The organism is Streptomyces sp. DI166 (assembly GCF_900091315.1).
Lineage (GTDB): Bacteria > Actinomycetota > Actinomycetes > Streptomycetales > Streptomycetaceae > Streptomyces > Streptomyces fuscus.
Genome location: NZ_FLSP01000064.1, coordinates 1 through 51,568 on the forward strand (window position 1 = coordinate 1; position 51,568 = coordinate 51,568).

A 51,568-nucleotide genomic window follows, 5' to 3' on the forward strand; every position below is an offset into this window, starting at 1 on the left:
TGAATCCGGCGGGCTGTGTGAGTACGTCGGCCTCGGGCACTCGAAGTCCGCGGCGGCCCGGCCGGGCCGCCGTCCGAGCCTGCTGGAGGTGAAGGACATGGGTCACGGTGGAAACGTGATCGACGAGCTGATGGTCGATCACCGCGAGGTCGAGGAACTGTTCGGGAAGATCGAGGCGCTGCCGCCCGGGGACAAGAACCGCAAGACGTACGCGGATCAGGCCACGATGGAGCTGGTCCGGCACTCGGTCGCCGAGGAGGCGTACCTGTACCCGGCCGTGCGCGAGCACCTCCCGGACGGGGACGCGCTGGCCGACGAGGAGCTTCAGGACCATGCCAAGGCCGAGCGGCTCATGAAGGATCTGGAGGGCTGCGACGCCGGGGACCCGGAGTTCGACCGGCTGATCGGCATGCTGATGTCGGAGATCCGGTCGCACATCGCGGACGAGGAGGGGCGGCTGTTCGTCAAGCTCCGCGGGACGTGTCCGCCCGAGGCGCTCGACGAGCTGGGGGACAAGGTGCGCCGCGCGAAGAAGACGGCCCCGACGCGGCCGCACCCGTCGGCTCCGGACACTCCGCCCGCCAACAAGCTGCTGGCACCGGGCGTCGGCATGATCGACCGGATGCGGGACGCCCTCACCGGGCGCGGCAAGGAGGGCTGACCCGGCCCTGCGGGGGCGGGGGACTCGTGCGGCCGGAGGCCGGCTCTCATGGCCGTACGACCGGCCGTGCGAAGAACGGCCCGAACCCCCGTTCTCATGACCGTACGACGCACGGCCCGAACCCCGGTTCTCATGACCGTACGACGCACGGCCCGAGCCCCGGTTCTCATGAACGTACGAGCCCCGCCGCCCCCGTGCTCGCGTCCCTGTCGCCCGTCCACCGCCACAGCACCACCGAGCACGCCGCCGCGACCGCGCACCACGTCGACACGAACTCCGTCCGCCACAGCACCGCGCAGACCGCCGCACCCACCGCCACGAGCGCACCGAGCCCGATCAGGGCCCGGTCGCGGGAGAGCAGCAGGGAGCCGACGGTGGCGAGCAGATAGGCGGCGATCAGCAGTTCGGCGTGGGGCAGGCCGACGACATAGCCGACCGTGTGGCCGCGGATGTCGGCGCGCACCTCGCGCGTGGCGAGGACGTAGGAGAGCACCGCCGCGGTGGCGACCCCGGTGATCAGGGGGACGAGGAGTCGTGGGCGGGCCCGGGGCGGTGCAGCCAGAGCCACTCCGACCGGGACCCACAGCGGCAGCAGCGGGAGCGCGATGACCGCCCAGGCGAGGGTGGCCGGGCCCGTGCCGCCGTCGCCCGCCCAGACCGCGGCCTCGATCAGCTGGTGTGCGCCCAGCAGCAGCGGCAGTGCGGCCAGGGGCAGATCACGGGTGCGGCCGGCGCGGCGGGCGCGCACGACGCAGGCCACGCCGACGGCGGTGATGCCGACTCCGGCCACCAGGTCGGCCTCCGCACTCCAGCACATCGCTCCCCCGGTGATCGCACGGCAGGAGTTCCATCTTCTCCTGTCCACGCCAAGTGCACTCAGTTCCCCGCAAACGCTGCACTGAGTGCCATCACGGGTGATCAGGTGCTACGTTCCCGACCATGAGCTCCAGCAGTGCGGCGCCCCGCCGCGGTGACAAGGCGGAGGCGGCGGCCACGCGACCGTCCATGCGGGAGGCGCTGATCGCGGCTGCCTTCGAGCTGTTCCTGGAGCGGGGGTACGAGCAGACGACGATCGACGACATCGTGTCGCTCGCGGGCGTCGGACGGCGGTCGTTCTTCCGGTACTTCCCGTCCAAGGAGGACGTCGTCTTCCCCGACCACGAGCGCTGTCTGGCGGACATGACGGCGTTCCTGGCCTCCGGCACCGGGGACGAGGAGCCGGTTCGGCGGGTGTGCGACGCGGCCCGCATGGTGCTGCGGATGTACGCGGAGAACCCGACGTTCTCCGTGCAGCGCTACCGCCTGACCAAGCAGGTGCCGAACCTGCGGGCCTACGAGCTGTCCGTCGTCTGGCGCTACGAGCGGGGCCTCGCCGAGTACCTGCGGGCGCGCTTCAGGGGCCGGCGCGACGGGACGCTGCAGGCCGATGTGATCGCCGCCGCCGTGGTCGCCGCGCACAACAACGCGCTGCGCTCCTGGCTGCGTTCGGACGGCCGCCTGGACGCCGAGGTCACCGTGGACCACGCGCTGCGCTCTGTGCAGTCGGCGTTCGGCACCCCGCCCCCGGCGCTGGTCGGGACGCGCGCCGACGACGTGCTGGTCGTGGTGGCGCGCCGGGACGCGCCGCTGTGGCGGGTGGTGCGGGAGATCGAGGCCGTTCGGGAGTCCTCCACAGATTGAGGGTACGGAGTGCCTTTACGGCTGACACTCAGTGCCATACTCTGCGGGTGTGCACGGTGGCACGGCGACCGGGCACATCTGCGCGCGGCCGTCCCGCGCGCGTGGGTTTCCGGCCGAGCGCAGGGAGTTGAACAGCGTGTACCACCCCTCAGGAAGCGTTGCTCGTCAGACCGCCGGCTCCGCGGTCGGCGTACTCGAATCGACCGGCACGGTGGCCGAGAGCTCGGACGCCATGCTCTTCCAGCGCTGCACGTGGTGCGGTACGGCGATGTACCACCGGTTGCTCTGCCCGGTGTGCCAGGGCAGTGACCTGCGTACGGAGCGCAGCGAGGGCGTGGGCACGGTCCGGCACTCCACGGTGGTGCACCGCAACACCCCGGCCGCGCGCAATGTGTCGCTGGTCGAGATGGCCGAGGGGTTCGTGGTGCGCGGCCGGGTGATGGGCCCGCCGATCGGCATCCACAGCGGGGACCGCGTCCGTCTGTCGCAGGCCAAGGACCCGGTGCGGGGCGAGCCGGTGTTCCAGCTGGTCGACGAGCCCTACCGCGCCTGGACCTGATGCCCGCTCACGGCGGCCCTACGGCGTGAGCCTGATCCGCAGGCCGACCGTGCCGTCCGTACCTCTGCGGATACGGCTGCCGAGGAGCGTCAGACGGCCCATGACGCCGTACTTGCGGGCGATGAGCCTGCGGTAGCGGGCCGTGGTCTCCCGGTCGGCGATCTCGGCGGTGGCCGGGATCTGCTCCCCGGTCGGCCGTCCGCGCACGTCGCAGGGTCCGACGAGGACATCGGCACGGGCCCGGACGCGCTTGACCTTCCAGGAGTCCGCGACCGTCCACACCCCGAGGCCGTCGCCGTCGCGCACCACCCACACCGGGGTGGGGACGGGCGTGCCGTTCTTGCGGTAGCTGGTGATCAGCAGGTACTGGCCGGTACCGAGCCGCTCCAGCGGCGTGTCGTCCATGGGCCGCAGTCTAAGCAGGAGCCACGGGCCGCGGTTTGCGCAGGAGCCATCGACCGCCGTTTAAGCAGGAGCGTCGCGGGCCCCTGGTGCGCGATGCTGGACCCTGAGCACACGACAGGGGGCAGCGTGGTGACGGGTGACGACGAGGACGCGACACCAGCGGCGGCACGCCGGCTGATCGAGGTGGGCTGCGACGAGTCGGGCTCGGACGGCGAGAACCTCACCGGCGGCAACACCGATGTCTTCGCGCACGCCGGTGTGCGGCTGCCGGTGCCGGACGCCGCCGAGTACGTGCAGCAGATCCGGGACTGGATCCGCTCCCCCGCCTCCGAGTACAAGGCCAACCATCTGCTGCGCGAGAAGCACCGGGCGGTCCTGGAGTGGCTGCTCGCCCCCGGCGGGCCCATCCACGGCACCGCGACGGTCCATCTGACGGAGAAGGCGTACTTCGTGGTGGACCGCGCGCTCGACCTGCTGCTCGACGACCCCGGCGCAGCCCTCCCGCTGTACCGGCGCGGCCCGGGGCTGTTCGGGCGGGAGCGCTGGCGGGAGTTCCTCCTGGCCGCGAACCGGCTGCTGCGGGTCCGTGACGAGGGCGCGCCCGAGGCCCCGGTCGACGCCTTCTTCCGTACCGTCTCCCACCTGCTGCCCCTGTCGGGCGACGACGAGGTGGCCGACACCCTGCACCGGCTCGCCGCCGCCCGCCCCCGCGCGGACGCCTACCGGGCCGAGCTGCTGACGGGCCCGCCACTGATCCCCGTGCTCAATCCCCTGCTGCCCGCGATCGTGGCCACGGCCGCGCACTGGAGCCGGGGCGGGGCCGCGGTTCGGCTGGTGCACGACCGGCAGAACATGCTGACGCCGGACCGGATCGAGTGGATCGAGCACCGGGCGCGGCGGGCCGGGGTCCGGCTCACCGGGGTCGAGCTGGTGGTGTCGCTGGACGATCCGCGGGTGCAGCTCGCCGACTTCCTCGCCGGAATCGCCCGCAGGATCGCCGACGACGAGCTGGGCGGCCGGGGCGACCCGGTGCTGGCCGCGCTGCTGCGCCCGTACGTGGATCCGGCGTCGGTGTGGGGCGACGCGGCGGCGGGGGCGCTGCTCGGGGTGCCCGACGGCATTCGCGCGGCACCCTCGGCGACCGTCAACTCGCCCGCCTAGCAGAGCAGTTGACCCAACCGGCAGAGCCGGTGAACACCCGGGCCCCGGGCCACGTATGGAGTGGGGGCACTCAACTACGGGAGTGCCTCGCGGTGTTCGTACCGCGCTGTTCGGGTTCGGGAGCCATGGATGAGGCACGCACGACGACGGATCGTCCGGCGAGTGACACGGCTGGCGGCCGTCGGAGGACTGCTGCTGGGCTCGGCGATGGTGACCCGGGCGGTGGCGAGCGAGCCGCCCGGCACCGCGCCGGAGGCGACGGTGCGCTCGGCGGCCGACACGGGCGCCGGACTGGTCGAGCGGCTCGGCGCCTCCCGTACGGCGGGCACGTGGATCGGCGCCGACGGGCGGCCGGTCGTCGCGGTGACCGACGAGGAGGCCGCGGCCGAGGTGCGCCGGGCGGGCGGTGAGCCGAAGATGGTGTCGCACAGCATGAACGAGCTGAAGTCGGCCACCGCCACGCTGCGTTCCGCACCCCGGGTGACCGGGACGGCCTGGGCGATGGACTACCGCAACAACCAGGTGGTGGTCCGCGGCGACAGCACCGTCTCCTCCACCGACTGGTCGAAACTGACCGGCGTCGCGGGCGACATCGGCAGTTTCGTCCGCATGGAGCGCACCGAGGGCACCTTCACCACCCGGCTGAACGGCGCACTGCCGATCCTGTCGACCGCCGGGCGCTGCTCGGCCGGGTTCAACGTCACCGACGGGCAGCGTGACTTCATCCTCACCGCAGGGCACTGCGGGCCCAACGGCTCGCTCTGGTTCGCCGACAACCAGGGCCGCGAGCGGATCGGCAGCACGGTCAAGGGGAGCTTCCCGGGCGGTGACTTCTCGCTGGTGGCGTACGAGGACGGGGACGCCGGCGACGGCGCCGACGTGGTGGCCATCGGCGGGGACCGCGGGGTGCGGATCACCGGCGCGAGCGATCCGGCGGTCGGGCAGAAGGTGTTCCGCAGCGGCTCCACCAGCGGACTGCGCGACGGCACGGTGACCGCGCTCAACGCGACGGTCAACTACCCCGAGGGCACGGTGACCGGGCTGATCGAGACCGACGTGTGCGCGGAGCCCGGGGACAGCGGCGGGCCGCTGTTCTCGGAGGGCATCGCGCTGGGGGTGACCTCGGGCGGCAGCGGTGACTGCCGGTCGGGCGGAACGACCTTCTTCCAGCCGGTGACCAAGGCCATGGCCGAGGTGGGCGTGCAGCTCATCGGGGCGAAGGCGCAGGGCGGCGGGCAGCAGGGTGCTGCGCCGCAGCCGTCGGCGTCGGCCACGCAGAGCGCGATCGCCCCGGGTGCGGCCTCACCGGGCTCGTCGGCGCCGGTCGGCGGCGGCGCGGAGGGGGCTCAACTGCTGGCCCGGCTGGCCGATCCGCGCAATGTCGGGCCGGGGCTGCTGATCATCGCGGGGTCGCTGGTCGCGCTGGCGGCGACGCGCTTCATCCGGGCGGAGCAGGACCGCAAGGCGTACCAGCGGTACTACTCGGCGACCTGGGGATAGTGAGGGAATGGAAGGGGGCACCCGTCAAGTCAGGGTGCCCACTGCGGTCTTCGAGGGCTCGGCGGTCCTCGGGGAGCGTCAGGCCGCCTTGACCGGCTGAGGGGCCGCTGCGGCCCACTCCATGACGAGGCGCTGGTACTCCTCGCGCTCCTCGACGCTCAGTGTCCCGCCCGCCCGGCGCCACAAGGCCCGGATCTCCTCGTTGACCTCGTCAGCCGACCTCTCGGAAACGGGTTCAACACTCGTGGACATGCCGTGAAGCATACGGGCCCCGAGGTGAAGGCGCCGTGAGCAAGCACACACAATGCGGACATAACGGACCGTGTTGCTGATCACGTCCTGATCTTGGCCGATACGTCAGGTTCCGCACTCCTCGCACGCGTCCCCCGCCCCCGTTTTCAGGCCTCCGTCGCGCCCAGCACCAGCACTTGGATCGCGAGCACGGCGGCGCCGCGCGCCCAGTCGTGGAAGTCCGACTTCCGGGTCTCCAGGTCGAGCGGGGCGGCAAGCGGATGCCGGTGCTCCCGGACGGTGCGCATCACCTTCTCCTCCGCCACGTCCATCAGCCCGACCCCCTCTCCGGCCAGCAGGATCCGCTGCGGCATGACGAAGTTGGAGATCTGCGCGAGCAGGATCCCGAGGGCGCGGGCGGCCTCGTCGACGATGCGGCCGGGCAGCGGGTCCCCGGCGGCGGCGAGCCGCAGGATCTCCTCGTACGTCCAGTCCCGGCCGGTGCCCGCCCGCACCTGGTAGCGGATGTTGGGGATGGTGAGCATCGACACGGCGCTGCCGCGGGCGCCGTCCGGGGTGAGCGGGCCGTACGGGTCGATGATCCAGTGCCGTCCGAAGCCGCGGTCCTCCTCCTCGCAGGGCACCCGTCGGCCGCCGAGGACCAGGGAGTAGCCGAGTCCGGCGCCGATGGTGAGCACCACGAAGCGCTCCAGGCCGCGGCCCGAGCCGAACCAGTTCTCGGCCTCGGTGAGGGCGGCCACGTCGTTCTCGACGACGACGGGCAGTGCGGTGCGCTCCTGGACGAGCGCCGCCAGCGGGATGTCGCGCCAGCCGAGGAACGGCGACTCGGCGACGACCGCGCGCCGCTGGACGAGGCCGCCGACACCGATGCCGACGCCGGCGAGCCGGGGGAAGTCGCTCTTCAGCCGGTCGGTCATCTCCGCCAGCAGATCGGCGACCTCGGCGGGGTCATGGGTGGTGAGCGGCCGGTCGAGGCGGGCGACGATCTCGCTGCGCAGGGTGGTGACGACGCCGTAGACCATGTCCGCGGTGATCTTGTAGCCGATGAAGGCGCGGGAGTCGGCGACCACGTCGAGGGGCTGGGAGGGGCGGCCCTGGCGCACCTCGGCCGACGAGCCCGCCTCGGGCACCTCGACCAGCAGTCCCGACTCGATGAGGGGTTTGGTCAGCCGGGTGAGACTGCCCGCGGAGAGGTTCAGCCGGCGGGCGATCTCGGTGCGGGACAGCGGGCCGCCGAGGAGCACCTCGATCGCCACCGAGCGCTCCCCCGCGCTCAGCGGACGCCAGTCGGCGACGGCAGCGGTCATGTCGTTCAGCCCTCTCGTTCGGCCGGTGTTCGTCGGCTGGTGCGGGTCACCATTTTTTTCACCATGAAAACAACAAGGTCATCCTACGGTCGTCCGGGTGGCCGGGAAAAGATGCTCGCACACCCCTTGACGCGTCGATTCTTTCGCCTCAAAAGTAAATGCCCGAGGACGAGCCGCCGTGGACGAGGGAGTCTCCTGATGACCATCGCCTCCAGCAGCCCTCCGTCGCGACTGCCCCTGGGCAGCGCGCGGGAGGCACGGACCGGGCCGAGACCGAACCGGGCGCGGGCCCGGGAGTCGGGGGGCGACGGCCGGCTGGCCGCGCTCTTCCTGGCCCCGGCCCTGCTGGGCTTCGTGGTCTTCCTGCTCTGGCCCACGCTGCGGGGCGTGTATCTGAGCTTCACCCGCTTCAATCTGCTCACCCCGGCCGAGTGGGTGGGTCTGGACAACTACGTACGGATGGTCAACGACCCCATCTTCTGGGACTCGTTGACGGTGACCGTCGAGTACGTCGTCATCAACATCGGCGTCCAGACGGCCGCCGCGCTCGCCATCGCCGTGCTCCTGCAACGGCTCACGCAGTCCGCGATGCTGCGCGGGATCGTGCTGACGCCGTATCTGATGTCCAACGTCGTCGCCGGCATCGTCTGGCTGTGGCTGCTGGACACCCAGCTCGGCATCGGCAACGAGATCGTCGCCGCGCTCGGCGCCGACCGGATCCCCTTCCTCGCCGACGAGACCTGGGCGATCCCGACGATCGCGCTGATCAATGTGTGGCGCCATGTCGGCTATACCGCACTGCTGCTGTTCGCGGGGCTGCAGGCGATCCCCAACGACATGTACGAGGCGGCGCGGGTGGACGGCGCGAGCGAGTGGCGGATGTTCCGGCGGATCACCCTGCCGCTGCTGCGACCGGTCCTCGCGGTCGTCCTGATCATGACGGTGATCGGTTCCTTCCAGGTGTTCGACACGGTCACCGTGACGACCGCGGGCGGTCCCGCCAACGCCACCAACGTGCTCCAGTACTACATCTACGGCGCCGCGTTCGGCCGTTTCCAGTTCGGCTACGCCTCCGCGATGTCCGTGGCCCTGCTCGTCGTGCTGAGCGCCATCACTTTCCTCCAGTACCGGCTCACCCGGGCCGGCCGGAGCGACCTCGGCTGACGGAAGGGAGCGACCGACATGACCGCCGCGACGGCGACCACCACCAAGGCCCGGCCCGCCGGGCGCCGCGGGCTCTCCCCCGGCCGCGTCCTGGCCTGGTCGGCGATGGCCGCGATCGTACTGATCACGCTGCTGCCGTTCTACTGGATCCTGCGCACCGCGCTCTCCTCCAACTCGGCGCTCGCCGCCGACCCGGGCAACCCGCTCCCGGTCGATCCGACCACCGGCGGCTTCGAACGGGCCCTCGGTCTGCAGTCGACCGAGGAGGCCATCGCGCAGGGCGGTGCGGGCGGCGGGCTGAAGTTCTGGCGCTATCTGATCAATTCGGTCATCGTGTCCACCCTGATCACCGTCGGCCAGATCTTCTTCTCCGCGATGGCCGCGTACGCCTTCGCTCGGCTGCGCTGGCGGGGCCGGGACAAGGTGTTCGCGCTGTTCCTGGCCGGGCTGATGGTGCCGACCATCTTCACGCTGCTGCCGAACTTCGTGCTCGTCAAGGAACTCGGCCTGGTCGACAACCTGCTGGGCATCGCCTTGCCGACGATGCTCATGACCCCGTTCGCGGTGTTCTTCCTGCGCCAGTTCTTCATGAACGTGCCCCGCGAGGTGGAGGAGGCCGCCCTGCTCGACGGGGCCGGGAAGATCCGGATCTTCTTCCGGGTGATGCTGCCGATGGCGTCCACCCCGATCCTCACGCTGGGCGTGCTGACGTACATCACCGCCTGGAACGACTACTTCTGGCCGCTGATGGTGTCCTACAGCGACAGCTCACGGGTGCTGACCGTGGCGCTGGCGATCTTCCGGGCGCAGACCCCGCAGTCCGGCTACGACTGGTCCGGGCTGATGGCGGCCACCCTCATCGCCGCGCTGCCGATGCTGCTGCTCTTCGCCTGCTTCGCGCGCCGCATCGTCAGCACGATCAGCTTCACCGGCATCAAGTAAGGGGACCACCATGCGCATACGCACCCTCGCGGCCCTCACCGGAGCGCTGGCCCTGTCCCTGGTGACCGGCTGCGGACAGAGCGACAGCGTCGGATCGGGTTCCGGCACTGTGACGTACTGGCTCTGGGACGCCAACCAACTGCCCGCCTACCAGGCGTGCGCCAAGGACTTCGAGCGGCAGAACCCGGGCCTGAAGGTCAGGATCACGCAGATGGGCTGGGCCGACTACTGGACCAAGCTCACCGCGAGCTTCATCGCGGGCACCGAGCCGGACGTGTTCACCGACCACATCCAGAAGTTCGGCCAGTTCGCCGACCTCGACGTCCTGGAGCCCCTGGACGACCTGGGCATCGACGATTCCGCCTACCAGGAGGGCCTGGCCGCCAACTGGACCGGCCAGGACGGCCGTCGCTACGGCGCCCCGAAGGACTGGGACACCGTCGCCCTCTTCTACAACCGGAAGATGGTGGAGGAGGCCGGCCTCACCGCCGAGCAGCTCAACAGCCTCTCCTGGAACCCCGAGGACGGCGGCTCCTTCGAGAAGGCGATCGCGCACCTCACCGTCGACCAGAACGGCAGGCGCGGCGACGAGCCCGGCTTCGACAAGGACAACGTCAAGGTGTACGGCCTGGCCACCGGTGGCGCCGGGGACGGCGACGGGCAGACCACCTGGAGCCCGTTCACCGCGTCGGCGGGCTGGCACTACACCGACAAGGCCCGCTGGGGCACCGAGTACCAGTACGGCGACCGTACCTTCCAGCAGGTGATCGACTGGTACTTCGGCCTGGCCGAGAAGGGCTATCTCGCGCCCTTCACCGACTACACCGACGGCGCCAACCCGGCCAGCGCCCAGCTCGCCTCCGGCAAGGCCGCGGCCTCCTTCGACGGCGCGTGGATGATCTCCACGTACTACGGCACCAAGGGCCTCGACGTCGGCACCGCCCTCACGCCCACCGGCCCCACCGGCAAGCGCGCCACGATGATGAACGGCCTCGCCGACTCCATCACCAAGAACGCCGACAACAAGTCCGGCGCCCGCAAATGGGTCAAGTACCTGGCCTCCGACGAGTGCCAGCGCACGGTGGGCCGCTACGGCATCGTCTTCCCGGCGACCCCCGAGGGCACGCGGGCGGCGGTGGCCGCGTACGAGAAGAAGGGCATCGACGTGTCCGCCTTCACCGAACCGGTCACCGGCCGCCGGGACTCCCTGACCTTCTCCTTCCCGGTCACCGACTACGCGGCGGACGTGTACGCCCTGATGCGGCCCGCGATGCAGGACGTGTACGCCAACGGCGCCCCGGTGAGCGACCTGTCCAGGACCAACGACCAGATCAATCTCATCCTCGGCCAGTGAAAGGCACTCACTCCATGACGTTCTCCCTCGGCATCGTCGGCGCCGGCCAGTTCTCCGGCGGCTTCGCCAAGCTGTTCCGGGCCCACCCCGGTGTCAGCGACGTCTACGTCACCGACCTCCTGCCGGAGCGCGCCGAACAACTGGCCGCCGCCGAAGGGCTGTCGGGCACCTTCCCCTCGTACGAGGCGATGCTGGAGTCACCATCGGTCGACGCGGTCGCCGTCTTCACCCAGCGCTGGACCCACGGCCCGCTGGTGCTCCAGGGCCTGAGCGCCGGAAAGCACGTCTACTCCGCGGTCCCGATGGCGATCACCACGGAAGAGATCGCCGCGATCATCGAGGCGGTCAGGGCGACCGGACTGACCTACATGATGGGCGAGACCAGCCAGTACAACCCGGCGACCGTGCACGCCCGCAACCAGATCGCCAAGGGCGCCTTCGGGCGGCTCTTCTACGCCGAGGGCGACTACGTCCACGACATGGACCTGGGCTTCTACGAGGCGTACCAGTACAGCGGCGGCGAGAACTGGAAGGCCACCGCCTCCTATCCGCCGCTGCTGTACCCGACCCACGCGGTCGGCGGTGTGCTCGGCGCCTGGCAGACGCACGCGGTGAGCGTCTCCGCGATCGGGGTCGTCGACGAGCGCGGCGACGGCGTCTTCGACAAGGACGGCAGCCAGTTCGGCAACGACGTCTCCAACGCCACCGCCCTGTTCGAGGTCGCGGGCGGCGGCTCGTTCCGCACCAACGAGTTCCGGCGGGTCGGCTACCCCTCGCACATCCGCGAGTCCCGTTTCCGCTTCTTCGGCACGGAGGCGAGCATGGAGCAACTCGCCACGGTCGCCCTGTGGCAGGACAAGACCGGGGTGGAGGACATCAGCGAACTGCTGGAGCCGAAGCCCACGTTGGCGCCGGACGACCCCTCGCTGCAGCACATCGCGCCGGACCTGCGCGCGGCGTTCACCTCGGGTTCGGCCCCGGTGCACGACCGCGCCCGTCTGCCGCGGGTGTTCGACAACCTCCCCAACGGCCATGAGGGCAGCCATCACTTCCTGGTGGACGACTTCGTGACCGCGGTCAACACCCGCACCCTGCCGTCCGTCAACGCCTGGGTCGCCGCGCGCTACACCCTGCCGGGCATCATCGCCCACGAGTCGGCCCGGCAGGGCGGGGCCCGCCTCACGATCCCGGACTTCGGGGACGCCCCGGAGGCCTGAGTCCGTCCGGCCGCTTCGGTGGCCCGCCCAGGCCCGCGTCGCGGGCGCGGGCCACCGCCGCGGCCCGGTCGGAGACCTGGAGCTTGTACAGGATCGCCGAGACATGGTTGCGGACGGTCTTCTCGGCCAGCACCAGCCGCGCCGCGATCTGGTGGTTGCCCAGACCGAGGGCGATCAGGTCGAGCACTTCCCTTTCCCGCTCGGTCAGTTCGGGGAAGACCTGCGCCGCGTAGTCGCGGTGGGCGCCGGTGAAGAAGTCGGCGATCCGGCGGGCGACGGCGCGACCGTACACGGCGTTGCCCGCGGCGACGGCGAGGACGGCGCGGGCGATCTCGGTGCTGTCGGCGTCCTTGAGGAGGTAGCCCCTGGCCCCGGCGCGCAGGGCACCGAACAGGGCCTCGTCGTCCTCGTGCATCGTCAGGACCAGCACGGCCGGTGCGGGGCGGCGGGCGGCGAGGGCGCGGGTGGCGGCGGTGCCGTCGAGGCCGGGCATGGCGAGGTCGGTGACCACGACATCGGGTGCCGTGCGGTCGACGGCGGCGAGCAGGCCGTCGCCGTCGGCGGCCTCGGCGACGACCTCGACGTCACCGCTCGAACTCAGGGCGGCGACGAGGCCGTAGCGGAACATGGGGTGGTCGTCGGCGATGACCACGCGGACGGGGCCGATCCCCTCGCTCATGGATCCTCCCGGTGTCCCGGTCCCGCCGTACGAGGGCGGTCCGCCCGGCCGGGTGAGGACCTGTGCCTCAGGCCGGTGCGGCGGCGGGCGGCGACCATGTGCTGCGTCCCGCACCCGAACCCACCCGTGGGAGCGCCATGCCGACGCCCACCTCCCAGAGCACTGTCGCCGTCTGGACGACCGGTGTGCTGGCCCTGATCCCGCCCGTCCTCGCCGCCGCGGCGGGGCTGCTGCTGCACTCGCAGGACGCCGAGCGGGTCGCCCAGCTCGCCGCCGTGCTCACCGCGCTGATCACGGCCGGTGTGCCGGTGCTGCACCGCTCGACCGGCGCCGACTGCCGCCGGGCCGCCGACGACTGCGGTCATGTCACCCATCTGACGGGCCCGTTGCCGAGGATCGTGCCGAGCGCCACGACGGTCGCGCTGTCGCTGGCGCTCGGGGTCGCCGCGTTCTGGCTGCTGTACCTGCTGAGTACCTGGCTCGGTCTGGGCAGCCTCGGCTACTGGAGCGGCGAGTACCCCAGTGACCCCTCGGAGGTGTACCGCAAGGTCGCGCTGCGCGGTCTGCCGGTCCTGGTCCCCGGTGTCTTCGCCATAGGCGTGGCCATGGCGCACCGGCTGCACGGTCTGGCGCGGCCCGTTCTGCTGCTGACGAGCGTGCTGTTCACCGTGTCGGTGCTGGTCAGTAATGCGGTGCTGGTCCGCCACCGGCGCAGCGAGCCGCTGCCGGAGGATGTGTATGTGCCGCTGCTGCTGGGCGCGTTGGCGTGGCTGGTCTGCCTCGCCGCCCGCGCGTACGCGGCCCGCACCCAGCGGCTGTTCGACCTGATGCAGGCGGTGCGGCTGGAGTACCGCCGCACCGCGGAATCGGCGGACAGCCGGGCCTGAGACCCCTCGGGGCCCGGTTCTGCTCACGGCCGGCGGCCGAGCAGGCTCAGCGCCCGGTCGGCCCGTACGAGCTTGAACCGGTGTGTGCCGTCGGGGGCGAGGGCGGTCAGGCCGCCGGTGTCCGGGTTGCCGGCGCCCTGGTCGATGTCCAGCGCGCTGTCCTGGAGCAGGGTGCGGATCCGGCGCGGGGTCAGCTCCCGGTCGGCCTGCCGCAACAGGGCGCAGACTCCGGCGACTTGGGGTGCCGCCGCCGAGGTGCCGCTGAGCACCACCCAGCCGTCGCCGGGGGTGGTTCCGTCGCCGTCGGGGTACGGCTTGGCGGCCCGGTGCTGGTCGATGCTGGAGCCGCGGGGCGCGGGCAGCAGGATGTACGTGGCGCCGGGCCGCATCCCGACCAGGCCGCACACGTCGGGCACGACCCGGCCGAGGAACAGGGTGCTGGTGAAGGCGCTCGCGTAGTCGGAGGCCCGGTGCACGCCGTGCTCGTCGCGGTGGACCCCGCCGACGGCGATGACGCCGGGGTGCTGCGCGGGGAAGGCGTAGTGGCCGTTGCCCGCCGCGCACACCACGACGACCCCGGAGCGGACCGCGAGGGAGACGGCGACCGCCAGCATGGGCTCGATGGCCTCCTCGGGTGTCTTGACGTGGTACTCCAGGCTCATGCTGATGATGTCCGGCTGCTGCCGGAGCGCGGTGTTGAAGGCCGCCAGCAGATTGGTGTCCTTGGCCTTGACCATGGTGAAGTCGATGCCGGGCGCGACCGCGAAGGCGTTGGCGGACTCACAGGTGCCGTGCCCGTCCTCGTCCACCTCGGGGTCGGCGGTGCCCGGCCCGAGGACGACGGTGCCGCGCAGGCCGCGTTCCCGGAAGTACGGATGGGGCTCCCAGCCGGTGTCCACCATGACGAGCCGGACTCCGGCGCCGGTGATGCCCTGGTCGTGGGCGGCGCGGGCGCCCAGGTACTCGGCGACCATGTCGGTGGTCAGGTGCCAGTAGTCGGGCTTGGGGACGGGGGCGGCGGTGCCGTGCAGGGTGGTGGCCGGCTGTTCCAGGGCCACGCCCTCCAGGAACTCGGCGGCGGGCAGCCCCCGGGTGGAGATCAGTCCGGGCCGGTCGGCGCGGGCGGTGTCGAGGAAGGTGCGGGTCCTGCGCAGTTCCACCGCGCCGGGCTGGATGACCTCGCGTTCCTCCGTGATCAGGGTGGTCTCGAAGTAGCGGTCGTACAGCTCGGGCGGACCGGCGATGTTGATGCCGGCCGGTGAGCTGTCGAGGACGGTGAATCCGGCGGCGGCCAGTTCCCGTTCCGCGCGCTGCGTGACCACGTCCGTGGCGAGGTAGTCCTCCACGTTGTCCGCCCTGATCTCACCGGCGTCGAAGACGGACTCGCCGCCCTGCGAGCGCGGTGACGCCTGCGCGTACACCAGGCTGGGCAGCCGTCCGTCGATCCTGTAGGCCATGTGTGGTTCCCCCAAAGGTCAGTGGCGTGCGGCCGGTACGGCCAGTGCCAGGTAGCGCGGTCCGTCGCGCAGGACGAGCCCGGCCTCCGTGAAGGTGTCCAGGACGCGCCGCACGTCGTCCGCCGGTTCGCGCGGTCCGAGCCGTGCGCGCACGGCGTCCGCCGTCACCGGCCGGTCGCAGCAGGCGAGGTACAGATCGGCCGCTGTTCCCTCGAAGACGTGGGTGCCCGCGCCGTCGCTTCGTCTGCTGTCGTGGATCTGCACGTAGTGGGGTGCCCGCCGGTACTCCAGTACGGGCGGTGCCCCGCTGTCGCTCCAGGCCTCCTGCCAGTCGGTGACCGCCGTGCGCAGGCCTGCGTAGGCGTCGTCGGGGAGCGCGCCGTCGAGCCGGTAACTGAAGAAGTAGGCGACACGGTCGAGATCGGTGTCGGCGGGATAGACGTAGCGGTAGGGCGGTGCGGGGCGCAGGTCGCGCAGGATGCCCTCCCGGTCGGTGAAGAGCGGGCTGAAGCGCTGCATGGCGAGGCGTCCGGCGTCCCCCGGTGGTGTCAGATGCCACAGGTGGGGCATCAGGGCGGCCTGTGCGGAGCAGTCCTCGGGCCGCTCACCGGGAAATCCCCACAGCAGGTTCCAGTCCACCTCGATTCCGTAATGCCGCGCCCAGCGCAGGAGATTGACGTTCTGGGCGACTGTCACGCCCTTGCGCATCAGACTCAGTACGCGGGTGCTGAGTGATTCGATTCCGGGCTGGATCCGGGTCACGCCCGCGGCGGCGAGGAGTTCGATCTGGGCCCGGGCGAGATTCGCCTTCACCTCGTGGAAAAGGTCGTAACTCGCCTCGCTTTCCACGAGGGCCGGGAAAAGAGTTCGGAAGTAGCGCATGTCGAGGATGTTGTCGACCGTCTCGAAACGGAAACTGCGGTATCTGCGGGCCAGGTGGGCCAGTTCGTCGAGGACGCGCGGGCCGGACTTGGAACGGAAGTTCATGGTCTGGGCGTTGAGGCCGCAGAAGGTGCAGTGGTGTTTCGCGCCCCACCAGCAGCCGCGCGCGGTTTCCACGGGGAGGTGGACGGCGCGGGACGCCGTGCGGGGCAGCAGCCCGAGGTTCTCGGCCCGCCGGAAGTACTCGTCGTAGTCCGGCATCGGCAGGTCGTCGAGGTTCCGTGTCGGTGGTGCCGGTGGTCCCGTGACGACCTTGCCGTCCACGCGGCGGGCCAGCGCGGGTACGGAGCCGAGGTCGCCGCCGGTGGCGAGGGTCCTCAGCAGGTGGGGGAAGGCGGTGTCGGCCTCCCCGATGACGGCGGCGTCCACGCAGTCGACGGTGCGGACCAGTTCCGGGCCCATGGGGGCGTCGAAGTTGGCGCCGCCGAAGACCGTGAACAGGTGCGGATGGCGCTGCCGCAGCCGCCGGGCGAGCGCGATGGAGGCGGTGTTCTGCTGGAACGTCGAGGTGAAGCCGACGACCTGGGTGTCCTGCCAGAACGGCGCGTCGGCGAGCGCGTCGAGGTAGGCGGGGACCTCCCGCTGCCGGATGCGCAGAAGGCGCTCGCGCAGGCGGTCGGCGGGGATGCCGTGTTCCCGTGCCAGGTCGTCGGCGCAGAGGTCCAGGTAGTCGCCCCGCGGATCGGGTGCCGCGGGCCCGAACGCCTCCAGGGAGAACAGCCAGTCCCCCGCCAGCTGGCCGGGCCGGTCGGCGAGGGTCCGGTACGTCTCCACGCCGATCCCGGCCGCGAAGTCCAGGTTGGCGTGGAGGGTACGGGCCGGGAAGCCCTCGGCGCGGGCGAGCGCGGCGAGGAGACCGGCTTGGAGGGAGGGGCGGCGGTCGTCCATGAAGGGCATGCACACCAGGACGACCGGCCAGGCGTCGTGGGCCGTGGGCATCGCGCGGGCCCCGGGTCAGCACCGCCCGGGTCCGGAGTCGGGTGGGTCGAATTCCGGTGGTTCGGCCGTCACCGGTTCCGCCGAGTAGAGCTCGTACACCTTGAACGCGCGCCGGGTCCGCTCGGAATCGGAGCCGGGCAGGAGCGTGCCGAGCGTCTGCGCCACCGGTGTGTCCGGGACGAGGATATTTCCCGCTACGTCGAACACCAGACGCAATGCCTTGATCTCGGCGTCGGTGAATATATCCCCCGTTCCAGTTTCTCGGCGAGGCCCACGATGTCCCGCCAGTCGACTTCTTCCTTTTCCACGATCTTTCCCCCTGTCGTGCATGGAATGGCGGGGAGTCTGACGACGCGCCATCCTTGCGTCAAGGGAGTCAATTTTCCGGCGACTTGGATTCCGTTTCGGTGGTGAGGCGGGCGCGCACCTGGGCGGCTCGGCGGTGTCCGAGTTCGTCCAGCACGTCGGCCGACCGCCGCCAGGCCGCGGTCGCCGCACCGCGGTCCCCCGCGGTCAGGTGCAGGTCGCCCAGGGAGTAGAGGGTGTCGGCCTCGTTGTAGCGGTCGCCGGTCTCCCGGTAGAGGGCGAGCGCCCGCTCGAAGCACTCGGCGGCCTGCTCGTAGTGGTGCAGATGTCGGTGGATGTGACCGAGGCTGTCCCAGGTGTCGCCCTGGTCGAAGCGGTCGTCGGCCTCCTCCAGTAACCGGAGGGCCTGTTCGCAGTGGGTGAGTGCCTCCTGGTGGCGGCCCAGCCGGGAGCAGAACCAGCCGAGTGCGTTGAGCGCCCGCGCCCGCCCCGTGCGGTGGCCGGCCGCGGTGAACAACTCCAGTGCCCGGCGGGCGTGGTCAAGCCCCTGTTCGTACTGTCCTTTCTCGTCATTGAGCCAGCACAGCGTCCGATGGGTGTGGGCCTGACCGAGGACGTCGCCGAGCGTCTCGTACAGGTGGAGGGCCTGCCGCATGTGGGTGGCGACCTCCTCATAGCGGCTGAGCCTCATGTACGCATACGCCAGGCAGCCGTGCACCACGGCCTGTCCGTGGGTGCTCCCGGCGCGCCGGGCGGCGGCCAGCGCCCGTTCGTGCGCGGCGGCGGAGTCGTGCCAGTGCCCGGCGCGGTCGAAGTACGGCTGGAGCGCCCAGGCCAACTGCCAGGCATGGCCGTCGAGTCCGTGGTCCACGGCCAGCCGCTGCACCGACAGCAGTACGGCGTGTACGCGCAGGAACCAGGAGAGGGCCTCGTCGTGTCCCGCGAACCGCTCCCCGGTGACGGGTGCCCGGGGCGGGGCGAGGGCGATGGGGTCGTCCCGGTGCGGGCTCAGGTGGAGGCTGGCGCGGTAGGCGCTGTGCAGGTAGTGGTCGAGCATGCGGCGCACCGCGGCCGTGCGGTCGGCGGAAGTGTCGTGCGTACGGGCGAGTTCGGCGGCGTAGGCGCTCAGCAGGTCGTGGCCGGCGTATCGGTCGGCGGCCGGCGAGAACAGCAGGTGACTTGCCGTCAATTCGGCGAGCTGTGAACGGACTTGCTCGGCGGGCAGTCCGGCGATTCCGGTGACGGCGGCCGTGCCGATGTCGGGGCCCGGGTGCAGGCCGAGCAGGCGGAACAGCCGGGCGGCGGGTTCGGTGAGGCGACGGTAGGACCAGGAGAACACCTTGCGCACGTCGGTGGCCGCGTCGCCGCCGTCGAGCAGGTCCAGGGCGCTGCCCGCGGCCCGCAGTTCCTTCGCGACCGAGGCGAGGGGCAGTTGCGGCTGGGTGGCGGCGTGCGCGCCGACGATGGCCAGGGCGAGCGGGAGCCGCGCGCAGGAGGCGATGATGTCCTCCAGCGCGTCCGGGTCGCCGGTGAGCCGGTGGCCGCCGATGCGGTGGCCGAGGACGTCCGTGGCCTCGGCGCGGGACATCAGGCCGAGGGTGACGGGCCGGGCGCCGTCGGTGATCACCAGGCCGGTGAGCAGGTTGCGGCTGGTGATGACGGTGCAGCAGTGCGGTGAGCCGGGCAGCAGCGGGCGTACCTGGTCGGTGTCCTGGGCGTTGTCGAGGACGACGAGCATGCGCCGGTTGGCCAGCAGGCTGCGGTAGAGCCCGATCTGGCCGTCCGGGTTGACCGGGATACGGCGGGGCGGGACGCCGAGGGCGTCCAGGAAGCCGCGGACCGCCTCGGCGGGGTGGACGGCGGGGCCGCCGGGGTCGAAGCCCCGGAGGTTGACGTAGAGCTGGCCGTCGGCGAAGCGGTGGCGGACGCGGTGGGCCCAGTGCACGGCGAGGGTCGTCTTGCCGACGCCCGCGGTGCCGCCGATGGCGGTGATCACGGCCATGGCCTGTTCCGGGCCGTCCGGGTCCGTCGGCAGCAGGGCGTCGAGCAGCGCGAGTGCCTCCTCGCGGCCGACGAAACCCGCGACGGAGTGCGGGAGTTGGGCGGGTACGACCGGGGCGGGCGGTTCCGTGCGAGCCGCGTCCGCACGCGGACGGGTGGGTTGTGCTTCCCCGGTGTCGAGGTCCGGGTCGGCGGCCAGGATCCTCGTGTGCAGGCGCCGCAGTCGTTGTCCCGGTTCGATGCCGAGTTCGTCCCGCAGCAGCCGGCGGGCCCGGTGATAGGCGGCCAGGGCCTCGGCCTGCCGTCCGGAGCGGTGCAGGGCGAGCATGAGCAGCCCGTGCAGCCCTTCCCGCAGCGGGTGCGCCTCGGTGAGCTGCCGTACCTCGCCGGCCAGGTCGAAATCGTCGCCGAGCGCCAGGTCGACCTCGATGCGCTCCTCCAGCACGCTCAGCCGCCGTTCGGCCAGCCGGTCGCGCTCCGCGTCGAGCAGCGGGCTCGCCAGCCCCTCGCAGAGCGGGCCCTGCCACAGGCGCAGGGCGGCGCGCAGGCACTCCGCGGTCGCGGAGAGGTCGCCCCGGGCCCGTGCGGTATGCGCCCGCCCGATCAGCTCCTCGCACCTGCGCAGGTCCGACTGGTGCGCCCCCAGGGTCAGCAGGTACCCGGTCTCGGTCCAGGCGAGCAGCCCCGACGGGCTGCGCGGGGCGCGCTCGGGTTCCAGCACCCGGCGCAGCGCGGAGACATGCCGCTGCACCAGGTTCGCGGCCCGCGCCGGTAAGGCGTCGCCCCAGACGGCTTCGACGAGCCGCTCCCGGTTCATGGGCCGTCCGGCGCGCAGGAGCAGCACGGCGAGCACCACGCGCCGCTGCGAGGGCCCGAGATCCAGCTCCGCCCCGTCCCGCCAGGCGCGCAGCGGTCCGAGCACCTGGAACCGCAGACCGTCGAACCGCTCTCGCCCAGTCATCACACGGGCCCCCACCCTCGTCCCCTGCCGTCCAAGCTAGCGCCGAACCGGTACCGGCACCGCCCGCCAGGTCGTGTACGTGCGAAGTCGCGTCGTCAGCCCGGAGGGCGGGCCGGACGGCGGCATGGGGGTGCCCCGTGGGGCCTCGTGCTCCGGGGGTCTCCCCCGGTTCGAAGGGCCAGGAGGTGCTCCGGACGGACGCCACGCACCTGCGGCACGCCGGTGCGGCCAGGGCGTGCCCGGCATGGGGCGGCGGGCGGGACTTCGCGGACACGACCCAGTGGTGCAGCGGCCGGTGCAGTGGTGACTGCAACCCGGGATCGCACGCTGGTGCCCGAACCGGGGCGAGCACAGGCACCGCCCCCGAGGACCGGGAGTACCCATGACGGACATCCTGACCGCGGCCCGCGCCGAGGCGCTGTTCAGCAGCGACCTGGTGACCGGCTCGGCGCCGACCCGCGCCGAGATCGCCTCGGCGATCCGGCGGGCGATCCGCCGGCACGGCGGCAGCCTTGGCTGCGCGGGCACCCTGGCCCGCGCCTACGGCGAGCAGCCCGAGACCGCGGTACCGCGGATGCGCTGGGCGCTGAGCCAGGTGCGGTCCGCCTACCCGCGCCGACGGGTATGAGCATGCCCGGGGTTGGGGTGGAGGCCGAGCGCGCCCGCCTCCGCCGCGAACTCCATGACGGGCTGGGCCCTTCGCTCTCCGGGATCGGCCTGTGCGCGCAGGCCCTGGCGGAGCTGCTGGACGGCAGCGGCACGGACACCGAGCGGGCGCTGCTGGACCGTATCCGCGCCGAGGTGGCCCTGGCGACCGCGGAGGTCCGCCGGCTCCTCGACGGGCTCGCGCCCGCCGCGCTCGCCTCGCACGGGCTGGTGGAGGCATTGCGCCGGCACGCCCGGTCGGTCTCCCCCGCGACGGCCGTGGAGATCGTCGAGTCGTCACTGCCGAACCTGCCCCCGCCCCTGGAGGCGACGGCGTACCGGATCGTGACGGAGGCGGTGACCAATGTCGTACGGCACGCGGGTGCCCGGCACGCCCGGGTCACGCTGGCGGGACGGCGGCGGTCCCTGCTGATCGGTGTCGCCGACGACGGCCGTGGGACCGGGCGGGTCAGCCCGGGTGTGGGCCTGACCTCGATGCGGCAGCGCGCCGAGGCGGCGGGCGGGCGGTTCTCCCTGCGCAGTACGCCCGGAGGGGGCACCGAGGTACGGGTCCGGCTGCCGCTGGAAGGGCCCCGCGCGGCCCAACCGGTGTGATCCGGCGCCCGGTCGGCCCCGGACAACGGCCCGCCCGGGTCGGGACACCTGCCTCTGCTGCGAAGGTGCCGGGCGCCGGACCGTTGAGGCGTCCATCACCGGTCAGTTCCGACAAGGAGTCATCCCATGGCCTCTGGCACCTTCCAGTCGCTCCCCGTCCCCACCACGGCCCTCGACGGCCGTATCGGCGCCATCGTCCTGGACCCGGACGGCAACCCCGCCGATGTCGTCAACAAGGGCACCCCGGTCACCGTACGGATCGACTGGCACCTCACCGGCTTCCTCGTTCCGCTGCTCTCCGGCACCTGGTACGTCCAGGTCAAGGTCGACGAGATGGGCGGCCCGGACGACTTCCCCGAGCCCGCGGCGCCCGCCTCCGTACCGATGAACGGGGGCGACTACCAGCGCGACATCGTCCTGTCGAACCTCCAGGCCGGCCGCACGTACGCGCTGCTGGTCCAGCTGACCTACCGCAACCCGGCCGGGGCGCCCGCGCCGCTGGGCGGCTATGTGAACGTCGGCACGGTCAACGTGCTGCTCTGACCACTGTCACCGGGGGAGTCCGCGTCCCGCCCCGCCGTCACGGCCGGGCGGGACGCGGGCGTGGGCCGGCTCAGGTGCCGGGCTTGCGGCCGTACACGTAGACGTCGTCGCCCGTCTTCAGCAGCGACCAGTACTTCTTTGCGGTCGTCTTGGTCATGTTGACGCAGCCGTGCGAACCGGGCGGGTTCCACATGCTGACGCCGACCGAGTGGAAGGCCTGGCCGCCGTCGAAGAACTGGGAGTACGGCATCGGCACGTTGTAGATCGTCGAGACGTGGTCGATGTTGCGCCAGTAGATCTTCTTCAGGCCGGTGCGGGTCTCGTAGCCGTTGCGGCCGGTGCGCACCGGGACCGGGCCGTAGACGAGCTTGTCGCCGTCCTGGATCCAGCTCAGCTGAAGCGTGAGGTTGACGCAGGCGATCCGGCCCTTGTTCGTCGGGCACTTGCCGGCCTTGTTCGGCTTGTTGCCGACGGCCTTCTGCTTGTTCATCAGGTCCATGACGCCCCAGGTGACGGGGCCGGCGTACCCGATGTTCGGGGAGATGCCGTGCTTGGTCTGGAAGGCCTTGATGGCCTTGCAGTCGGAGGCCGACTGCTTGCCGTTGACCGGCAGCCCGAGGAACTTCTCCACCTTCTTCTGATACGGCCCCGTCTGCGTGGTACAGCTCGCGGCCTGCGCCGGAGCCGCCCCGAGGGCGACCGTGAGCGGTGCCGTCAGTGCGGTGATGCCGAGGAGTACGGCTCCTCGTCTGCGTATGTCCCCCATGGCCGGTACGTCCCTTTCCGCCGGTGTGACGCGCTGTGCCGCGTTCTCTGCCAGCTAGACAGGCGTTGGGGGCCGGTGGTTGTAGGGCGGGAGCGGTTGTGACCGAACGGTGAAGTTCGGGGTGTGACCAGCCGCTGTGCCACCCCTGGAGGTCACTCCGGTACGGCCGATCGCAGCCCCGTGTTGATGGCGGTGATGCCTCCGTCGACGACCAGGGTCGTGCCGGTGATCCAGGAGGCGTCGCGGGAGGCGAGGAAGGCGATCGCGGCGGCGATGTCCTCCGGCTCGCCGACCCGGCCCAGGGGGTACACCCGGGCGAACGCGTCCAGGTCGGCCTCGCGGCCCTCCCAGGCCGTGGTGCGGACGGTGCCGGGGGCGACCAGGTTGACGCGGACCCCGCGGGGCGCGGCGTGCTCGGCGAGGGTGCGGGTCAGGGAGGCGAGGCCCGCCTTGGCGGCGCTGTAGGCGTGGTTGCCGAAGCTCTGGATGCCGTTGACGGAGCCCACGGTGACGATCGCGCCGCGTCCGGAGGCCACCAGGTGGGGCAGGGCGGCGCGGCAGCAGCGGTAGGCGCCGGTGAGGGTCAGGTCGAGGTCGCGGGCCCAGACCCGGTCGTCCTCGTCCTCGAAGCGCGGCTCGTCCGGGGTGCAGCCGTAGGCGTTGTTGACCAGCACGTCGAGGGAGCCAAAGGCGGTGACGGCTCGCTCCACCGCCGACTCGACGGACGTACGGTCCCCCACGTCGCAGGGGTACGCCTCCGCCATCAGGCCGTCGCCCCGCAGCGCGGCGGCCGTGTGCTCGGCCGCGGCCTCGTCCACGTCGGTCACCAGCACCCGCGCCCCCTCCGAGGCGAACCGGCGGGCGGTGGCGGCGCCGATGCCACGGGCGGCGCCGGTGACCAGAACGCCGTACCCCTCGAAGCGTGTTGTGTCCGTCATGCTCCCCCACGGTAGTGCCGTCGAGATCAACTCGGCAGCTACCGTGCACCCATGGATGTGGTCCTCCAGCAACTCCCCGCCCTGCTGGGCGTCGTGATCGGCGCCCTCGGTTCGTACCTGGCGCTCGTCCGCAGCGACCAGGCCCGCTTCCGGCGCGAGGAGGCGGCCCGCTGGGAGGAACGACGGCTCGCGGTGTACTCGGACTACGCGCGCTCGGTGAAGAAGACCGTCACGGTCACCTACCGGGTCGCCGCCGCGCTGGGCTGCGGCACGCACCCGGACCCGCTCACCCTCGACGAGGCCAAGCCGCTGCTGGCCGAGGCCAACGAAGGGCGGGACCCCGCGGGCGAGGCGCTGCTCATGCTGGGCAGCGTGGGCGTGGTGGAGAAGGCCCGGTCGTGGGTCGTGACGGCGATGGAGATGGAGCGCTTCGTCCGCGAGGGCCGGCAGGACACGGAGGCGTGGCAGGCGCTGCTGGACCGGCAGCGGGCCGGGCGCGAGGGCTACTACACCGCGGTCCGGGAGGACCTGGGCCTGCCTCCCGGACACTCGGCACGCTGGCGGCTCCCGGTGACGGTCCCCGCGCCTGATCAGCGGTAGCCGGTGGTGTCGGCCGGCTTGCCCGCGTCCTGCACCTCCACCAGGTACCGCCAGGCGTCGGGGCGGCTGCCGTCGAGGTCGGTGAAGCCGTACTCCTGCGCCAGGCCTCCGCTGGAGAGGGACGCGCCGTTGAAGCGGGCCACCTCCGGGTCGGCGGCGAGGGTGGCGACGGCCCGGCCGACGTAGCGCGGGGTCTCGGAGATCGCGAAGTGCGGCACCTTGTCGAGCGCGTCGCGCCAGTTCTCCTCGCGTACGCCGAAGTGGTCGAGCATCATCTCCGAGCGCAGCCAGCCGGGGGTGAGCGCGAGCGCGGTGGCACCGCGCGGGCCGAGCTCATGGGCGAGCGCGAAGGCCATGCGCAGGACGGAGGACTTGGCGAGGTCGTAGAAGAAGGAGACGCGGTAGTTGTCGCGGTTGTACTCGGCGGTGCCGTCGGTCATCTCCACGACCAGGCCGCCGGGGTGGCGCAGCAGCAGGGGCAGCGCGTAGTGGCTGGTGATCGCGTGCGTCTCGACCGCGAGCCGGAGCAGGCGCAGGCCCTTGTCGAGGTCGTGCTCCCAGACGGGGGCTTCCCAGGCGAACAGGTGCTCGCCGCCCCAGATGTCGTTGACGAGCACGTCGAGGCGTCCCTGTTCGTCGGCGATGCGGTCCACCAGGGCCTTGACCTGTTCCGGCTCCAAGTGGTCCGTGGGTACGGCGATACCGCGCCCGCCCGCCTCGGTGACCAGTCCGGCGGTGTCCTCGATGGTCTCCGGGCGGTCGTACTCGGAGCGGCGGGCCCGGGTGGTGCGGCCGGTGACGTAGACGGTGGCTCCTGCGGCGCCCAGTTCCACGGCGATCCCGCGACCCGCGCCGCGGGTGGCTCCGGCGACCAGGGCGACCTTGTCCTTGAGGGGGTGGGGCATGCGTGTACGGCCTTTCCGTGTGAGGGGTGTCTTCGACAGCTACGGTTCCTGGTAAGCCGGACATCTTGTGTCGTCTTTTCTTGCCGGATCGGGGGTGCGGGGCTGTGGCGGGAGAAGTGCAGCGGATCGTGGCGGAGCTGCTGGGCCGGATGGCGGCCGGGGTGTACGCGGTCGGCTCCTTCCTTCCGCCGCAGCGCCAGCTGGCACAGGAATTCGAGGTGTCGCGCACCACAATCCAGCAGGCACTCAGGCAGTTGGCCGACGACGGGTACATCGAGTCCCGGGTCGGGAGCGGCATCCGCGTGGCCCGCATATCGCCGGACGGCGGGCCGGTCCGGACCGGGCAACGCCATGACACCTTGGGGCCCTGCCTGGACACGGCCTTCACGGCTCCGACCGTCACCGTCGACACGTTCTCGTTGACGGGGGAAGTCCTCGACGCACACCTGCGCGTCTGCGCCGATCGAGTGCGGTCGGGCGAAGCCGAACCACAGTCCATCAGCCTGCGCGCCCTGACACCCCGTATCGACGCCGACTTCAAACCGGCCTCACCCGTGAACGGCTCCGCGAACACCCACACCCTCTCCCGGCTGCGGCAACTCCGGGAGACTCACATGGACTCGTTGGCCTTCATCATCGGGGCGCTGAAGCGCGAAGGGCTGGTCAGGCACACCGCGTTCGAGTGGCGGGACTGTTCTGTGGCCCCCATGCAGAAGCTCTACCTCCTCAACGGTACGGATCTCGTCACCGGCTTCTACGAGGTGGTCCGGCGCCCGGTGGGGTTGCCGGACGGAAAAGGGGTGGAAATCCACGACGTGAACGGGCTCGGCACGACGCTCCATCGCTTCTCCGCGGTGGGCGAGAACTCCTCCCCCGGAGACGAAGCCGTAATCGACCGCGCCAGGCTGTGGTTCGAGGACACCTGGCTCAAGGCCGAACCGGTACGGGTGCGTTGACCGGCCCGCTATCGTCATCCCCTGCCGCGCACAGCGCCGAAGGGGACGAAAGGGACCGCGGGTGAGCCATCGGGCCGACTCGCTCGCCGAGCGAACGTACGCTCTTGTCGTCGGAGTCGAGCACTACGGCGCCGTCAGCCGTGAGTGGCGGCTTCCCGGCGCCGCCCACGACGCCCACCGTTTCGCGCGCTGGCTGACCACCTGCGCGAAGGTGCCGCCCGCCAACGTCCGTCTGTTCCTCTCCCCGCTCCCCGGCACCACCCTCCCGGACACCGGCGACCTGCCCCCGCACAGGCCCGCGACCGAGGCGAACATCAAGCAGGCCCTGCTGACGGACCTGCCCTCCCGTGGCGGCGACGTCCTGTGGATCTACTGGGCCGGGCACGGTTTCGTGAACGGCATCGACGACCCGATACTCCCCTACGCCGACGCCAGCGCCGCCAGCATCAGCAACCTCAACCTCGGTTCGGCGCTGCGGCACTGGCGGTCCGACTCCGTGAGCACCGGCCGTTTCCGGCACCAGATCGCCCTCGTGGACGCCTGCCGTGTGGAGGAACGGCGCGTACCGGCACTGCGGTTCGAGCAGACCACGTTCCGTGAAGGGTTCAGGGTCGGCGGGCGCGAACAGTTCGTCCTGTACGCCACGCGGCCGGGCGAAGTCGCCAAGAACAGACAGGGCAGCCCGGCGGGACTATTCACGCAGGCGCTGCTGGAGCGGCTGGAAGGACTGAGCCTCGAAGAGAGCGTCAGCAGGCTGACGGACATCGCACAGAGCCTCCAGCGCGACTTCGACGACAGGCGGCGCAACGGACAGGCCCGGCAGACCCCGACCTTCGAGATCCACCGCGGGTGGCACGACTCGGCCGTCCTCACCGCACCGGACGCCGACGACACATCGCCCCGCCTGGACCAGCCCGCCTGGGACCGGCTCGCCGCCCTCGCCCGGCAACACCCCCTGCCCGCCTGCGCCCACGACGCCTACCGCTGGGCCTTCGACGTGTGCCGTGTCTCCGCGCCCGTCGGCAACGCGCTGCCCGAGGGCGGGCTCACCGAGATCGTGCGTGACCTGGACGACCGCATGGGCCGCCCCGAACTGCCACTCGCCCTGCCGTTCGTCCGCTACCTCGCCGCGCACGCCCCGGACCGGGCATGGGGTGCGCGCCTGGACTCCTGGGTGGAGGAGACCCGGCTGCGGCTGCGCGCCGCTCCCGTGCCGCCGGCGCCGGAACCTCCCCAGGAGCCCGGCGCCCTGCATGTGCAACTCGGCCGGGCGCCCTTGGAACAGGACGCGTACCTGGTGCGGATCTGGCGCTACCGGGGCCGGTTCACCTCCGAGTGGGAGTCCGGGGGCTCCCTCCCCTTGTCGAGCGCACGAGGAGAGGTCGGCCGGCAGATCGCGCAGCTGGTCGAGCGGTTCGTCGAGGAGGACCCCGAGGGCATCGCGCCGGACATCGAGCGCGTCGAGTTCCACATCCCCCACGACCTGCTCGACGAGGACTTCGAGAACTGGTCCGTGCCCGCCGGTGCCGAGGACAGCGGCGAGCCGGTCGGCGTGCTCTTCGAGGTGGTCGTGCGCTGTCCCGACCAGCGAAAGGGGGTGGCGCGTCAGAAGTGGCGGGCGAAATGGCGGGCGTTGGAGCGGCAGGGCCCAGGCGGCTGGGAAGCTCCGGGGGCGAACGCCTCGCAGCCGGTGTGGCTGCTGTCCGGGAACGAGGTGCCGGGCAATCTCTCCGCGCTCCTCCAGGCCAAGGACCTCCCCGTGTGTGTCCTGGCCGCTGGCGAACGCGACCGGCTGGGCGACGTACTCAAGGCCGTGTTCTCCTCCGGGGTTCCCGTCGCCGTGTGGCGCCGGGGCGAGCCGTCCGACGGCGCACCGGGCGACCTCACCACGGCGCTCGCCCCGTCCGGCGAGCCGATCGACCCGCGGAAGCTGCCCGGCACCGTGCGCGCACTGCGCATAGCGGCCCAGCACCCTGTGGTGCTCCTGTGGGACGACCCGAACCGACGGCCCGAGTCCGGGCGGTTGATGTCGTGACCGACAGGCTGCGGCAGATCATCGCGGACGCGGGAGCCGAGGTGGGCCCCGAGGAGATCGCCGACATTCTGTGGCTGGCTCGCGTCATCCCCTCCGCACCCGCCGTCGGTACGGGCACGGCCCGCCCGGAGCACACCCCCGAGTCCCGGCCCGCGCCACCCCTGCCGCCCCGCCGTACCCCGCCCACCGACGGCCTCCTGTTCACCGCCGCACCGCCCCGGCCCGACCCGGCGTCCGTCCCCCAGCCGCGGCAGCCCCTGGGCACCGGCCGCCGCGGCACCCCGGTCCGGGTCACCCGCGCCCGCGCCCTCGACGAACCGCTCGCCATCCTGCGCGCCCTGCGCCCCCTCGGCCCCCGCCGCCTGCCCGGCAACCGGCCGGAACTGGACGAGGAGGCGACGGCGGAGAACGGCCTCGACCATCAGATGCTGACGCCGGCCATGCGCCCGGCCCGCGAGCCCTGGCTCGACCTGACCCTGGTCGTGGACACCCACCGGTCGATGCTGCTGTGGCACGACCTCGTGGCCGAACTATGCGCCCTGCTCGCCCGCATCGGCCTCTTCCGCACCGTCCGCATGTGGTTCCTCCGCACCTCCGCCGACGCGAACGTCACCGTGTCCCGCAGCCCTGGCGGGCCACCGGAGAACCTCGCCACCGGGCACCGCCGGGGTCTGGTCCTCCTCGTCAGCGACACGGTGTCCGAGGCGTGGCAGTTGCCCGCGCTGCGAGCCGCCGTGGGCGAGTGGTGCCGGCACAGCGCGGTGGCCCTGCTCAACGTACTGCCCGAACGCCTGTGGGAACGCGGCGGCGTACAACCGGTCCCCCGCCTGGTGCGCACGCCTCTGCCCGCCGCCCCCAACAGCACCTGGAACCGGGCCGTGCTGCCCGTGGTCGACGCCTCCCCGGCCGCCCTCGCGGCGCTCGCCACGGTCGTCTCGGGCAGCGGGAACCACCATCTGCCCGCTCTCCCCCTCGACGCCGACTGGTCCACGGGCGAGCCACCGGCCGGGCCACGTACGACCGCCGACGACGACGGTGACGCCCTGCGTGCCGTTCGCCGGTTCGAGGAAACCGCCTCGCCCGCCGCTCGGGAACTGGCCGGGTACCTCGCGGCCGTGCCTCTCACTCTCCCCGTGATGAACCTGGTGCGCCGCGCCATGGTTCAGCGGTCGGACCACGGTCACCTCGCCGAAGTCGCCCTGGGCGGGCTGCTGGAGCCCTGGGACGCCGACGGGCGTACGGACCCCGCGTACCTGGAGTTCGCCTTCCGCCCCGGTGTCCGCGACGCCCTCCTCGGCGGGCAGTTGCGCCGGGAGGTCACCGCCGTCCGAGAACTGGTCCACCGGGAAGTGGCGACCTACCTCGACGAGCTTCGGAGCACGCGGGACTTCCCCGCACTGCGGCACTCCCCCGGCGAGGACGGTACGCACGACATCGCCCTCACCGCGCTGCCGTTCGCGCGTACAGCATCCGTCGATCCGGACGGGTCGCAGCCGACGTACCGGTCCATCGCCGCGGTACTCCGAGACGCGATCGCATCGGGGGACCTTGTCGCGGGCGATCGACTGCCCACGCAGGCGCAGTTGGCCGAGCATTTCGACGTGTCGATCAGCACCATCCGGCGCGCCCTGGGAGAGCTGGAGGTCTGGGGGCTCGTAGACCGTCGGCGCGGGGCCTCGGCCAAGGTCGTCGCGGTGGGAGCCGCCAGGGAGACGGCAACAGCACGTAGCATCCAAGTACACCGCAACGAATCGCCGTTGGGCATGGCGGTCGGCACCGCGTTCGAGGCGACGCACATCACCATCGACGCGGTCATCGCCGACGAAACCCCGCTCGTCAGCGCCCTGCGCGCTCAACTCGGGCGCGTCACCGAGCGCGTCGTCCGGCCGGGCTCGGTGCGCGTGCGGCTGCTCTTGATGGGCGGCGGTACGGGCAACCGTATCGACGACGTGCGGCAGCGCCTCGCCGCGGCGCTGCCGCCCGACGCCCCCGTGTCCTTCACCGTGCGCAGGGCCGCCGCCCAACCCCCGTTGGAGCTGTACCTGTTCAACGACCGCACCGCACTCACGTCCTACGTCCACTTCCCCGGCGGAAGCGCGTCGGAACTCTTCCCGCAGCCCGAGGACCGGCTCCAGGAGACCCAGTCCTGGTTCGAGTCCTGGTGGACGCTGTACGAGGACCGCTGACCGCGCTCAGTGCCCCCGGGCGATCCACTCCTCCAGATGCGGCGCCTCCGCGCCGATGGTCGTCGAGTCGCCGTGGCCGGTCAGGACCTCCGTCTCGGAGGGCAGGGTCAGGAGCCGGTCCCGGATGGAGTCGATGATCGTCGGGAAGTGGGAGAAGGAGCGGCCCGTGGCGCCGGGGCCGCCCTTGAAGAGGGTGTCGCCGGTGAAGACCGTGCCGAGGCCGGGATCGTAGAGGCAGACCGCTCCGGGGGCGTGGCCGGGGGTGTGCAGGACGCGGAGGTCGGCGCCCGCGGCCTCGATGACCTGGCCGTCCAGGAGGTGGGCGTCGGGGTCGCGGTCGGGGTGGGTCTGCTTCCACAGCGGCAGGTCGTCGGGGTGGAGCCAGATGGTGGCGCCGGTGCGCTCGGCGAGCGCGGGGGCCGCGTCGATGTGGTCGTTGTGGGCGTGGGTGCAGATGATGGCCCTCAGGGTGCGGTCGCCGACCGCCTCGGCGATGGCGTCGGCGTCGTGCGCGGCGTCGATGACGATCACCTCGTGGTCGTCGCCGACGATCCAGACGTTGTTGTCGACGTCCCAGGTGCCGCCGTCGAGGGTGAACTGCCCGGAGGTGACGAGTCGTTCGATGCGTGGGGCGGTCATCAGAACACCACCACCGAGCGCAGGACGTCACCCTCGTGCATCCGCTCGAACGCCTTCTCCACCTCGTCCAGCGCGATGGTCTCCGTCACGAACGCCCCCAGGTCCAGGCGGCCTTGCAGATGCAGGTCGATCAGCATGGGGAAGTCCCGGGAGGGCAGGCAGTCGCCGTACCAGGAGGACTTCAGGGCGCCGCCGCGGCCGAAGACGTCCAGCAGGGGCAGTTCGAGCTTCATCTCCGGGGTGGGGACGCCGACCAGGACCACCGTCCCGGCCAAGTCGCGGGCGTAGAAGGCCTGCTTGTACGTCTCCGGGCGGCCCACCGCCTCGATCACCACGTCGGCGCCGAAGCCTCCCGTCAGCTCACGGATGGCCTCCACCGGGTCCGTACCACGGGAGTTGACGGTGTGTGTGGCACCCATCGCGCGGGCCTTCTCCAGCTTGCGGTCGTCGATGTCGACCGCGATGATCCGCGCCGCGCCCGCCAGCCTCGATCCGGCGATGGCGGCATCACCGACGCCACCGCAGCCGATCACGGCGACCGTGTCACCGCGTCCGACGTTCCCCGTGTTGATGGCCGCGCCGATCCCGGCCATGACCCCGCAGCCGAGCAGACCCGCCACCTGCGGGGAGACCGACGGATCCACCTTCGTGCACTGTCCGGCCGCCACCAGCGTCTTCTCCGCGAAGGCGCCGATCCCGAGCGCCGGGGAGAGTTCGGTGCCGTCGAGCAGGGTCATCTTCTGCTCGGCGTTGTGGGTGTCGAAGCAGTACCAGGGGCGTCCGCGCAGACAGGCCCGGCAGTGGCCGCACACGGCACGCCAGTTGAGGATCACGAAGTCGCCGGGGGCCACGTCCGTGACGCCCTCCCCCACCGACTCCACCACGCCCGCCGCCTCGTGGCCGAGCAGGAACGGGAAGTCGTCGGAGATCCCGCCCTGTTTGTAGTGCAGGTCGGTGTGGCAGACCCCGCATGCCTGGACGCGTACCACGGCCTCGCCGGGCCTGGGATCGGGCACGACGATCGTCTCCACCCGTACCGGCTGGTCCTTGCCCGGTGCGATCACGCCGCGTACCTGCTGCGCCATGGTGCTGACCCCTCACTTCATCGGTCGGTGTCCTCGGCTTCGACCCTACGCGTGACTGATCGGAAACGGCATGTGGCGGGCGGAAAGCGGGTCATGTGCGGAGCACCTGTTCGAGAGGCGTGGCGGGGTGCCCGGTCAGGTCCTCGATCGCGGTGGTCACTCCGGCCAGGGAGCCGTCGGCGATGGCGGTGTACGTGGAGACCCAGGCGTCCAGTTGCCAGTCGGGGGCGCCGTGGGCACGCCGGGAGGCGTACGCCTCCTCCACGGTCTCCGGGACGTACGAGACGGGGCGGCCGGTGACGGCGGCGACGGTGGCCGCGACCTTGTCCAGGCCGAGCGCCTCGGGACCGGTCAGTTCGTAGGCGCGGCCCGCGTGGGCTGTCGGGTCGCGCAGGACGGCGACGGCCGCGTCTGCGATGTCGTCCTGGGCGACCACGGCCGCGCGCCCGTCGCCCGCGGGGCCGCGGATGACGCCGTCCTCGCCGACGAGGGCGGGCATGAAGTCGGCGTACAGGTTGTCCCGCAGGAAGGTGAACGGCAGCCCACTGGCCCGCAGGTGCTCCTCGGTGTGCCAGTGGTCGCGGGCAAGGGTGAAGGTGGCGTCGGGGGCGGCGCCGTAGAAGGAGATGTACACCAGGTGCGCGACCCCGGCTGCCGCCGCGGCGTCGATGAAGGTGCGGTGCTGCTGGACCCGGTCGGGGGTCTCGGAGGCGGAGACCATCAGGACGACGTCGGTGGGGCGCAGGGCGCGGACGACGGCGTCGGGGTCGTCGTAGGAGGCGGACACGGCGGTGGCGCCGGGCAGTTCGGGGGCGCGGGCGGGGTTGCGGACCAGCAGGGTCTGCGGGAGTCCGGCGGCGGCCAGCCGGCGGGCGATACGTCCGCCGAGGCGGCCGGAGGCACCGGTGACGGCGTACGTGGGGGCCATGGGGTTCTCCTTGGGACGGCGAGGGGCCAGAAGTCGATGGGTATCAGACGTGTGTGCGGTCCTCGCCCAGGACACGCGGTGGGCCCGGCCAGGGGAACGGCCTCGCCCAGGACACACGGTGGGCCCGGCTGGTGGAAGGGCCCTGCCCAGGACACGCGGTCTGCCCGGCTAGTGGAAGGGCCCTGCCCGAGGTGCGCGCGGTCCGTGGCGCGGGGCGGCCCCGGGGCTGAGTTCGAGGAGGCGGACCACGCGGTAGCGGTGCGGGCGGAAGCGCTCGTAGTACGGCTCGACCTCGTCGTCCGCCAGGGGGCGGCCGAGCAGCGCGACGCCGGTCATCGTGGCCAGGTGGTAGTCGCCGAGGGGCAGGGCGTCCGCGTCGCCGAGGGCGCGGTGGCCGACCTGGGCGGCGGTCCAGACGCCGACGCCGGGCAGGTGCGCCATGACGGCGTAGGCGCGTGCGGGGTCGTCGGCCGCGGCCTCCAGCCGGGCCGCGTGGCGGGCCGCCTCGACAATGGTGGCGGAGCGGTGCAGGTCCACGCCCGCGCTGCGCCACTCCCAGCTCGGCACGGTACGCCAGGTCTCGGGAGACGGCGGCACCCGCATGCCCTCCGGGGCCGGTCCGGGCGGCGGGGCGCCGTAGCGGCGGACCAGGCGGGCGAAGGAGGCGAACGCGTCCACGCCGACGACCCGCTGTTCGAGGACGGCGGGCACGAGCGCTTCGAAGAGGCGTCCGGTGCGGGGCACCCGCAGGCCGGGCAGGCGTCGGACGGCGGCGCGCAGGACGGGGTGCTCGGGGTGGAACAGGTCGGGCCGGTCCTGCTCGCCGAGTTCGCGGCGGACGGAGTCGGCGAGCCGGTCGGCGCCGGGGCCCCAGGCGTCGACGCGCAGGTCGTCCGGGCGGTGCTGGCGGATGCAGTAGGTGACCGGGCCGGAGGCGGTCAGGGCGGTGCGCCACAGGGCGCCGTCGGGTTCGAGCCGGTGGGTGGGGTCGTGGCGGCCGCGGCGCAGGGCGGACAGGGTCAGCGCGGCGTCCACGGGGAAGGGCGGCTGCCAGCGCACCGACCGGTCCGGGGGCTCGGGCATCTGTCGCCTCCGTCGGAGGGCCGCCCGAGCTTGCGGGCGGCCCTCGCGGTGGGGGTGGGGCGGGTCAGTACTCGATGCCCGGGAGGAGGTTCGTCACCGGGGCGACCAGGTCGGTGACCTGGTGCAGCTGGTTCAGCTCGCCCGGCACCCGGTTGAGCTCGTTGAGCTGCTGCGAGGGCCGCGGGAGCGTCGCCTTGTGCTCCTCGGGGAGGTCGCTCACGGTGAGCGAGTCGAGCATGCTGATCGGGCTGAGGTTCCCGGCCGGGGCGTCCGCCTCGGCCGCGCTCGCCATCGGGGCGGCGAGGCCGGTGACCGACGCGGCCAGACCGACGGCGGCGACGATACGTCGTGTTGAGATCATGTCGGGAGCAACGCGCGCGGCCCCCGCCCGGACACGGCCACGGGGCGCGGCTCACTCGTCAGGCGGACCGGCTCCGCTGGGCTTGCCGAGGCCGCCGGTGCGGAGGAGCCTCGTAGATGAGGTCGGCGCGGCCCGTTCCCCGAGGACCGCGGGCCTCGAAGGAGGTCACCATGGGCACCGCGGCAACCCCCGGCTTCGACACCGAAGCCCTGCGCCGGGGCATCGAGGGACAGGCGGCGACACTGCTGTCGCTGTACGCGGACGACGCCGAGCTGCGCGTCGTGGACCGCAACACCCAGCCAAGCCATCCCCGGGTCCTGCACGGCCGTGACGAGATCAGCGAGTTGCTGGAGGACGTCTACAGCCGCGACATGACCCACAAGCTGGAGAACTGCGTCGTCCAGGGGGACAGCATGGCCTTCAGCGAGTCCTGTGTGTACGCGGACGGTGTGCGCGTCCTGGCCGAGTCGATGGCCTCGCTGCGCGACGGCAAGATCGTCGAGCAGACCATGATCCAGGCGTGGGACGAGTGAGAGGGGCCCGCTGATCAGCGCATCCAGGCGCGGTACGCCATCACGTCACCGGCCTTGACGCCGTACTCGGGCTGCGCCCGGGTGAAGGTGGTCTCCAGCCCCAGTACGGCGCCGGTGGCCGGGTCCATGATCAGCATCTCGCGGGTGCCGTTCCGGTCGTGGACGTACGCCAGTCCGCGCCGCCCGAGCCGGTCGGTGACCTCGCCGGCGGGCCGGAGGTCCCCCGCGTCCGCCAGCAGCCGCGCGAGCGCCGCGGATTCCCGGTCGCCGAGGGTCCAGGTGTCCAGCAACACCGCGACGGCGTCGAGGAGTTCGCCCGTCGAGAGGTCCGTACGGCTGTACGCGGCCTCGCTCAGGTAGGCGCGCAGCCGGCCGGGGTCACGGGGCGGTGGCGACTGCGGCGGGGCGTCGCTCCAACTGGGCGGGTAGGTACGGCGGCTGAGCACATGGCCGTCGTCGACGACCTCGCCCTCGCCGGTGAGGACCGGGCGCCCGGGGTGGCGCGGGTCGGTGGCGACGACGACCTCCGTGTGGCTGTCGTCGGCATGCCATCGCACGAGGCGCTCCTCGGGGAGCGTGACCGGAGGTTCGTCGTCGCTCATCCCGAGGCTCCAGGACTGCACATGGGTGCCCTTGCGCAGCGCCGGAGAACCGTCGGCGCGGGCCTGCGCGCGTGCGGCCAGGGTGTCGAGGGTGACGGGGGTGGTGTCGGCCCGCACCACCAGGGGGCGGGGTGCGGCGACCGCGGGAGCGGTGGTCCGGCCGCTGAGCATGAGCGCCGACACCAGCGCGACGACGACGGCGGCTGCCAGGGCCCACATCCGCCCGCGTCCGCGTCGGGGCGTACCGCCGCGCATCAGCCGGGCGAGGTGCTGCTCGGCCCGCCCGTCGAGGGGGCCGTCGCCGTAGTGGGGGCCGTCGGTGGGCACCGGGTTGGCGTTGCGCAGGAGGTCGAGTTCGTCAGCCACGGCCGTACTCCTTGGCGGGGATGGTGGGGCGCATGCGGTCGATCTCGGCTCTCAGTCGGCGACGGGCGCGGTGCAGGCGCATGGCGGCGGCGCGTCGGCCGCAGCCGAGGACGACGGCCACCTCGTCGACGCCGAGTTCCTCCCACGCCGTCAGCCGCAGGACCTCCTGGTCGGCCGGGGAGAGCCGGGCGAGCGCGTCGTGCACCCAGGCGCCGGGGGCGTCCGTGTCAGGGCCCGCCTCGATGTGCCGGCCGTGGGCCGCGTCGTCGTTGCCCAGCCGGCGCACCAGCCGCCGCCGTCGGCCCTGCCCGCGCACCGCGTTCGCCAGGCAGTTGTGCGCCACGCCGTACAGCCAGGGCAGCGGGGCCGCCGGCAGGTCGGCGCGGCGCCGCCAGGCCACCGTGAACACGTCCGCGACGACTTCCTCCACGTCGTCCGTACGGCCGTCGAGTCGGCGCGCGACATAGCGGCTGACCGCCCAGTAGTGCTCGCGATAGGCAGCGGCGAAGGTTTCGTCGTCGCTCATGTCCCGTTCGTGTCCGGCACCCCCGGGATCGTCACACCCCGGTTCGGTGATTCTTGTCGCGTCCGTCGAGTGTGACGTGAGCTGCTCGCGCGGACACAGGCGGGTCGTGAGAGACCAAATCAAATGGCTGACGACAACCGACCACAAGACGATCGGAACGCTCTATCTGGTCACGTCGTTCGCTTTCTTCGTGATCGGTGGCGTGATGGCGCTCTTCATGCGCGCCGAGCTCGCCCGGCCCGGTCTGCAGATCATGTCGAACGAGCAGTTCAACCAGGCGTTCACGATGCACGGCACTGTGATGCTGCTGATGTTCGCGACGCCGCTGTTCGCCGGTTTCGCGAACTGGATCATGCCGCTGCAGATCGGCGCGCCCGACGTGGCGTTCCCGCGGCTGAACATGCTGGCCTACTGGTTGTATCTGTTCGGTTCGCTGATCGCGGTGGGCGGGTTCCTGACGCCGGACGGGGCGGCGGACTTCGGGTGGTTCGCGTACGCGCCGTTGTCGGACTCGGTGCGTTCGCCGGGTATCGGCGCGGACATGTGGATCATGGGTCTGGCCTTCTCGGGCTTCGGCACGATCCTCGGCTCGGTCAACTTCATCACCACGATCATCTGCATGCGCGCCCCGGGCATGACGATGTTCCGGATGCCGATCTTCACGTGGAACGTGCTGCTGACCGGTGTGCTGGTCCTGCTGGCTTTCCCGGTGCTGGCCGCGGCTCTGTTCGCGCTGGAGGCGGACCGCAAGTTCGGTGCCCACGTCTTCGACTCCGCCAACGGCGGCGCGCTGTTGTGGCAGCACCTGTTCTGGTTCTTCGGGCATCCAGAGGTGTACATCATCGCCCTGCCGTTCTTCGGGATCATCTCCGAGGTCGTGCCGGTCTTCTCCCGCAAGCCGATGTTCGGCTACATGGGTCTGATCGGGGCGACGATCTCGATCGCGGGTCTGTCGATCACGGTGTGGGCGCACCACATGTACGTCACCGGCGGTGTGCTGCTGCCGTTCTTCTCCTTCATGACGTTCCTGATCGCGGTGCCGACGGGTGTGAAGTTCTTCAACTGGATCGGCACGATGTGGAAGGGCTCGCTGTCCTTCGAGACGCCGATGCTGTGGGCGACGGGCTTCCTGGTCACGTTCACCTTCGGTGGTCTGACCGGTGTGATCCTGGCGTCGCCGCCGATGGACTTCCACGTCTCGGACTCGTACTTCGTGGTGGCGCACTTCCACTACGTGGTGTTCGGCACCGTGGTGTTCGCGATGTTCTCCGGCTTCCACTTCTGGTGGCCGAAGTTCACCGGCAGGATGCTCGACGAGCGGCTCGGCAAGATCACGTTCTGGACGCTGTTCTTCGGCTTCCACGGCACCTTCCTCGTCCAGCACTGGCTGGGCACGAACGGGATGCAGCGCCGGATTCCGGACTACTTGGCGGTGGAGGGCCTGACCACGCTCAACACGGTGTCGTCGATCTTCACGTTCGTGCTCGGCCTGTCGTTCCTGCCGTTCTTCTACAACGTCTGGAAGACCGCCAAGTACGGCAAGAAGATCGAGGTCGACGACCCGTGGGGCTACGGCCGTTCGCTGGAGTGGGCGACGAGCTGCCCGCCGCCCCGGCACAACTTCACCACCCTGCCCCGGATCCGCTCCGAGTCCCCGGCGTTCGACGTCCACCATCCCCCGACCGGCTCCCCGGTGCGGGAGTTGAGCGCGCGATGACCGCCGGCGAGGATCCTGGGTGGGTCGGACAGGTCGAGGGCTATCTGCTGGTCGCGGCCACGCGTGAGGAGGGCCGTACCGCGGCCGAGCGCTTCTGCGCCTCGCTGGACGCGTGGCTGACGGAGACCCAGCGGGAGGAGGTGGAGCGGCGGTTCGCGACGGAGTACGCGGCGCTGGCCCGGCGGTCCTGGGAGCGTACGGCGAGGCGTGCGGAGGAGTTGCGGGGGGAGTACGAGGAACGGTACCGGGCTCTGCGCTGTCGGCTGATGGCGGCGGGTCTGCTGGTGGGCGTCGGTCTGGCGGCCGTGGCGGGAATCCTGGCCGTGATCCGCTGAGGGAGCGGCCGCGGGGTCATACTGGCCGACGTGCGCATAGCGATCATGTCGGCGGGCTCGCGGGGCGACGTGGCCCCCTACACCGGTCTGGGTCAGGCCCTGGCGCGGGCCGGGCACGAGGTCACCCTGGTCACACACGGGTACTTCGAGCCGCTGGTGGAGGGTTCGCTGCTGCGCTTCCACCCGCTTCCGGTCGACCCCCGGGCGGAGTCCCGCTCCGCACAGGGCCTGGGGCTGCACCGCAGCAGGACCGGTGTGGGCAAGCTGGTGCGGCTGGCCGCGATGGCGCGGTCGCTGGTGGGCCTGATGACGGACGACCTGCTGGCCGCCGCCCGGAAGGCCGACATCCTGCTGGTGTCCGGTTCGCTCGCCCCTGTGGGGCGCGCCATCGCCGAGGGCCTGGGGCTGCCGGTCCTCGGCGTCTACCTCCAACCGGTGGCTCCCACACGGGAGTTCGCCCCGTCCGTCATGGGCGCCAGATCCTGGGGCGGCGTCGGCAACCGGATCGCCGGGCACGGGCTGAACCTGGTGATGGAACGGGGCTTCGCGGCGACGATGCCGTCGCTGCGCGCCCAGTTGGGTCCGGCCCGCCGCACGCGCGTCCCGCTGCCCGTCCTGCACGGCTTCAGCCCGCTGGTGGTGCCCCGCCCCCGGGACTGGCCGGCCGGTCTGGAGGTGGCCGGCTACTGGTGGCCGTACGACCGCGAGGAGCGGCTGCCCGCCGAGGTCGAGGCGTTCCTCGACGCGGGCGATCCGCCGGCGTACGTGGGCCTCGGCAGCGCGACCGTGCCGGACCCGGAGGCGCTGAGTGCCGAGATCGTGCGGGGGTTGCGGCGGGCCGGGCTGCGCGGGGTGATCCAGCGCGGCTGGGGCGGCCTGGCGGCGGACGGCGACGACATGCTGACGGTCGACGAGGTGCCGCACTCGGTCCTGTTCCCGCGCATGGCCGCCGTCGTCCATCACGCGGGCGCGGGCACGACCGGGGCGGGCCTGCGGGCCGGGGTCCCGTCCGTCCCGGTGCCGGTCCAGTTCGACGCGGGCTTCTGGGCCCGGCGGCTGGTCACCGTGGGCGTGGCCCCCTGCGCGGTAACGCTGCGCGACCTGACGGCGGCCGGTCTGGCGACCGCTCTCGACCGGGCGGTACGCGACCCTGGGCACCGGGAGCGCGCCCGCACCCTCGGCGCCCGCATCCGCGCGGAGGACGGGACGGCGCCGGTACTGGCGGCGGTGGAGCGGCTGACGGAGGGCGGCGCCTAGGCCGTGGGCGCAAAGTCCACCTGCCGCCCGACGCCCGGCACGCCGAGAGCATGCTCCCCCACGTTCGAACCCGGCTTCGCCGGCTCGCGCGGGGGCACCCCCGTGCCGCCGCTCGGCCCGCCCTCCGGGCGGACGACGCGACTTCGCGGACACGGCCCAGGCCGCGGGCGGAAGACGGCGCCCCGCCCCTCAACTCCCCGTGACCCGAGGCTGCAACGGCTGCAACGGCTGCAGGATGCTCAGCAGCAGCCGTACCAGTTCGTCGACCACCTCATCGAGCGTCGCGTCCACCCAGCCCGAACTCCAGTCGTGCAGAAGGCCGTTCACGCTGCCGATGAAGGCCGTGGCCGAGAGCCGGTAGTCACGAGGGGCCGCCTCCCCGCGGGTCACCGCGGCCGCGGCCTCGGCGCAGACGAGGTCGACCCAGCGGGCCCGGCGGGCCAGGCGCTGTTCCTCCAGTCGGGGGCTGACGCCGATGATCTCGACGAAGGTGATGCGGACGCGGCGCGGGTCGGCCGTGACGTTCGCTGCGTAGGCGCGGAAGATCGCGGCGGCGCGCTCGGCGAGCGGCAGGCCCTCCGCCGCGGCCGCCGCGGCCAGGACCGCTTCCTCCGCCCAGCCGTTGACCTGGAGGTGGAGCGCGGCGAGGACGTCCTCCAGGGTGCGGAACTCCTCGTAGAACTGGCGTGTCGACAGTCCCGCCGCCTCACTGAGCGCGGCGACCGTGGTGCCCCGGTAGCCCGGTGTGTCCCCGAACAGCTGGAGTGCCGCGTCGAGGAACCGGCGTCGGCGCTCGGCCTGGCGTTCCTCCGCCGACTTGCCGCCGTAACGGCCGGTCGGCGCCCTGAGTCTGCCCGCCAATGTCCTTCCTCTCCTCAGCCGTTCGTCATTTTGTCGTGTACGCAGTCTTGTGGAGAAGGCCCCCCTCTCCTTACTTTCCAGTAAGTCAAACTCTGAACGACTCCGTGTTCAGATTTCCGACCACTTTGGCATGCGCACGCCACCCCCGCACCAGGTGTACCCCCCATCAGGCCACCCCGCAGCCGTCCATGAGGAGAGCCCCCCATGCCTGCCAGCAGAACCGGGCACCTGCGCGCCGCCGCCGTCGCGGCCGCCGCTTTCGCCCTGACCGTCACCGCCCCCACGACCGCCACCGCCGCGGACCCGGGCTCCGCCGCCCTGCGCGAGGTCCTGTTCGTCGGCAACAACTGGGACGGCACCGCCGATGTCATCCGCTCCAGCGGGGACTTCGCGAAGATCGGCCGGATCAACGTCATCCCCGACAAGGCCCAGCGCATGGCCGAGATCAACGCCAACCCGATCAAGTGGATCTACTTCATGGCGATCCGCAACAGTGTCGGCGAGGGGCACGACCAGTTCGTGGACGACATGTACTCCACGCCGGACGGCAGGTCGGTCGTCGTCTCCCGGCCGAGCTTCGCCGACGTCGTCTCGCTCGACCTGGCCACCGGCGCGGTCAACTGGCGTTTCCCCGTGTCGGGTTACCGCTCCGACCACATGGCGGTCTCCCCCGACGGCAAGCGGGTCGCGGTGTCGGCCTCGACCTCCAACACCGTGCACGTGCTGGACATCGAGACCGGCAGGGAACTCGGCAAGTTCGGCACGGGCGACAAGCCGCACGAGAACATCTTCACGCAGGACGGCAAGTACATCTACAACATGGCGATCGGTGACGTGAACACCCAGACCGACGCCCCGTGGCTGGACTGGACCAAGGGCAACCGGTACATCACGGTCGTCGACGCGACCACGTTCCAGCGCGTCAAGGTCATCGACATGCGCGACCGGCTCAACGCGATCGGCCTCACCGACTACTCCGACGCCGTCCGGCCCGCCGTGTTCTCGCCGGACGAGTCGAAGCTGTACTTCCAGGTGTCGTTCTTCAACGGCTTCTTCGAGTACGACCTGGCCACCGACAAGATCGTCCGCACCAAGACGCTGCCGAAGAACCCCGCGACCAGCGACGACCGCACCACCTTCGTCAACGACTCGCGCCACCACGGCATTTCGATGAGCCCCGACGGCAGGAAGCTGTGTGTCGCGGGCACGATGGACGACTACGCCACGGTCGTCGACCGTGCCACGCTCCAGGAGGGCCCGCTGGTCACCGCCTCCAAGCCGTACTGGGCCACGGTCAGCGGCGACGGCAAGTCCTGCGTGGTCTCCGAGAGCGGCACCGACCAGGTCACCGCCATCGACTTCGCCACCGGCGCCAAGCAGGTCTCCGTCCCGGTCGGCGACCACCCCCAGCGGGTACGGCTCGGCCATGTGGAGTCCGACTGGACGTCACCGAACGGCAGTTGACCGGCCCAGCGCCGGAGGCGCACGGCACCGGCTCGCCGACGGCGCCGACCGCGGCGAGCCGGCCGGTCATCACCGCGCGGCAGCGGCCCAGGCGGTGAGTTCGGCGCGGGCGGCGGTGAGCAGGTCCGCCGAGGGGTTGGCGGTCCCGTTGGTCACCAGCGCGAAGTGGAGCGTGCCGGAGTCGGTGTCGTCGAGCAGCAGGCGCCGGCTGCCGGTGCCGCCCGGTTCCGGGGCCACGGCGATGGGGGCGGCGTCGCCGTACGCGGGCGGGGCGTGCACCGCGCCCAGGTCGGAGACGACCGTGGTGGACCCCGTTGGGAAGGACGCCGGGAGGTGCAGTTCCGTCGGCGCCGAGCCGCTGCCCGACTCCCACAGCAGCAGGCCGTACTGCCCGGTGCCGACCAGGCGGGCCACGTTCGGGAGTGAGGACGGCACCGGGTTCCAGGTCAGGGTCGTGGAGCCGTCGCGGGAGCGGTCCTCGTAGGTGAAGGCGACGGTGGTGCCGGAGGTCGCGCTCGGGTAGAGGCGGTCCAGCAGGCGGACGTCCTGGCGGAGCACGGGGGTGCCGGAGTCGTCGAGGCGTACGGCGGAGAGGTCCTCGCCGTTCCAGGCGTCACCGCCGGTGAGCACCTTGTCGGGGTTGCCGTTCATCAGTTCGTGGTGGCGGCCGTGGTAGATGTCCCACTGCCACTGACTGCCGGACAGGACCGGGCCGGAGGCGGTCGGGTCCGACCACCAGCTCGCGCCCTTCACCCGGGAGTCGAGCGCCTGGTACATCGCCTTCAGCACGGTGGGCGCCTTGTCGGAGACCGTGCCGGACAGCGGGTGCCCGAACTCGCTGACGATCGCGGGCGCGCCCGTCGCCGCGGCCCGGTCGCGGACGGTGCCGAAGTCACCGGTGTACTGCCCGTCCTGCGCCTTGCCCCACATGAAGATCCCGGAGATGGCCTTCTGGTCGTAGAAATGGGTGTTGAAGACGTACCGCGGTCCCAGCCGACCGGCGTCGAGCAGTCCGCCCTCCTGGCGCTGGAAGTCGAGGTTGGCGTTCCAGAAGAGGTTCGGTTCCACGAAGGCGGGCTTGTCCTGCCACCCGGCCGCGTCCATGCGCGCCCGGAACCGCTCGTAGAACGGCCACAGCACGTCCCGCTCCCATGCGCGGCTGGTCTGCCCGGAGTCGTACACACCCGCGTGCGGCTCGTTGTACGGGTCGAAGCCGACCACACCCGCGAATTGAGTGTCCGTCAGATGCTGCCTGATGTACGTCATCGCCCTCTGGGCCGTGTCGAGGAAGGCGTCCTGGACGCCGTACGTGTTGCGCCAGAAGTCGTACGTCGCCTCGGTCACGGCCGCGTTGGAGGTGATGTTCTGGCCCCAGAAGGGGCAGATCCCGCAGAACTCGTCGGGGTAGTCGCCGAGTTCCACCGCCCACTCGGGGGCGCCGTCGCCGGTGTACCAGCTGTCCGCGTCGAACAGCCAGCGGGAGTACAGGTCCTGGTGGAAGTCGGGGTAGACGCGGATGCCCGCGTCGAGGAAGGCCCCGATCTGGGCGGTGGCGGCGGACAGGTACGCGGTGTCCACCTGGCCGCGCACGGGTTCGGCGTAGGCCCAGGAGAGCAGGAAGCGGACGGTGTTGCCGCCGCCGAGGGCGCGCAGCGCTGCGGCGGACCTGCGGGCGTCGGCGACCGAGGCGAAGGGCAGTCCGCCGTTCTCGGCGAGCTTGGTCTCGCCGGAGACGTTGTAGCCGCGCAGGACGACCTCGCGGCCGTGGTCGTCGGCGAAGCGGCCGTCGCGCACGGTCAGGGCCGTCCCGTCGAACCACAGGGAGTCGGGGAGGGTGGGGCCGGCGGCGGCCGGGCGAGGTCCGGCCGCCGTCAGGAATCCGAGGAGGACAACCAGCACAACGAGCACACGCGCACGTGTAGTCGACATGTGCCCAAAGTCCGGCGGACCGCGCGAACCGTCAACAGTTCTGACTCTCAAGTAAGTTGATTCTCAGTCAGATCGCCCGGCCGTCCGGCGTGTCACATTGAGCAGGTACTCCTTCCGGTTCAGCGGGTTGTGGTCGGTGCGCGCGCGTTCCGGCACGCTCCCCCGGGTCACCGGCGCGTAGTGGTCGAAGGCGCTCTCCAGTTCGCCCTCGCCGCGGGTGAGCCCCGGCAACCGCTGCTCCAGTGCGTGCACCCGGGCGGCGGGCACCGCGCCCTCCAGGACGCAGCTCTCGCCGCGGGTCTCGGTGGCGCCCGGTACCGCGCCGAGCCCGGCCAGCACCGGGAGCAGGGCGCCCAGGGTGTCGGCCGGGGCCTCGATGCGGAAGCGGTGCATCGGCTCGTACACCTGGGTGCCCGCCCGGCGCAGCGCCTCGGTCAGGACGAGCGGGGTGAGTCCCCGGAAGTCGTAGCCGGTGCTGGACATGCTCTTGTCGAAGCCCTGGTGGGCGTGGCTCTGCCGGGGCGAGTAGCCGGAGTGGGTCATCGTCACCGCGCAGTCGGGCACCGGCCAGCCGTGCGGGCCCTGGCCGAGGGTCTCGCCGACGGTGTCCTCGACGGCCTTGAAGAAGGCGTACGGCATGGAGCCCAGCTCCACCTCCAGCGCGAAGGTGACGCCGGCGCCCACGGGGGCGGGTTCGACGCGCAGGCCGACCGTGGCCAGGAAGGGGTTGGGGTCCTTGCCGTTGAACTCGACGGCGGCGCCGGTACCGGTCAGGCGCTCCACGCACAGGGGTGTCGTCTCCCGGAAGGTGACGTGCAGGCCGTACTCGTCGGCGAGGGTGGCCTGGACGACCTCCTTCTGGACCTCGCCGTACAGGGAGACGGAGATCTCCCGGCGGACCTCGTCGTGGCGCAGGCCGATCAGCGGGTCCTGCTCGGCGAGCTGGGTGAGCGCGGTGTGCAGGGCCCCGGGGTGGGTGCCGGGCCCGGGGACGACGACCGTCTCCAGGGTGGGCGGTGCGAAGAAGTGGCTCTCCGTCTTGCGGGGGCGGCCGAGCGGGTCGCCGATCCGGATGTCGGCGAGACCCCACAGCTTGGCGATCCGGCCCGCCGGGACGGCCTCGCGGCGGATGTCGCAGCCGTGCTCGAAGACGCTGACGGCGGTGACCTTGCCCTCTGCTCCGGCGTCCCCGAACCGCACCGGGGTGCGGACCCGGAGGGTGCCGGCGTAGATCCGCGCGTACGCGGTCTTCTCCCCCGCCGGTCCCCGTTCGACCTTGAAGACCGCGCCCGAGAGAGGGCCGTCCGGGTCGCCCTCGGCGGCGGGCAGCAGGTCCCGGATGCCGCCGATCAGTGCGTCCACGCCCGCGCCGGTGACGGCCGAGCCGAAGTACACCGGATGGACCAGGCACTGGCGGGTCTGCCGGACCAGGGCGGCGTGGAGGCGGTCCGGTGTGACGGCGTTCTCGACATACGCGGTGAGCAGGCCGTCGTCGTGGTCGGCGAGCACGTCCAGGGCCGCCGGTTCCGGTCCCGGCCGGAACGCGGCCTCGCGGGTACCGAGGCCGGCCGTACGGCCCATGGGCGCGACCGGGGCGCCCAGGCGGCGGGCGATGTCCCGCAGGAGGTCCTGCTCACGTGCGCCGCGCCGGTCGATCTTGTTGACGAAGACCAGGGTGGGGATGCGCAGCCGACGCAGGGTCCGCATCAGGACCCGGGTCTGCGCCTGCACGCCTTCGACGGCGGAGACGACGAGCACGGCGCCGTCGAGGACCCCGAGCACCCGCTCGACCTCGGCGATGAAGTCCGGGTGGCCGGGGGTGTCGATGAGGTTGACCGTCACGTCGTCGACCGGGAAGGAGACGACGGCGGACTTGATGGTGATCCCGCGCCGGCGCTCCAGCGCGAGGGTGTCGGTCCGGGTGGTCCCGGCGTCGACGCTGCCGATCTCGTCGGTGATGCCGACCGCGTGCAGCAGCCGCTCGGTCAGGCTGGTCTTACCGGCGTCGACATGGGCGAGGATTCCGAGGTTGAGCAACGGCACGAAGCGTCATGTCCTTGGTCGAGGGGGTCGTTCCTACCTGGGGGGACATGAACGCAGGGCGCATGGAGGCTCCTCGTCGTGGTCGCGTCGGATCCCGTGCAGTGCACCAGGACCGGCCTCGCACCAGCAATGGATTAATCCTCAACAAAACCGCTGCCGCGCACCTCGCCCCGTTCTGCGCGGCGTCATAGAGTGACCTACATCACGTCCGGCCCGACGATCTCCCTCTCTGGAGGGCCCATGACCCACATCACGGTGAAGGTGGACGGCACGACGTACGAGGACAAGGTGGAGCCCCGGCTCCTGCTGGTCCACTACCTTCGCGACCGGCTCGGCCTGACCGGCACCCCGGTCGGCTGCGACACCTCCAACTGCGGCGCCTGCACGGTCGACCTCGACGGCACCAGCGTCAAGAGCTGCTCGGTGCTGGCGGTCCAGGCGGACGGCGGCGAGGTCACCACGGTGCAGGGACTCGCCCCGGACGGCGAGCTGACCCGGCTCCAGCGCGCCTTCCACGAGGGCCACGCCCTGCAGTGCGGCTACTGCACCCCCGGCATGATCATGGCGGCCCGTGACCTGCTGCGGGAGAACCCGCACCCCACCGCCGAAGAGGTACGGCTGGGCCTGGAGGGCAACCTCTGCCGCTGCACCGGCTACCAGAACATCGTGCGGGCCGTACTGGCCGCCTCCGAACAGGAGGTGACGGCATGACCGAGACCGTGGCACGCGAGGTCGGCCGCGCCCGGCCCCGCAAGGAGGACGCCCACCTGCTGACCGGGCAGACCTCCTGGACCGACAACATCACAGCGAGCGGGCTGCTCCACATCGCCCTGCTCCGCAGCCCGATGGCGCACGCCCGCCTCACCCGCGTGGACGTCTCCCCCGCCCTGGAGCGCCCCGGCGTCGTCGCCGCGTTCAGCGGGGCGGACCTCGCCGACGGGCTGTCCTCGATGCCGTGCGTCTGGCCGGTCACCGAGGACATCGTGATGCCCGACCATCCGCCGCTCGCGGTGGACGAGGTGCGCCACGCGGGCGACCCGGTCGCGGTCGTCGTGGCCCGGGACCGGTACGCCGCGGCCGACGCCCTGGAGGCGATCGAGGTCGACTACGACCCGCTGCCCCCGGTCCTCGACCTGGAGTCGGCCCTCGCCGACGGCTCCCCGCTGGTCCACTCCGACAAGGGCACCAACCGCTGCTACACCTGGCCGCTGAAGACCGGCGAGGACTTCGACGCGGTGCGCGCCCGCGCCGAAGTCTCCGTCAGGCGCCGCTACCACCAGCAGCGGCTCATCCCCAACGCCATGGAGCCGAGGGCGGTCGTGGTCACGCCGGTCGCCGCGTCCGGCGAGTACACGCTGTACTCCTCCACGCAGATCCCGCACATCCTGCGCGTCCTGCTGGCCATGGTCACCGGCATCCCCGAGCACAAGCTGCGGGTGATCGCCCCGGACGTGGGCGGCGGCTTCGGCTCCAAGCTCCAGGTGTACGCAGAGGAGGCCCTCGCCCTCGCCGTCGCGCGCCGCCTGGGCCGCCCGGTGAAGTGGACGGAGTCCCGCTCCGAGGGCTTCCTCACCACCCACCACGGGCGCGGCATGATCCAGGACATCGAGATCGCCGCGAAGAGCGACGGCACGCTCCTCGGGCTGAAGGTCGACCTGCTCGCCGACATGGGCGCCTACCTGATGCTGATCACCCCGGGCATCCCGCTCCTCGGCGCATTCATGTACCCGGGGATCTACAAGATGGACGCCTACGACTTCACCTGCACGGGCGTCTTCACCAACCGCACCCCGACCGACGCCTACCGGGGCGCCGGACGCCCCGAGGCCACCTTCGCCATCGAGCGGACCATGGACGAACTGGCCGCCGAACTCGGCATGGACCCGGTGGAGCTGCGGCGCCGCAACTGGATCCGGCACGAGGAGTTCCCGTACACCGCGATCGCGGGACTCACCTACGACAGCGGCAACTACGAGGCGGCCACCGCCCGCGCGCTGGAGCTGTTCGACTACGACAAGCTCCGCGCCGAGCAGGCCGACCGCAACGCACGCGGCGACACCGTACGGCTCGGCATCGGCGTGTCGACGTACACCGAGATGTGCGGGCTCGCGCCCAGCCGCATCCTCCGGGACCTGCGGTACGCGGCCGGCGGCTGGGAGGCGGCGACCGTACGGGTGCTGCCCACCGGCAAGGTCGAGGTGGTCACCGGCACCAGCCCGCACGGGCAGGGACACGTGACCTGCTGGAGCCAGATCGCCGCCGACGTGCTCGGCGTGCCCTTCGAGGACGTCGAAGTGGTGCACGGCGACACCAAGGCCGCCCCGCAGGGCATGGACACCTACGGCTCCCGTTCGCTGGTCGTGGGCGGTCTCGCCGTCCACCACGCGGCCAACAAGGTGGTCGACAAGGCCCGCAAGGTGGCCGCGCACCTGCTGGAGGCGAGTGAGCAGGACCTGGAGTTCACGGGCGGCGTCTTCTCCGTGAAGGGCTCCCCCGAGGCCCGCAGGACCCTCCAGGAGATCGCCTTCGAGACCTTCTCCTCGCACGACCTGCCCGACGGCATGGAACCCACCATCAACGCCGAGCACGTCCTCGACCCGGACACCTTCAGCTACCCGCACGGCACCCACCTGTGCGCGGTGGAGGTGGACACCGAGACCGGGCAGAGCAGGATCAGGTCGTACGTCTCGGTCGACGACGTCGGCAAGGTGATCAACCCGATGATCGTCGAGGGACAGGTGCACGGCGGACTCGCCCAGGGCATCGCGCAGGCCCTGTTCGAGGAGGCCGTCTACGACGACGAGGGCAATCTGCTCTCCGGCACGATGGCCGACTACCTGGTCCCGTCGGCGGCGGACCTGCCCGAGTTCGTCACCGACCGCACGGAGACCCCGGCCACCTCCAACGCCCTCGGCGTCAAGGGGGTCGGCGAGGCGGGCACCATCGCCTCGACGCCCGCCGTGGTCAACGCGATCGTGGACGCGCTGCGTCCGCTCGGCGTCCAGGACGTCCCCATGCCCTGCACGCCCGAACGCGTCTGGCGTGCCCTGCGCTCGGCACAGGAGGCCCGGTCATGATCCCTCCCGCGTTCGACTACGCCCGCCCCGGCAGCATCGAGGAGGCGGTGCGCGCGCTCGCCGACGGCGGCGAGGACGCCAAGGTGCTGGCGGGCGGGCAGAGCCTGCTGCCACTGCTGCGGATGCGGCTCGCCTTCCCGGAACTGGTCGTGGACGTCGGCCGGGTGCCCGGTCTGAGCGGGGTCCGCGAGGACGGCGACACCCTGGTGATCGGCGCGATGACCACCCACCACGACGTGATCCACGATCCGCTGGTGCGCCGGCACGCCGGTCTGCTGGCCGCCGCCACGGCGACGGTCGCCGATCCCGCCGTACGGCATCGCGGCACCCTCGGCGGGTCCCTCGCGCACGCCGATCCGGCCGGTGACCTGCCCGCGGTGGTGCTCGCGCTGGACGCGGAGCTGGTGGCGCAGGGGCCGGGCGGCCGGCGGGTGATCCCGGCGCGGGAGTTCTTCGTGGACTACCTGCAGTCGGCGCTCGCCCCGGACGAGCTGCTGACCGAGGTACGGGTGCCCAAGGCGGACGGCTGGGGCTTCCACTACGAGAAGTTCCACCGGGTGGCCCAGTCGTGGGCGATCGTCGGCGTGGCCGCGCTGGTGCGGCGGGACGACGGACACATCGCCGAGGCACGGGTCGCGCTGACCAACATGGGCGCCACCCCGCTGCGCGCCCACGCGGCCGAGGAGGCGCTGGCCGGTGCCGGGGACGCGGAGGCGGTGGCGCGGGCGGCCCAGGAGGCGGCCGACGGCACCCACCCGGCCCAGGACACCAGTGCCTCGCCCGAGTACCGGGCGCATCTGGCGCGGGTGCTGACCGGGCGCGCGGTGCTCACCGCCGCCGGAATGGGGTGAGCCGCGATCACCGGGATCGACGGTCCGGAACAGGTGCGGGCCCGTCTGGAGACGACCGGATACCTCGTCGACGACGGGCTCGCCGTCGCCTGTTTCCTGGCGCTGCGGCTGCACCGGCCGCTGTTCTGCGAGGGCGACGCGGGCGTCGGCAAGACGGCGCTCGCCTCCGCCCTCGCCGAGGCCCTCGGCGCGCCGCTGATCCGGCTCCAGTGCCACGAGGGCATCGATGCCTCGCAGGCGCTGTACGACTGGGACTTCCCGCGCCAGCTGCTGCACCTGCGGGCCGCGGAGGCCGCCGGGGTGACCGACGCGGACCGCCTTGAGGGCGAGCTGTACGACAGGCGCTTCCTGATCGCCCGGCCGCTGCTGCGGGCGCTGCAGACCAGTCCGTCGGTGCTGCTGATCGACGAGATCGACCGGGCGGACGACGAGTTCGAGGCGTTCCTGCTGGAGCTGCTGTCGGAGTTCTCGGTGACGATTCCGGAGCTGGGCACCCTGCGCGCCGAGGAGCCACCGGTGGTGGTCCTCACCTCCAACCGCACCCGCGAGGTCCACGACGCCCTCAAACGCCGCTGCCTCTACCACTGGTTCGACCACCCCGACTTCGCCCGCGAACTGGCCGTCGTGCGCCGCCGGTTGCCGCACGTCTCCGCCCGCCTCGCGGAACAGGTCACGGCCCTGACCCAGGCCCTGCGCGAGCACGACCTGCTCAAGCCGCCCGGGGTCGCCGAGACGATCGACTGGGCCGAGGCCCTGGACGCGCTCGGCGCGAAGGAGGCGGACCCGGACCTGGCCCTGGCGACCCTGGGCTCGGTCCTGAAGTACCGGGAGGACGCGGAGCGTGCGCGGGCGCTGGACTTCGCGGCGGTACTGGCGAGCAGGGGGGTGTGAGGGCCGTGTTCCCCGCCGACGCCGCGGACTTCGGTCTCGCCCGTGCCGGAGGCCAGCGGGACGGCCCGTCGGAGCGGCCGGACGCAGGTCCTCCCCAGCGGGGCGAACGGCACGGCCCCGGACCGGCACGCGATCACGACCACGCCGCCCGCAGCCCGAAGGATGTGAGGGCCGTGTTCCCCGCCGACGCCGCGCTCCTCGGCTTCGCCCGCGCGCTGCGGGCGGCCGGGGTCGAGGCCGGGAGCGAGCGGGTGCACGCCTTCCTGTCGGCGGTGGACGTGCTGGGGCCCGAGCGGCGGGCGGACGTGTACTGGGCGGGACGGCTGACGCTGTGCGGCGAGCGGGACGATCTGGAGCGCTACGACCGGGTGTTCGGCGCCTTCTTCGACGGTGCCGCGGCCCCGCCCCGGCGACCGGCGCCCGTACGCCGCGTGGCGCGGGCCCGGCTGATCGCGCG

47 protein-coding genes and 1 pseudogene are annotated in these 51,568 nt (G+C 71.9%); 27 read left to right on the forward strand and 21 right to left on the reverse strand.

The features are described 5' to 3' along the window. Positions 1–97 precede the first annotated feature (97 nt). Entirely contained in the window at positions 98–661 is a 564-nt protein-coding gene (locus GA0115233_RS26910; protein WP_093722935.1) for a hemerythrin domain-containing protein, read from the forward strand. A 166-nt stretch (positions 662–827) separates the two neighbouring features. On the opposite strand, the gene GA0115233_RS26915 is transcribed toward GA0115233_RS26910, so the two are convergent. Then, positions 828–1,478, reverse strand: a complete 651-nt coding sequence (locus GA0115233_RS26915; RefSeq protein ID WP_093722893.1) for a DUF6629 family protein — start codon at positions 1,476–1,478, stop codon at positions 828–830. A 122-nt stretch (positions 1,479–1,600) separates the two neighbouring features. Here GA0115233_RS26915 and GA0115233_RS26920 point away from each other — a divergent pair, with 122 nt between their 5' ends. Further along, a complete protein-coding gene (locus GA0115233_RS26920; RefSeq protein ID WP_093722894.1) occupies positions 1,601–2,341 on the forward strand; it encodes a TetR family transcriptional regulator in 741 nt (246 codons plus the stop codon). Between the two features lie 136 nt (positions 2,342–2,477). Continuing rightward, positions 2,478–2,900, forward strand: coding sequence for a Zn-ribbon domain-containing OB-fold protein (locus GA0115233_RS26925; protein WP_093722936.1), 423 nt, complete (start codon positions 2,478–2,480; stop codon positions 2,898–2,900). 18 nt (positions 2,901–2,918) lie between these two features. Here GA0115233_RS26925 and GA0115233_RS26930 read toward each other — a convergent pair whose 3' ends face one another. Beyond that, positions 2,919–3,305 (reverse strand): PPOX class F420-dependent oxidoreductase, encoded by a 387-nt coding sequence (locus GA0115233_RS26930; RefSeq protein ID WP_093722895.1) that lies wholly within the window; start codon positions 3,303–3,305, stop codon positions 2,919–2,921. A 93-nt stretch (positions 3,306–3,398) separates the two neighbouring features. On the opposite strand from GA0115233_RS26930, the gene GA0115233_RS26935 reads away from it, so the two are divergent. Beyond that, a complete protein-coding gene (locus GA0115233_RS26935) occupies positions 3,399–4,466 on the forward strand; it encodes a hypothetical protein (RefSeq protein ID WP_255310371.1) in 1,068 nt (355 codons plus the stop codon). Positions 4,467–4,595: 129 nt separating this feature from the next. Continuing rightward, positions 4,596–5,966, forward strand: coding sequence for a S1 family peptidase (locus GA0115233_RS26940; RefSeq protein WP_093722896.1), 1,371 nt, complete (start codon positions 4,596–4,598; stop codon positions 5,964–5,966). Positions 5,967–6,044: 78 nt separating this feature from the next. Here GA0115233_RS26940 and GA0115233_RS26945 read toward each other — a convergent pair whose 3' ends face one another. Together GA0115233_RS26945 and GA0115233_RS26950 are read right to left on the reverse strand one after the other, a co-directional pair. Continuing rightward, positions 6,045–6,230 (reverse strand): hypothetical protein, encoded by a 186-nt coding sequence (locus GA0115233_RS26945; RefSeq protein ID WP_093722897.1) that lies wholly within the window; start codon positions 6,228–6,230, stop codon positions 6,045–6,047. Between the two features lie 134 nt (positions 6,231–6,364). After that, entirely contained in the window at positions 6,365–7,525 is a 1,161-nt protein-coding gene (locus tag GA0115233_RS26950; RefSeq protein ID WP_093722898.1) for an ROK family transcriptional regulator, read from the reverse strand. Positions 7,526–7,723: 198 nt separating this feature from the next. On the opposite strand from GA0115233_RS26950, the gene GA0115233_RS26955 reads away from it, so the two are divergent. From GA0115233_RS26955 to GA0115233_RS26970, 4 genes are read left to right on the forward strand one after another with little or no spacing between them, the layout of a single operon-like run. Further along, complete coding sequence (locus tag GA0115233_RS26955; RefSeq protein WP_093722899.1) at positions 7,724–8,689, forward strand: carbohydrate ABC transporter permease; 966 nt, start codon at positions 7,724–7,726, stop codon at positions 8,687–8,689. An 18-nt stretch (positions 8,690–8,707) separates the two neighbouring features. Continuing rightward, entirely contained in the window at positions 8,708–9,631 is a 924-nt protein-coding gene (locus GA0115233_RS26960; protein ID WP_093722900.1) for a carbohydrate ABC transporter permease, read from the forward strand. Between the two features lie 10 nt (positions 9,632–9,641). Next, positions 9,642–10,985, forward strand: a complete 1,344-nt coding sequence (locus GA0115233_RS26965; protein WP_093722901.1) for an ABC transporter substrate-binding protein — start codon at positions 9,642–9,644, stop codon at positions 10,983–10,985. 14 nt (positions 10,986–10,999) lie between these two features. Further along, positions 11,000–12,202: a Gfo/Idh/MocA family protein gene (locus GA0115233_RS26970; RefSeq protein ID WP_093722902.1), complete on the forward strand. Its 1,203-nt coding sequence runs from the start codon at positions 11,000–11,002 to the stop codon at positions 12,200–12,202. Here the strand turns inward: GA0115233_RS26970 and GA0115233_RS26975 are convergent. Continuing rightward, positions 12,165–12,881, reverse strand: coding sequence for a response regulator transcription factor (locus tag GA0115233_RS26975; protein ID WP_093722903.1), 717 nt, complete (start codon positions 12,879–12,881; stop codon positions 12,165–12,167). The two genes, GA0115233_RS26970 and GA0115233_RS26975, sit on opposite strands and share 38 nt — an antisense overlap. 137 nt (positions 12,882–13,018) lie before the next feature. Here GA0115233_RS26975 and GA0115233_RS26980 point away from each other — a divergent pair, with 137 nt between their 5' ends. Next, positions 13,019–13,768, forward strand: coding sequence for a hypothetical protein (locus GA0115233_RS26980; protein ID WP_093722904.1), 750 nt, complete (start codon positions 13,019–13,021; stop codon positions 13,766–13,768). 23 nt (positions 13,769–13,791) lie between these two features. On the opposite strand, the gene GA0115233_RS26985 is transcribed toward GA0115233_RS26980, so the two are convergent. From GA0115233_RS26985 to GA0115233_RS26995, 3 genes are all read right to left on the reverse strand, one after another. Further along, positions 13,792–15,225 carry a S8 family serine peptidase gene (locus tag GA0115233_RS26985; protein WP_093722905.1) on the reverse strand — a complete coding sequence of 478 codons (1,434 nt, stop codon included), beginning with the start codon at positions 15,223–15,225 and terminating at the stop codon, positions 13,792–13,794. A gap of 18 nt (positions 15,226–15,243) precedes the next feature. Beyond that, the gene (locus GA0115233_RS26990) at positions 15,244–17,106 is read right to left on the reverse strand and encodes a RiPP maturation radical SAM C-methyltransferase (RefSeq protein WP_093722906.1); all 1,863 of its coding nucleotides are present in this window, start codon (positions 17,104–17,106) and stop codon (positions 15,244–15,246) included. Positions 17,107–17,482: 376 nt separating this feature from the next. Further along, positions 17,483–20,374 (reverse strand): AfsR/SARP family transcriptional regulator, encoded by a 2,892-nt coding sequence (locus tag GA0115233_RS26995; RefSeq protein WP_093722907.1) that lies wholly within the window; start codon positions 20,372–20,374, stop codon positions 17,483–17,485. A 382-nt stretch (positions 20,375–20,756) separates the two neighbouring features. Here GA0115233_RS26995 and GA0115233_RS27000 point away from each other — a divergent pair, with 382 nt between their 5' ends. From GA0115233_RS27000 to GA0115233_RS27010, 3 genes are all read left to right on the forward strand, one after another. After that, positions 20,757–21,002 (forward strand): hypothetical protein, encoded by a 246-nt coding sequence (locus GA0115233_RS27000; RefSeq protein WP_093722908.1) that lies wholly within the window; start codon positions 20,757–20,759, stop codon positions 21,000–21,002. Positions 21,003–21,004: 2 nt separating this feature from the next. Further along, positions 21,005–21,634, forward strand: coding sequence for a sensor histidine kinase (locus GA0115233_RS27005; RefSeq protein ID WP_176711951.1), 630 nt, complete (start codon positions 21,005–21,007; stop codon positions 21,632–21,634). A 126-nt stretch (positions 21,635–21,760) separates the two neighbouring features. Then, a complete protein-coding gene (locus GA0115233_RS27010; RefSeq protein ID WP_093722910.1) occupies positions 21,761–22,177 on the forward strand; it encodes a hypothetical protein in 417 nt (138 codons plus the stop codon). 70 nt (positions 22,178–22,247) lie between these two features. Here the strand turns inward: GA0115233_RS27010 and GA0115233_RS27015 are convergent, their stop codons facing one another. Then, a complete protein-coding gene (locus GA0115233_RS27015; RefSeq protein WP_093722911.1) occupies positions 22,248–22,943 on the reverse strand; it encodes a L,D-transpeptidase family protein in 696 nt (231 codons plus the stop codon). A 152-nt stretch (positions 22,944–23,095) separates the two neighbouring features. Continuing rightward, a complete protein-coding gene (locus GA0115233_RS27020) occupies positions 23,096–23,881 on the reverse strand; it encodes an SDR family NAD(P)-dependent oxidoreductase (RefSeq protein ID WP_093722912.1) in 786 nt (261 codons plus the stop codon). Between the two features lie 51 nt (positions 23,882–23,932). Here GA0115233_RS27020 and GA0115233_RS27025 point away from each other — a divergent pair, with 51 nt between their 5' ends. Then, positions 23,933–24,481, forward strand: a complete 549-nt coding sequence (locus GA0115233_RS27025; RefSeq protein ID WP_093722913.1) for a hypothetical protein — start codon at positions 23,933–23,935, stop codon at positions 24,479–24,481. On the opposite strand, the gene GA0115233_RS27030 is transcribed toward GA0115233_RS27025, so the two are convergent. Beyond that, positions 24,472–25,386: an SDR family oxidoreductase gene (locus GA0115233_RS27030; protein ID WP_093722914.1), complete on the reverse strand. Its 915-nt coding sequence runs from the start codon at positions 25,384–25,386 to the stop codon at positions 24,472–24,474. The genes GA0115233_RS27025 and GA0115233_RS27030 overlap by 10 nt on opposite strands. A gap of 104 nt (positions 25,387–25,490) precedes the next feature. On the opposite strand from GA0115233_RS27030, the gene GA0115233_RS27035 reads away from it, so the two are divergent. From GA0115233_RS27035 to GA0115233_RS27045, 3 genes are all read left to right on the forward strand, one after another. Beyond that, a complete protein-coding gene (locus tag GA0115233_RS27035; RefSeq protein ID WP_141689572.1) occupies positions 25,491–26,342 on the forward strand; it encodes a winged helix-turn-helix domain-containing protein in 852 nt (283 codons plus the stop codon). Between the two features lie 61 nt (positions 26,343–26,403). Next, complete coding sequence (locus tag GA0115233_RS27040; protein ID WP_107406461.1) at positions 26,404–28,377, forward strand: VMAP-C domain-containing protein; 1,974 nt, start codon at positions 26,404–26,406, stop codon at positions 28,375–28,377. Beyond that, positions 28,374–30,563, forward strand: coding sequence for a GntR family transcriptional regulator (locus GA0115233_RS27045; protein ID WP_093722917.1), 2,190 nt, complete (start codon positions 28,374–28,376; stop codon positions 30,561–30,563). The genes GA0115233_RS27040 and GA0115233_RS27045 overlap by 4 nt, the downstream gene beginning before the upstream one ends. A gap of 6 nt (positions 30,564–30,569) precedes the next feature. Here the strand turns inward: GA0115233_RS27045 and GA0115233_RS27050 are convergent, their stop codons facing one another. The 5 genes from GA0115233_RS27050 to GA0115233_RS27070 form a co-directional block, all read right to left on the reverse strand. Beyond that, the gene (locus GA0115233_RS27050; RefSeq protein ID WP_093722918.1) at positions 30,570–31,202 is read right to left on the reverse strand and encodes an MBL fold metallo-hydrolase; all 633 of its coding nucleotides are present in this window, start codon (positions 31,200–31,202) and stop codon (positions 30,570–30,572) included. Continuing rightward, positions 31,202–32,287, reverse strand: coding sequence for an S-(hydroxymethyl)mycothiol dehydrogenase (locus GA0115233_RS27055; RefSeq protein WP_093722919.1), 1,086 nt, complete (start codon positions 32,285–32,287; stop codon positions 31,202–31,204). The genes GA0115233_RS27050 and GA0115233_RS27055 overlap by 1 nt, the downstream gene beginning before the upstream one ends. A gap of 91 nt (positions 32,288–32,378) precedes the next feature. After that, positions 32,379–33,215, reverse strand: coding sequence for an SDR family oxidoreductase (locus GA0115233_RS27060; RefSeq protein ID WP_093722920.1), 837 nt, complete (start codon positions 33,213–33,215; stop codon positions 32,379–32,381). A gap of 168 nt (positions 33,216–33,383) precedes the next feature. Further along, on the reverse strand, positions 33,384–34,298 hold the full coding sequence (locus GA0115233_RS27065; protein ID WP_093722921.1) for a DNA-3-methyladenine glycosylase family protein: 915 nt from the start codon (positions 34,296–34,298) through the stop codon (positions 33,384–33,386). A gap of 64 nt (positions 34,299–34,362) precedes the next feature. Further along, the gene (locus tag GA0115233_RS27070) at positions 34,363–34,659 is read right to left on the reverse strand and encodes a hypothetical protein (RefSeq protein WP_093722922.1); all 297 of its coding nucleotides are present in this window, start codon (positions 34,657–34,659) and stop codon (positions 34,363–34,365) included. 170 nt (positions 34,660–34,829) lie between these two features. Here GA0115233_RS27070 and GA0115233_RS27075 point away from each other — a divergent pair, with 170 nt between their 5' ends. Further along, positions 34,830–35,192, forward strand: coding sequence for a nuclear transport factor 2 family protein (locus GA0115233_RS27075; protein WP_093722923.1), 363 nt, complete (start codon positions 34,830–34,832; stop codon positions 35,190–35,192). Between the two features lie 14 nt (positions 35,193–35,206). Here GA0115233_RS27075 and GA0115233_RS27080 read toward each other — a convergent pair whose 3' ends face one another. Next, a complete protein-coding gene (locus GA0115233_RS27080) occupies positions 35,207–36,160 on the reverse strand; it encodes a CU044_5270 family protein (protein WP_093722924.1) in 954 nt (317 codons plus the stop codon). Next, positions 36,153–36,686, reverse strand: coding sequence for an RNA polymerase sigma factor (locus GA0115233_RS27085; protein ID WP_093722925.1), 534 nt, complete (start codon positions 36,684–36,686; stop codon positions 36,153–36,155). Before GA0115233_RS27085 ends, GA0115233_RS27080 begins: the two co-directional genes overlap by 8 nt. Before the next feature lie 106 nt (positions 36,687–36,792). Here GA0115233_RS27085 and ctaD point away from each other — a divergent pair, with 106 nt between their 5' ends. Genes ctaD through GA0115233_RS27100 form a run of 3 tightly spaced genes read left to right on the forward strand, consistent with a single transcriptional unit; the run spans position 36,793 to position 39,995 of the window. Then, positions 36,793–38,403 (forward strand): aa3-type cytochrome oxidase subunit I, encoded by a 1,611-nt coding sequence (gene ctaD, locus GA0115233_RS27090; RefSeq protein WP_176711952.1) that lies wholly within the window; start codon positions 36,793–36,795, stop codon positions 38,401–38,403. Further along, positions 38,400–38,738 (forward strand): hypothetical protein, encoded by a 339-nt coding sequence (locus GA0115233_RS27095; protein ID WP_093722926.1) that lies wholly within the window; start codon positions 38,400–38,402, stop codon positions 38,736–38,738. Before ctaD ends, GA0115233_RS27095 begins: the two co-directional genes overlap by 4 nt. A 45-nt stretch (positions 38,739–38,783) precedes the next feature. Then, positions 38,784–39,995, forward strand: a complete 1,212-nt coding sequence (locus GA0115233_RS27100; RefSeq protein WP_093722938.1) for a glycosyltransferase — start codon at positions 38,784–38,786, stop codon at positions 39,993–39,995. A 189-nt stretch (positions 39,996–40,184) separates the two neighbouring features. Here the strand turns inward: GA0115233_RS27100 and GA0115233_RS27105 are convergent, their stop codons facing one another. Further along, positions 40,185–40,856 (reverse strand): TetR/AcrR family transcriptional regulator, encoded by a 672-nt coding sequence (locus GA0115233_RS27105; RefSeq protein ID WP_093722927.1) that lies wholly within the window; start codon positions 40,854–40,856, stop codon positions 40,185–40,187. Between the two features lie 204 nt (positions 40,857–41,060). On the opposite strand from GA0115233_RS27105, the gene GA0115233_RS27110 reads away from it, so the two are divergent. Further along, a complete protein-coding gene (locus GA0115233_RS27110) occupies positions 41,061–42,320 on the forward strand; it encodes an outer membrane protein assembly factor BamB family protein (protein ID WP_093722928.1) in 1,260 nt (419 codons plus the stop codon). Between the two features lie 69 nt (positions 42,321–42,389). Here the strand turns inward: GA0115233_RS27110 and GA0115233_RS27115 are convergent, their stop codons facing one another. Together GA0115233_RS27115 and GA0115233_RS27120 are read right to left on the reverse strand one after the other, a co-directional pair. Beyond that, positions 42,390–44,249, reverse strand: a complete 1,860-nt coding sequence (locus tag GA0115233_RS27115) for a cellulase family glycosylhydrolase (RefSeq protein ID WP_093722929.1) — start codon at positions 44,247–44,249, stop codon at positions 42,390–42,392. A gap of 63 nt (positions 44,250–44,312) precedes the next feature. Further along, positions 44,313–46,292 carry an elongation factor G gene (locus GA0115233_RS27120; protein ID WP_093722930.1) on the reverse strand — a complete coding sequence of 660 codons (1,980 nt, stop codon included), beginning with the start codon at positions 46,290–46,292 and terminating at the stop codon, positions 44,313–44,315. A gap of 240 nt (positions 46,293–46,532) precedes the next feature. Between GA0115233_RS27120 and GA0115233_RS27125 the strand changes: the two genes are divergently transcribed. The 5 genes and pseudogenes from GA0115233_RS27125 to GA0115233_RS41895 form a co-directional block, all read left to right on the forward strand. Further along, positions 46,533–47,003 carry a (2Fe-2S)-binding protein gene (locus GA0115233_RS27125; RefSeq protein ID WP_093722931.1) on the forward strand — a complete coding sequence of 157 codons (471 nt, stop codon included), beginning with the start codon at positions 46,533–46,535 and terminating at the stop codon, positions 47,001–47,003. Further along, a complete protein-coding gene (locus tag GA0115233_RS27130) occupies positions 47,000–49,369 on the forward strand; it encodes a xanthine dehydrogenase family protein molybdopterin-binding subunit (RefSeq protein WP_093722932.1) in 2,370 nt (789 codons plus the stop codon). Before GA0115233_RS27125 ends, GA0115233_RS27130 begins: the two co-directional genes overlap by 4 nt. Then, positions 49,366–50,220, forward strand: a complete 855-nt coding sequence (locus GA0115233_RS27135) for an FAD binding domain-containing protein (protein WP_093722933.1) — start codon at positions 49,366–49,368, stop codon at positions 50,218–50,220. Before GA0115233_RS27130 ends, GA0115233_RS27135 begins: the two co-directional genes overlap by 4 nt. A gap of 6 nt (positions 50,221–50,226) precedes the next feature. Beyond that, complete coding sequence (locus GA0115233_RS27140; RefSeq protein WP_313895914.1) at positions 50,227–51,111, forward strand: AAA family ATPase; 885 nt, start codon at positions 50,227–50,229, stop codon at positions 51,109–51,111. 5 nt (positions 51,112–51,116) lie between these two features. Then, positions 51,117–51,568 (forward strand): annotated as a pseudogene (locus GA0115233_RS41895) (hypothetical protein); the annotation flags it as partial.

Coding starts and splice junctions, on each gene's coding strand:
- GA0115233_RS27125 (WP_093722931.1), top strand. CDS start 46,533: ATGACCCACATCACGGTGAAGGTGGACGGCACGACGTACGAGGACAAG.
- GA0115233_RS26930 (WP_093722895.1), bottom strand. CDS start 3,305: ATGGACGACACGCCGCTGGAGCGGCTCGGTACCGGCCAGTACCTGCTG.
- GA0115233_RS27085 (WP_093722925.1), bottom strand. CDS start 36,686: ATGAGCGACGACGAAACCTTCGCCGCTGCCTATCGCGAGCACTACTGG.
- GA0115233_RS27050 (WP_093722918.1), bottom strand. CDS start 31,202: ATGACCGCCCCACGCATCGAACGACTCGTCACCTCCGGGCAGTTCACC.
- GA0115233_RS26945 (WP_093722897.1), bottom strand. CDS start 6,230: ATGCTTCACGGCATGTCCACGAGTGTTGAACCCGTTTCCGAGAGGTCG.
- GA0115233_RS26915 (WP_093722893.1), bottom strand. CDS start 1,478: ATGTGCTGGAGTGCGGAGGCCGACCTGGTGGCCGGAGTCGGCATCACC.
- GA0115233_RS26940 (WP_093722896.1), top strand. CDS start 4,596: ATGAGGCACGCACGACGACGGATCGTCCGGCGAGTGACACGGCTGGCG.
- GA0115233_RS27030 (WP_093722914.1), bottom strand. CDS start 25,386: ATGCCCCACCCCCTCAAGGACAAGGTCGCCCTGGTCGCCGGAGCCACC.
- GA0115233_RS27060 (WP_093722920.1), bottom strand. CDS start 33,215: ATGGCCCCCACGTACGCCGTCACCGGTGCCTCCGGCCGCCTCGGCGGA.
- GA0115233_RS26910 (WP_093722935.1), top strand. CDS start 98: ATGGGTCACGGTGGAAACGTGATCGACGAGCTGATGGTCGATCACCGC.
- GA0115233_RS26990 (WP_093722906.1), bottom strand. CDS start 17,106: ATGCCCACGGCCCACGACGCCTGGCCGGTCGTCCTGGTGTGCATGCCC.
- GA0115233_RS27065 (WP_093722921.1), bottom strand. CDS start 34,298: ATGCCCGAGCCCCCGGACCGGTCGGTGCGCTGGCAGCCGCCCTTCCCC.
- GA0115233_RS27055 (WP_093722919.1), bottom strand. CDS start 32,287: ATGGCGCAGCAGGTACGCGGCGTGATCGCACCGGGCAAGGACCAGCCG.
- GA0115233_RS26950 (WP_093722898.1), bottom strand. CDS start 7,525: ATGACCGCTGCCGTCGCCGACTGGCGTCCGCTGAGCGCGGGGGAGCGC.
- GA0115233_RS26980 (WP_093722904.1), top strand. CDS start 13,019: ATGCCGACGCCCACCTCCCAGAGCACTGTCGCCGTCTGGACGACCGGT.
- GA0115233_RS27100 (WP_093722938.1), top strand. CDS start 38,784: ATGTCGGCGGGCTCGCGGGGCGACGTGGCCCCCTACACCGGTCTGGGT.
- GA0115233_RS26955 (WP_093722899.1), top strand. CDS start 7,724: ATGACCATCGCCTCCAGCAGCCCTCCGTCGCGACTGCCCCTGGGCAGC.
- GA0115233_RS26995 (WP_093722907.1), bottom strand. CDS start 20,374: ATGACTGGGCGAGAGCGGTTCGACGGTCTGCGGTTCCAGGTGCTCGGA.
- GA0115233_RS26920 (WP_093722894.1), top strand. CDS start 1,601: ATGAGCTCCAGCAGTGCGGCGCCCCGCCGCGGTGACAAGGCGGAGGCG.
- GA0115233_RS27070 (WP_093722922.1), bottom strand. CDS start 34,659: ATGATCTCAACACGACGTATCGTCGCCGCCGTCGGTCTGGCCGCGTCG.
- GA0115233_RS27010 (WP_093722910.1), top strand. CDS start 21,761: ATGGCCTCTGGCACCTTCCAGTCGCTCCCCGTCCCCACCACGGCCCTC.
- GA0115233_RS27115 (WP_093722929.1), bottom strand. CDS start 44,249: ATGTCGACTACACGTGCGCGTGTGCTCGTTGTGCTGGTTGTCCTCCTC.
- GA0115233_RS27095 (WP_093722926.1), top strand. CDS start 38,400: ATGACCGCCGGCGAGGATCCTGGGTGGGTCGGACAGGTCGAGGGCTAT.
- GA0115233_RS27015 (WP_093722911.1), bottom strand. CDS start 22,943: ATGGGGGACATACGCAGACGAGGAGCCGTACTCCTCGGCATCACCGCA.
- GA0115233_RS27130 (WP_093722932.1), top strand. CDS start 47,000: ATGACCGAGACCGTGGCACGCGAGGTCGGCCGCGCCCGGCCCCGCAAG.
- GA0115233_RS26970 (WP_093722902.1), top strand. CDS start 11,000: ATGACGTTCTCCCTCGGCATCGTCGGCGCCGGCCAGTTCTCCGGCGGC.
- GA0115233_RS26935 (WP_255310371.1), top strand. CDS start 3,399: ATGCTGGACCCTGAGCACACGACAGGGGGCAGCGTGGTGACGGGTGAC.
- GA0115233_RS27020 (WP_093722912.1), bottom strand. CDS start 23,881: ATGACGGACACAACACGCTTCGAGGGGTACGGCGTTCTGGTCACCGGC.
- GA0115233_RS27025 (WP_093722913.1), top strand. CDS start 23,933: ATGGATGTGGTCCTCCAGCAACTCCCCGCCCTGCTGGGCGTCGTGATC.
- GA0115233_RS27005 (WP_176711951.1), top strand. CDS start 21,005: ATGCCCGGGGTTGGGGTGGAGGCCGAGCGCGCCCGCCTCCGCCGCGAA.
- GA0115233_RS27135 (WP_093722933.1), top strand. CDS start 49,366: ATGATCCCTCCCGCGTTCGACTACGCCCGCCCCGGCAGCATCGAGGAG.
- GA0115233_RS27110 (WP_093722928.1), top strand. CDS start 41,061: ATGCCTGCCAGCAGAACCGGGCACCTGCGCGCCGCCGCCGTCGCGGCC.
- GA0115233_RS26965 (WP_093722901.1), top strand. CDS start 9,642: ATGCGCATACGCACCCTCGCGGCCCTCACCGGAGCGCTGGCCCTGTCC.
- GA0115233_RS26985 (WP_093722905.1), bottom strand. CDS start 15,225: ATGGCCTACAGGATCGACGGACGGCTGCCCAGCCTGGTGTACGCGCAG.
- GA0115233_RS26975 (WP_093722903.1), bottom strand. CDS start 12,881: ATGAGCGAGGGGATCGGCCCCGTCCGCGTGGTCATCGCCGACGACCAC.
- GA0115233_RS27000 (WP_093722908.1), top strand. CDS start 20,757: ATGACGGACATCCTGACCGCGGCCCGCGCCGAGGCGCTGTTCAGCAGC.
- GA0115233_RS27075 (WP_093722923.1), top strand. CDS start 34,830: ATGGGCACCGCGGCAACCCCCGGCTTCGACACCGAAGCCCTGCGCCGG.
- GA0115233_RS26960 (WP_093722900.1), top strand. CDS start 8,708: ATGACCGCCGCGACGGCGACCACCACCAAGGCCCGGCCCGCCGGGCGC.